Origin of the sequence: Streptomyces sp. NPDC017056, from assembly GCF_044332485.1 — a bacterium.
Taxonomy (GTDB): Bacteria; Actinomycetota; Actinomycetes; order Streptomycetales; family Streptomycetaceae; genus Streptomyces.
The window spans coordinates 230,687-288,357 of record NZ_JBIRPD010000006.1 but is presented as its reverse complement, the minus strand read 5'-3'; the positions used below and the strand labels follow the sequence as shown (position 1 = coordinate 288,357).

Sequence of the window (57,671 nt, the reverse complement as noted above, 5' to 3'; positions counted from 1 at the left end):
CGATATGGCAACTTGGCGCGAAGCATTCGATCACGAAGCGTTCCACTCGTCGGGCCTGCTGGGAAGTACGCCTCTCGCCTCTGCCCGTAAGCCGTAGGGCACAACCATGCCCGGCGGTCCTTTCCTCGCAGCTCAGGCCCAGGTTGCCGGTCGCTTTTGCCAAGAGATGCACCCGAACCCGAAGTTGGCCGAAAACGACCCTGGGCAGGCTTGCGAGCGCGTCATTCCTCCGGCGTACGCCCCTCGGAACGGCGCCCGCCGCGGTGGGCACCGGTGCCGGTGCGGCTGTGCCGGCCGCGGTGCGGGGCGATCTCGTCGCCGGACGGCCGGGCCGCGGTGCGTTCGGACTGCCGCAGCAGCGCCCGGCACGCGCAGGTGACCGTCGCCAGCCCGACGGCGGTGCCGGCGGCCCCGGCGGCGGACGAGCCGCACAGGACGAGGACGAGCGGGACCACGGCACAGCTGAACGCCGCCCAGCGAACGAGATCGCTCACCGGATCGGCTGATGTGTTCGACGGACCGGGCACGGCGTACTCCCTCCAGGCAGGCAGGTACTACAACGGCCGCGGTGGCCATGAGTCACCCCGATGGGTACGTACGGGGGCAGGCCGGGGCATTGCCATCCGGCCCACGCTCCGGCATGCTCCGGGGAATGTTCGAGGGGCACCGCGCGCTGTGCCGCGACGGGGCCCGGTCCCCGTCTCCCGGTCCCGGCATCCGCGTCGGGCCCTGTGCAGCAAGGGAGTGGCGCCGTACTCTTGGGGTAAGGCATTGGGAAGATGATTCCCGGTCGTGTTGTTCCCCTTTGAACTATGCGGCCGACCTCTCGATCAAGCCAGCTCAGTCAACTGCCGGATCAAGTCAATCGCCGCCCCCGTCCGCCCTCCGCAAGGACACCCTTCGCCGAGACACCATGGCCGGTCACGAAATCCCCGAACCCGCGGACCGCAAGCAGGTCGCCGATCCGATGGCGGACCTCGAAGCGGCGGAACAGACACGTCACTCCTGCGACCCCGCCTTCCAGCACGGTGTCGTGGTCGGCTTCGACGGCTCCACGTCGAGCGAGCGCGCGTTGGCGTATGCAATCGGTATGGCGCGGCGTTCGGGCTCGGGCCTGATCATCGTCCATGTGGCCAACCGGCTGCCCACGACGGTCTGGGCAGGCTGTGAGCCGCCGGTCTTCGTGGACGTGCCCGACCACCGCACCGAGGTACTGGGCCTGGAGCTGGCCTGCGCCGACCACCTGGCGGAGATCCCGTGGATCCTCGTGGAGCGCGGCGGCGACATCTGCCACGAGCTCGAAGAGGTCGGCCAGGAGTACGAGGCCGACGCGATCGTGGTCGGCTCGACGCACGGCATCGTGGGCCGGATCTTCGGCTCGGTCGCGGGCCGGCTGGCCCGGCGGGCACAGCGGCCCGTCATCGTGATTCCCTGAGCGTCCTGACTCCGTGTCACCTCGTGGGGCGCGAGGTGAGGGAGCGTCACCAGCCGCGCGGATATGGGCAACCGGCATATCTACTGGCCCGTAGAGGTGGAATGGGCGGCAGTCGCGGGTAGAAATCCGATCAAGTGGGACGCGAACGCAGCGTGAACGACAACACAGCGTGAACGACAGGACGGCGTGAACGACAGGACGGCGAAGCGCCGGCGGCTCCGGGCCGCGGCGCCGGCGGATTCCGGCGGACGAGTGGTCCGCCGTCCCGGCCGTCCTCCCGTCAGAAGCGTGCTGCCGCCCGGGAGGTGACGGTTCCCGGGAAGGCGGCCACCGCCGGCGTAAGGGCGACGCCGGCAACAGGGGAGGCGGGTCCCCGCGCGTATGGTGGCACGCGCGGGGCCCCGCCTCCCGCCCTTTTCAGGGGGCGCGTCGTCCGTCCGGGCGGTCCCCCGTGGGCCGCCCGTCCCCCGGACGGACGCGCGTGACCGCGGGGGTGGACAGGACCCCCGCGGTCCGCCGGGCGACTGCTCGCCCGAGCGAGCTCCCGCCCAGGGCGACCACCGCCATGAGCGCCTGCTCGCCGTCGATCGGCTACTCGACCGTGACCGACTTCGCCAGGTTGCGCGGCTTGTCGATGTCCCGGCCCATGGCCAGCGCCACGTGGTAGGCCAGCAGCTGGAGCGGGATGCCCATCAGGATCGGGTCCAGCTCGTTCTCGTTCTTCGGCACGATGATCGTGTGGTCGGCCTTCTCCTGCTTCTGGTGCGCGACGGCCAGGATGCGGCCGCTGCGGGCCTTGATCTCCTCCATCGCGGCGCGGTTCTTCTCCAGCAGGTCGTCGTCCGGGACGATCGCCACGGTCGGCATGGCCGGCTCGATGAGCGCCAGCGGGCCGTGCTTGAGCTCGGACGCCGGGTACGCCTCGGCGTGGATGTAGGAGATCTCCTTGAGCTTGAGGGACGCCTCGCGGGCGACGGGGTAGCCGCGGACCCGGCCGATGAACATCATCGACTTGGCGTCGGCGTACTCGGCCGCCAGCTTCTTGACCTCGTCCTCCAGCTCCAGGATCTCCTGGATCTGGCCGGGCAGCTTGCGCAGGCCCTCGATGATCCGCTTGCCGTCCGCGACGGACAGGTCGCGGATGCGGCCCAGGTGCAGCGCCAGCAGCCCGAAGGCGACCACGGTGTTGGTGAAGCACTTGGTGGAGACCACGCAGACCTCGGGGCCCGCGTGCACGTACACGCCGCCGTGGGTCTCGCGGGCGATCGCCGAGCCGACCACGTTGACCACGCCGAGGACGCGGGCGCCCTTGCGCTTGAGCTCCTGCACGGCGGCGAGCACGTCGTAGGTCTCACCGGACTGGGAGACCGCGATGTAGAGGGTGTCGGGGTCCACGACCGGGTTGCGGTAGCGGAACTCGGAGGCCGGCTCGGCGTCCGAGGGGATACGGGCCAGCTCCTCGATCATCTGCGCGCCGATCTGGCCCGCGTGGTACGAGGTGCCGCAGCCCAGGATCTTGACCCGGCGGATGGCGCGCGCCTCGCGCGGGTCCAGGTTCAGGCCGCCCAGGTGCACGGTGGAGAAGCGGTCGTCGATCCGCCCGCGCAGCACGCGGTCCACCGCGTCGGCCTGCTCGCAGATCTCCTTGTGCATGTACGTGTCGTGGCCGCCCATGTCGTACGACTCGGCCTCCCACTCCACGGTGGTCGGCTGCGCGGAGGTGTGCGAGCCCTCGGTGGTGTAGGTGCGGTAGTCGTCGGCCTTGATGGTGGCCATCTCGCCGTCGTCGAGGGTGACGACCTGGCGGGTGTGCGAGACCAGCGCGGCGACGTCGGAGGAGACGAACATCTCCTTCTCGCCGATGCCCAGCACGACCGGTGAGCCGTTGCGGGCGACGACGATGCGCTCGGGGAAGTCGGCGTGCAGCACGGCGATGCCGTACGTGCCCTCGATGACCCGCAGGGCCTCGCGGACCTGCTCCTCCAGGGTCGGCGCCTGGGAGCGGCCGATCAGGTGGGCCAGCACCTCGGTGTCGGTCTCGGAGACGAACTCCACGCCGTCGGCGGTGAGCTTGGCGCGCAACTCGTCGGCGTTGTCGATGATGCCGTTGTGGACGACGGCGACCTTGCCCTCGGTGTCGACGTGCGGGTGCGCGTTCTCGTCGGTGGGGGCGCCGTGGGTGGCCCAGCGGGTGTGCGCGATGCCGGCGGTGCCCGCGAAGCGCTTGGGCAGCCGGGACTCCAGCTCGCGGACGCGGCCCTTGGCCTTGGCGGTCTTCAGGCCGCCTGCGGCCTTGCCGGTGCCCTTGGCGTGGATGGCGATACCGGCGGAGTCGTACCCGCGGTACTCCAGACGCTGCAGTCCTTCGAGGAGCAGGGGAGCCACGTCCCGCTTACCGATGTAGCCGACGATCCCGCACATGAAGTGACCCTCCCGGTCAGGCGATTGGACAGGTGGCGCACGATGCGGCGCGCGCCGGGGTGCTCGGCCGGTTCAGCCGTAGACGAGGCGGCGCAGCTGGCGCGCCGAGAGGCTGGGCGGGGAGACCGCGCGGTGCGGGAGCTCCTGGCCGATCCGTTCGAAGATCGCCTCGTTGCGCAGTCCCTGGGACTGCAGCTCGCGGTGGCGTCTGCGGACGTAGTCCTCCGTCGTCTCGTCGAAGTACGCGAGCACGTCGAGTACCACCCGGGCAGCCTCGCCGCGCTGTAGCGGCGTGCTGCGCACCAGGTGGTCGACGAGGTCCTCATGGGGCGAACGGCGATCGAGCACCCGATGAATACTGATGGGTCACTCTGAGTTTCGCAAGAAACCTGCCCGATATCGGGCAAGCGACACGCCGGATGGCGCCAGACGTGGTCTGCACCTTGACCACCAGGAGGGAGAGCGGTACTCAATGTTGACGTTCGGTTGCTCCATGCCACGTACGACGCCCACGCACGGCCCTGCACGATGAGCCCACCGAAGGGAATCTCGTGAGACGAAGCAGACTGTTCTGCTCGCTGCTGCTGGTCGCGGCGGCCGGCCTGTCGACGGCCGGGACGCAGTCCGCCGCGGCCGACCGCGGCAGCCCGTCCGCCCGCCACGCCAAGCCGATAGCCCTCGACCAGGTCATCCCCGCCCCCGCCTCCGTCACGCCCGGCAAGGACCCCTACGCGATCGGCAAGCGGACGCAGATCCGGGTGCCGAAGGCGTCGGCCGAGGTCAGGCGGGTGGCCGGCTACCTGGCGGACATCCTGCGCCCCTCCACCGGCTACTCCCTCCCGGTCACCGGCAAGGACGGCAGGGACGGGATCGTGCTGCGGCTCGGCGGTGACACGAAGAAGCTGGGCGCCGAGGGCTACCGCCTCACCTCCACCCGGCACGCGGTGACGATCACCGCCGCCCGGCCGGCGGGGCTCTTCCACGGCGTGCAGACGCTGCGCCAGCTGCTGCCGCCGTCCATCGAGAAGCGCAGCAAGCAGCACGGCCCCTGGAAGGTCGCCGGCGGCACCATCTCCGACGTCCCGCGCTACGGATACCGCGGCGGGATGATCGATGTCGGCCGGCACTTCTTCACGGTCGAGCAGCTGAAGCGTTACATCGATCAGCTTGCGCTCTACAAGTACAACAAGCTGCACCTGCACCTCACCGACGACCAGGGCTGGCGGCTCCAGATCAACTCCTGGCCGCGGCTCGCCACCTACGGCGGCAGCACCCAGGTCGGCGGCGGCCCCGGCGGCTACTACACCAAGGCCCAGTACCGCGAGATCCTGCGGTACGCCGCCAGCCGCTACATGGAGGTCATCCCCGAGATCGACACCCCGGGGCACACCCAGGCCGCGCTCGCCTCGTACGCGAAGCTGAACTGCAACAACGTCGCACCTCCGATCTACACGGGCGTCGAGGTCGGCTTCAGCTCGCTGTGCGTGCCCAAGAAGATCACGTACGAGTTCCTGGACGACGTCTTCCGCGAGGTCGCGGCGCTGACCCCGGGGCCGTACCTGCACATCGGCGGTGACGAGGCATACTCCACCAGCCACGCCGACTACACGACCTTCATGAACAAGGTCCAGCCGCTGGTGACCAAGCACAAGAAGAAGGTCATAGGGTGGCACCAGCTGACCGCCGTCACGCCCGCCAAGGGCGCCGTGGTGCAGTACTGGGGCTATGACAAGACCAGTGCCGCCGAGCGGGCTCAGGTCGTGGCGGCCGCCAAGAAGGGCACCGGTCTCATCCTCTCCCCGGCCGACCGGTCCTACCTCGACATGAAGTACACCAAGGACACCAAGCTGGGTAAGGCATGGGCCGGGTACGTCGAGGTGCAGCGGTCCTACGACTGGGACCCCGCGACCTACCTCAAGGGCGCGCCCCAGAAGTCGATCCTCGGCGTCGAGGCTCCCATCTGGACGGAGACCCTCTCCACCAACCAGCACCTGGACTACATGACGTTCCCGCGGATGCCCGGCATCGCGGAGCTGGGCTGGTCCCCGGCGTCCACCCACGACTGGGACACCTACAAGCACCGGCTGGCGTCGCAGGCGCCCCGCTGGGAGGCCAAGGGATTCGACTACTACAAGTCGCCGCAGGTGCCCTGGCACAAGTGACCTGACGACGGCAGCGAACGGCCGGGCGAGCCCGGGAAACCCCGGGCCCGCCCGGTGCCGTACGGGAGGGCCGTACGCGCCCTTCCTACAGGCCCAGCTCGCGGGCGATCAGCAGCCGCTGTACCTCGCTCGTCCCCTCGCCGATCTCCAGGATCTTCGAGTCGCGCCACATGCGGGCGACCGGGTACTCGTTCATGAAGCCGTAGCCGCCGTGGATCTGGGTGGCCTCGCGGGCGTTGTCCACCGCGATCTCGGAGGAGTACAGCTTGGCGAGGGCGGCCTCCTTCTTGAAGGGCTCGCCGTGCACCAGGCGGGACGCGGCGTCGCGCCAGGCCAGCCGGGAGGTGTGGGCGCGCAGCTCCATGTCGGCCAGCTTGAACTGGATCGCCTGGTTGGCGCCGATCGGCTTGCCGAAGGCGTGCCGGTCCTTGGCGTACTTGAGCGACTCGTCCACACAGCCCTGGGCCAGGCCGGTGGCCAGTGCCGCTATGGCGATCCGGCCCTCGTCCAGGATGCGCAGGAACTGGGCGTAGCCGCGGCCTTCCGTGCCGAGGAGGTTGCCCACCGGCACCCGTACGTCGGAGAAGGACAGCTCACGGGTGTCGGAGGCGTTCCAGCCGACCTTCGAGTACGGGGCGCCGACCGTGAAGCCCGGCGTCCCGGCCGGGACGATGATCGAGGAGATCAGCGGTTTGCCGTCGTCCTTGCGGCCGGTGACGGCGGTGACCGTGACCAGCCCGGTGATGTCGGTGCCGGAGTTGGTGATGAAGCACTTGCTGCCGTTGATCACCCACTCGTCGCCGTCCCGTACGGCCGTGGTGCGGGTGGCGCCCGCGTCCGAGCCGCCGTCTGGCTCGGTCAGGCCGAAGGCGCCCAGCACCTCGCCCGTACACATCCGGGGCAGCCACTCGCGCTTCTGCTCCTCGGTACCGAAGTGGAAGACCGGCATGGCGCCGAGCGAGACGCCCGCCTCCAGGGTGATCGCCACGGAGGAGTCGACGCGGGCCAGCTCCTCCAGGGCGATGCCGAGGGCGAGGTAGTCGCCGCCCATGCCGCCGTACTCCTCGGGGAAGGGCAGGCCGAACAGGCCCATCCGGCCCATTTCCCGCACGATCTCGTACGGGAACTCGTGGTGCTCGTAGAACTCGCCGATCTTGGGCGCGACCACGTCGTGGGCGAACGCCTCGACCGTGCGCCGCAGCTCTTCGAGTTCGGGGGACAGGCGGTGGTCCAGGGACATCGTTCACTCCTTGTGGGAGAGGGCACGGACGGTGCGGGAGGGGCTCGGACGGCCCAGCTGTTCGGCCATCCACACGCTGGTGGCGGTGAGCCGGCCCAGGTCGACCCCGGTCTCGATGCCGAGGCCGTGCAGCATCCACACCAGGTCTTCGGTGGCGAGGTTGCCGGTGGCGCTCTTGGCGTACGGGCAGCCGCCGAGCCCGCCCGCCGACGCGTCGACGGTGGTGACGCCGTGCTGGAGCGCGGCGAGAGTGTTGGCCAGCGCCTGGCCGTACGTGTCGTGGAAGTGCACGCCGAGCCGGTCGGTGGGCACCCCCGCCTCGTTCAGCGCGGCGAGCAGCGCCTGTACGTGCCCCGGGGTGGCGACGCCGATGGTGTCGCCGAGGCTCAGCTCGTCGCAGCCCATGTCGAGCAGGGCGCGGCAGACCCGTACGACCTGCGCGATGGGTACCGGGCCCTCCCACGGGTCGCCGAAGCACATGGAGAGGTAGCCGCGGACGTGTGCCCGCTCCTCCTTCGCGCGGGCGACCACCGGGGTGAACATGGCCAGCGATTCCCCGACCGTGCGGTTGAGGTTGGCCTTGGCGAACGACTCCGTCGCGCTGCCGAACACCGCGATCCGGCGCGCCCCCAGGGCGAGCGCGCGGTCCAGGCCGCGGTCGTTGGGCACCAGGACCGGCAGGTGCACGCCGAGGCCGTCCAGCATGGGGTAGAGCCGCTCCGCGTCGGCGAGCTGCGGCACCCACTTGGGGTGCACGAAGCTGGTCGCCTCGACGGTGGTCAGCCCGGCCCCGGCGAGGCGGCGGACGAACTCGGCCTTGACCTCGGTGGGGACGACGGCGGACTCGTTCTGCAGGCCGTCGCGCGCGCCGACCTCGTGGATACGGACCCGGGCCGGCAGGCCGGGAGCCGGTACGGGCATCGGAAGTCCGGGAGCGGTCATTTCGCTGCCTCCTCGGCCGGCCCCGCCGCCTGCGCGTCCTGAGCCGTCTCGTGCGGGTCGACGACGGCGAGCACCTGGTCCATGGCGACCGTGCTGCCGGGGGAGACGCCCAGTTCGCTGACGGTGCCGGCGTGCGGCGCCGCGATGACGTGTTCCATCTTCATCGCCTCGACGACCAGCAGCCCCTGCCCCGCGGCCACCTCGTCGCCGACGGCCACCTTCACGACGGTGACCGTGCCGGGCATCGGCGCGGTCAGCGCGTCCATCCCGTGCGCTCCGGCGGCGCCGCGCAGGGTCTCCGCGACCGGGTCGTGGTCCGTCACGTGCCAGGTGTCGCCGTCCCTGCCGAGCCAGTCACCGGACCGGTGGAAGGTGTGCACCACACCGCCCACGGTGACGCGCACCCGGTCGGGTGTCACGTGCCCGCTGCCCGTCGCGTGCACCGGCTCGTGGCCGGGGACCTTCAACCAGTGCGCCACGGGAGCGGTCCGGCCGCCGAGCCGCCAGCCGTCCGGTACGGAGAACGGGTCGGTCCAGCCGCCGTCCGGCACCGGCTCCAGCGCCGCGTTCCGTACGGCGGCGGCGGCCGCGTACACCTCCTCGGGCACGTCCCGCGGCACCAGCGCGTCCATCTCGCGCTCGACCAGCCCGGTGTCCAGCTCGCCCGCCGCGACGGCCGGGTGAGCCAGCAGGCGGCGCAGGAAGCCGGTGTTGGTGGGCACGCCGAGCACCACCGTCCCGGCGAGCGCGGCGCGCAGCTTGCGCAGGGCGGTCGCGCGGTCCGGGCCGTACGCGATGACCTTGGAGAGCATCGGGTCGTACAGGCTGCCGACCTCGGTGCCCTCGGCCAGGCCGGAGTCCGTGCGCACACCGTCGCCGGCCGGCTCACGCAGCGCGAGGACCGTGCCGCCGGACGGCAGGAAGCCGCGCGCGCCCTCCTTGACCGACACCGTCTCGGCGCAGATCCGGGCCTCGACCGCATGTCCGGTCAGGCGGATGTCCTTCTGCCCGTACGGGAGTTCCTCGCCGGCCGCGATGCGCAGCTGCCACTCGACCAGGTCCAGGCCGGTGACGAACTCGGTGACCGGGTGCTCGACCTGGAGGCGGGTGTTCATCTCCATGAAGAAGTACGACGCGGGGTCGTCGCCCGGCACGATGAACTCGACCGTGCCCGCCCCCCGGTAGCCGCAGGAGCGGGCGGCCTGCACGGCGGCCTCGCCCATCGCGGCCCGCGTCGCCTCGTCCAGCAGGACGGACGGCGCCTCCTCGATCACCTTCTGGTGGCGGCGCTGGAGCGAGCACTCGCGCTCGCCGAGGTGGACGACGTTGCCGTGGCCGTCCGCCAGCACCTGGATCTCGATGTGCCGGGGGCGGTCCACCCAGCGCTCGACCAGCAGCGTGTCGTCGCCGAAGGAGCCGCGCGCCTCGCGCCGGGCCGCGGCGATCTCGTCGGCGAGCAGCGCCTCGTCCCGCACCAGCCGCATGCCCTTGCCGCCGCCGCCCGCGGACGGCTTGAGCAGCACCGGCATCCCGATCTCCCGCGAGGCGTCCGCCAGCTGGGCGTCGGTCAGGCCGCTGCCCGAGGAGCCGGGCACGACCGGCACGCCGGCCGCCCGTACCGTCTCCTTCGCGCGGATCTTGTCGCCCATCAGCTCGATCGCCTCGGCGGGCGGCCCGATGAAGACCAGCCCGGCGTCGGCGCAGGCCGCCGCGAACGCGGTGTTCTCGGCGAGGAAGCCGTACCCCGGGTGCACGGCCTGCGCCCCGGTGCGGTGCGCGGCCTCGATGAGGCGGCCGGCGTGCAGATAGCTCTCGGTGGCCGGCGGCGGGCCGATCCGTACCGCCGTGTCGGCCTCGCGCACGTGCCGGGCGTCGGCGTCCGCGTCGCTGAACACGGCGACCGAACGCACGCCGAGCGCGCGGAGCGTGCGGATGACGCGGACCGCGATCTCGCCGCGGTTGGCGACCAGGACGGTGTCGAACATGCTCATCTGTTCCTTCACTCCCCGCACTCCCTCACATCCGGAAGACGCCGTAGCCCGGCTCGCCCAGCGGCGCGTTGCCGCAGGCGGTCAGCGCCAGGCCCAGCACCCGGCGGGTCTCCAGCGGGTCGATGACCCCGTCGTCCCACAGCCGCGCGGTCGCGTAGTAGGCGCTGCCCTGCGTCTCGTACTGCTCGCGGACCGGCGCCTTGAACGCGGCCTCCTCCTCGGCGCTCCACTCCTCGCCCCGCGCCTCCAACTGGTCGCGCTTGACGGTCGCGAGAACGGAAGCGGCCTGCTCGCCGCCCATCACCGAGATCTTGGCGTTCGGCCACATCCACAGGAAGCGGGGCGAATAGGCCCGGCCGCACATCGAGTAGTTGCCCGCACCGTACGAGCCGCCGATGACGACGGTCAGCTTGGGCACCCGGGTGCACGCCACCGCCGTGACCATCTTCGCGCCGTGCTTGGCGATGCCGCCCGCCTCGTAGTCGCGGCCGACCATGAAGCCGGAGATGTTCTGGAGGAAGACCAGCGGGATGCCGCGCTGGTCGCACAGCTCGACGAAGTGCGCGCCCTTCTGGGCGGACTCGGAGAACAGGATGCCGTTGTTGGCGACGATGCCGACCGGGTGGCCGTGGATCCGGGCGAAGCCGGTGACCAGCGTCGTGCCGTACTCGGCCTTGAACTCGGCGAAGCGCGAACCGTCCACGACGCGCGCGATGACCTCGCGTACGTCATAGGGCGTACGGGAGTCGGCGGGCACCGCGCCGTACAGCCCGGCCGGATCGACCTTGGGCTCTTCTATGGGGCGCACCGTCCACGGCAGCGGGCCGCGGTCGCCGAGCGTCGCGACGATGGTGCGCACGATGCGCAGCGCGTGCGCGTCGTCCTCGGCGAGGTGGTCGGTGACGCCGGACGTACGGGAGTGCACCTCGCCGCCGCCCAGCTCCTCGGCCGTGACGACCTCGCCGGTCGCGGCCTTCACCAGCGGCGGCCCGCCCAGGAAGATCGTGCCCTGGTTCCGTACGATCACGGCCTCGTCGCTCATCGCCGGGACGTACGCGCCGCCCGCCGTGCAGGAGCCGAGGACCGCCGCGATCTGCGGGATGCCCGCGCCCGACATCCGGGCCTGGTTGTAGAAGATCCGCCCGAAGTGCTCGCGGTCGGGGAAGACCTCGTCCTGCATCGGCAGGAAGGCGCCGCCCGAGTCGACCAGGTACAGGCACGGCAGGCGGTTCTCCAGCGCCACCTCCTGGGCGCGCAGGTGCTTCTTGACCGTCATCGGGTAGTACGTGCCGCCCTTGACCGTCGCGTCGTTGGCGACGATCACCGTCTCGCGGCCGGAGACCCGGCCGACGCCCGCGATCACGCCCGCGGCCGGCGCGGCGCCGCCGTACATCCCCTCCGCCGCCAGCGGCGCCAGCTCCAGGAAGGGCGAACCGGGGTCCAGCAACGCGTCCACCCGGTCGCGGGGCAGCAGCTTGCCGCGCGCCGTGTGCCGGGCCCTGGCCTTCTCGCCGCCGCCCAGGCGGGCCGCGGCGAGGCGCTCGCGCAGCTCCTCGGCCAGTTCCTGGTGGGCGGCCTCGTTGGCGCGCCAGGCGTCCGAGGCGGGGTCCGCGGTGCTGTCCAGCACCGGCGCCTGCTCCGTCGGGTCCGTGCGCATCCGTCCCCCCGTCCGGGTCGGCTCCATCGCTACCGGCTCCATCGCTTGGGCTCCCTCACTCGGCTGCCGCGGACGTCGGGGGTGGCCCGGCGGTTCGACTGGCGCTGGTGGTTAATGGGCGTTAACTCCATTCCCCTCAGGTTAACGACCACTAACCCGCCTGTCTACAATTAGTTGTATGAGCAGCACACACGCCCCGACCGCCACCGGCCGACGCGAGCAGATCCTCAAGGAGGCGGCCCGCCTCTTCGCCGAGCGCGGCTTCCACGGCGTCGGCGTGGACGAGATCGGTGCCGCCGTCGGAATCTCCGGGCCCGGCCTCTACCGCCACTTCGCCGGCAAGGACGCGATGCTCGCCGAACTGCTCGTCGGCATCAGCGAACGGCTGCTGGAGGGCGGCCGCATCCGGGCCGCGTCCGGCGGGGACAGCCCGGGGGCGGTGCTGGACGCCCTGATCGACGGGCACATCGACTTCGCGCTCGACGACCGCCCGCTGATCACCGTCCACGACCGCGAGCTGGACCGGCTGCGCGAGGCCGACCGCAAGCGGGTGCGCCGCCTCCAGCGCGAGTACGTGGAGCTGTGGGTGCAGGTGGTGCGCGAGGTGTACCCGGCGTGCGCGGAGGCGGACGCGCGCGCCTCCGTCCACGCGGTGTTCGGCCTGCTCAACTCGACCCCGCACCTCAGCCGCCCGGGCGCGCTCCCGGGGCGTACGGAGATGTCGCAACTGCTGCACCGGCTGGCGCGCGGGGCGTTCGCCGCGGTGGGTGCGGGCGGGGTCGCGGACGGGGCTGCGCACGGGGCCGCGGGCGGATTCGCGGGCCCGCCCGCCCCCTTGGACACCTCTGGACAGTCCGACTGACCGGCGGGTAGCTTTCGGCTGAGCAAGCGCTTAGTCGACGGCCGGTCCTGGCCGGCCGGTGAACCGGAGGAGGGCGGCGGATGCGTCGTACGGTGTTCAACGAGGATCACGAAGCGTTCCGGGAGACCATCCGCGACTTCATCGCCGCCGAGGTCGTCCCGGTCTACGACGAGTGGATGCAGGCCGGCCAGGCCCCCCGCGACTTCTACAAGAAACTCGGCGAGCTGGGCGTCTTCGGCATCGAGGTGCCGGAGGAGTACGGCGGCGCCGGCGAGAGCAGCTTCAAGTTCAACGCCGTCATCACCGAGGAATGCGCGCGGGCGGGCGTCAGCTTCGGCGGCTCCGGCGTACACACCGCGCTCTGCCTCCCGTACTTCCTCAAGTACGCCACCGAGGAGCAGAAGCGGCGCTGGCTGCCCCCCTTCGTCTCCGGCGACATGATGACCGCCATCGCCATGACCGAGCCCGGCACCGGCTCCGACCTGGCCGGCATGAAGACCACCGCCAAGCTCTCCGAGGACGGCACGCACTACGTCCTCAACGGCGCCAAGACCTTCATCACCGGCGGCGTCCTCGCCGACCGCGTCATCGTCTGCGCCCGTACGGCCCCGCCCACCCGTCGCCCGGCCACCACCCCTGATGGGCTGCGCTCCGCGCAGGCAGCACCTCGGGAGGACCGCCGCGGCGGCATCACCCTCCTGGTCGTCGACACCACCTCCGAGGGCTACGCCGTCGGCCGCAAGCTGGACAAGCTCGGCCTCAAGACCTCCGACACCGCCGAACTCTCCTTCACCGACGTCAAGGTGCCCGTCGAAGACCGCCTCGGCGAAGAGGGCAAGGCGTTCTCCTACCTCGGCCAGAACCTCCCGCAGGAACGTCTCGGCATCGCCGTCGGCGCCTACGCCCAGGCCGCCGCCGCAGTCCGCTTCGCCAAGGAGTACGTCCAGGAACGCGAGGTCTTCGGCAAGTCCGTCGCCTCCTTCCAGAACACCAAGTTCGCCCTCGCCGACTGCAAGTCCGAGGTGGACGCCATGCAGGCCGTCGTCGACCGCGCCCTGGACGCCCACGACGCGGGCGAACTGACCGCCGCCGACGCCGCCTCCGCCAAGCTCTTCACCACCGAGCGCGCCGCCGTCGTCATCGACAAGTGCCTCCAGCTGCACGGCGGCTACGGCTACATGCAGGAGTACCCGATCTCCCGCCTGTACGCCGACACCCGCGTCACCCGCATCTACGGCGGCACGAGCGAGGTCATGCGCTCCATCATCGCCAAGTCCATGGGCCTGTGAGGGCCGGCAGCCCGCCGCCGCGCCCCGCACGAACGAAAGCCGTACGCGCGTGAACGACGCCCTCGCCGACCTGCTCGAACAGCTCGACCTGGAACGCATCGAGCAGGACATCTTCCGCGGCACCAGCCGCCCCTCCGTCGTGCCCCGGGTCTTCGGCGGCCAGGTCGCCGCCCAGGCCCTGGTCGCCGCCGGGCGCACCGTCCCCGAGGACCGCCCGCCGCACTCCCTGCACGCGTACTTCCTGCGGCCCGGCGACCCCGGCGCGCCCATCGTCTACACCGTCGACCGCATCCGCGACGGCCGGTCCTTCACCACCCGCCGCGTCGTCGCCGTCCAGCACGGCCAGCCGATCTTCCACCTCTCCGCCTCCTTCCAGGTGTACGAGGAAGGCATGGAACACCAGGAGCCGATGCCGTACGCACCGGACCCGCTGACCCTGCCGACCGCCGCCGAAATGCTCCCCCGCTACGCCGACCGCTTCCGCGAACCGGGCGTGGCGCAGCGCCTCCTGGAAGCACGGGCAGCCGTCGATCTCCGCTACGTGGACGAGCCGCCGTTCGGCACCGCCGGCCAACCGCGCGAACCGCGCTCCCAGGTCTGGTTCCGCACGCACGGCAAGCTCGACGGCGACATCGACCAGCCCCTGCTGCACATCTGCCTGGTCACCTACGTCTCCGACATGACCCTGCTGGACTCGGTGCTGCTCGCACACGGGCGCGGCGGCTGGGCCGTCGGCGACGTCGTCGGCGCGAGCCTGGACCACGCGATGTGGTTCCACCGCCCGTTCCGCGCCGACGGCTGGCTGCTGTACGACCAGGAGTCACCGACCGCCCAGGGCGGCCGGGGCCTGGGCAAGGGCCGGATCTTCACGGCGGACGGCCAGCTGGCGGTGTCGGTGATCCAGGAGGGGGTCATCCGGGTGCCGCGGGGGTGAGGGAGCCGTTTGCCGCGGGGGTGAGGCGTCGTTCCGGTGTCCGCGTCCGCCCGGTGCGCATACTGGACCGCCATGGACGCCTCCAGCAGCTCCGTACCCCCGTCCGATCCGTCCGACCCGCATGATTCGTCCGACCCGCCCGGCCCGCGTGACGCGTCCTCGGAGGAGAGCACCGGCACCGTCCTCGTGGCCGCCGCCGCGAACCTCGGCATCGCCGCGGCCAAGGCCGTCGGCGGTGCCGTCAGCGGTTCCGGCGCGATGCTCTCCGAGGCCGCGCACTCCACCGCCGACACGGTCACCGAACTCCTCCTGCTGACCGCCCTCAAACGCGGCGGGAAACCCGCCGACGAGGACCACCCGCTCGGCCACGGCGGCGAGCGCTACGTATGGGCGCTGCTCGCCTCCGTGGCCACCTTCGTCGGCGGCGCGGTCTTCGCGGTCCACGACGGCATCCACACCCTCACCCACGGCGAGGACCCGGGCGACCCCCTGCTCTCCTACCTCGTCCTCGCTCTGGCCTTCCTCCTGGAGGGCGCCTCGCTCCTCAAGGGCGTACGCCAGGCCCGGGGCGAGGCCGCGCGCTTCGGCGTCTCCCTGCACCTGTACATGGCCCACACCCCGGACACGGCCGTGAAGGCCGTCGTCATGGAGGACTCCGCGGCGCTGGCCGGGCTGGTGCTGGCAGCGGGCGGACTGCTGGGAGGCCAGCTCACCGGCTCCGGCGCATGGGACGGCGCCGCGTCGATCTGCATCGGGCTGCTGCTGGTGTACGTGGCCTGGGTACTCGGCCGCAGCAACGCCCGGCTCCTGATCGGCCGCCCGCTCCCCGGGCCGATGCGCGACGCCGTACGCGCGGAACTCCGCTCGGTCGCGCACATCGTGGACGTACTAGAGCTGGTCACGCTCGTCCAGGGGCCGCGCGAGGTCCTGGTGGCCGCCAAGATCGACTTCCGGGACGTGTCCACCGCCGAGGAGATCGAATGGGCCTGCGAGGACGCGGAACAGCGGCTGCGCGCACGCTTCCCGGCGATCCGGCGGGTGTTCCTCGACCCGACTCCGGGGGCGTACCAGAGACGGCCGGGGACGGGCGGGGCGGAGACGGACGGGACATAGCCGTAGCCGTAGCCCTGTCCGGTCCGCCTCGGGGGCGGGGGCGGGGGCCGGTTCGGAGCCCCGCCCCCGCTCCTCCTCCTCAGCCCGCCAAGCCCGCCGCGTCCAGCAGGTACGCCGTCATCGGGTCGTAGTACCGCGGGCTCAGCACGTGGTCGTCCAGCGGGATCGTCACCTGGAGGGTGCCCTCCGCCTCGCCCACGAACAGCGCCGGGTCGTTGCAGTCCGCGAACCCGATGGCGTCCAGCCCGCGCTGCCCCGCGCACCCGGCCCAGCCGTGATCGGCCATGACCAGGTCCGGCAGCGCCTGGCCCGCCCGTTCCAGCCCGTCCAGTACGGCGGTCATCGGCGCGGGGGAGTGGGTGTGCCACAGCGTCGCGCCGCGCTCCAGCATCGCCACGTCGGCGAACTGGAACACCACACCCTCGTCCGCCTGCAACCCGTCCGGTACGACGACGATGTCGCAGCCCCGCGCACGCAGCGCCTCGGCGGTGGCCCGGTGCACGTCCAGCAGCCCGCCCGGATGGCCGGTCGCGAACAGCACCCGCTCCCGCCCGGCGGCGGCCTTGCGCAGCCGGGCGGCCGCGCGCTCCAGAGCGTCCACCGTCAGCTCGGGGTCGATGGTGTCCTGGCCCATCCGGTGGCGGGTGTCGTCGATGACGCCGCACCGTTCCGCCATCACCGCGAGCACGTCCTGCTCATCGGTCCAGCGGTCCCCGAGCTCCAGCCCGAGCCAGTAGTGACGGTCTCCGTCGGCCAGTTTGCGGTAGTGGTCGAGGTTGTTCTCGCGCGGCGTGGCGACCTCACCGGCGATCCGGGTCCGTACGAGATGGTCGACGAGTTCGGTGCGGCTGGGAGCAGGCGGCAGTATCGGCATGGGCTCATTGTCCCTTGAAGCATCCGGCGGTGGACGTGACGTCCATGCGCCGCCGCCGCAACGTCACAAATGTCCATGGGCCCCCCGGCCCCCGCTCCCTACTCTCAGCCCTATGACCACCGCATCCGCCGCTTCCGGCGCCTCCCAGGAACCCGTCGGTCCCGTCGACTCCTCCCGCGTCCCCCGCTACGCGGGCCCGGCGACCTTCGCCCGGCTGCCCCGCCTCGACGAGGTGGGCCGGGCCGACGTCGCGGTGGTCGGCGTCCCCTTCGACACCGGCGTCTCCTACCGCCCCGGTGCCCGCTTCGGCGGCAACGCCATCCGCGAGGCGTCCCGCCTGCTGCGCCCGTACAACCCGGCCCAGGACGCGTCCCCCTTCGCGCTCGCCCAGGTCGCGGACGCCGGCGACATCGCCGCCAACCCCTTCAACATCAACGAGGCCGTCGAGACCATCGAGGCCGCCGCCGACGACCTCCTGGACAGCGGCGCCCGCCTGATGACGCTGGGCGGCGACCACACCATCGCCCTGCCCCTGCTGCGCTCCATGGCGAAGAAGCACGGCCCGGTCGCCCTGCTCCACTTCGACGCCCACCTGGACACCTGGGACACCTACTTCGGCGCCGAGTACACCCACGGCACCCCGTTCCGCCGTGCCGTCGAGGAGGGCATCCTCGACACCTCAGCGCTCTCCCACGTCGGCACCCGCGGTCCCCTCTACGGCAAGAAGGACCTCGACGACGACGAGAAGATGGGCTTCGGCATCGTCACCTCCGCCGACGTCATGCGCCGCGGCGTCGACGAGGTCGCCGACCAGCTCCGCCAGCGCATCGGCGACCGCCCCCTGTACATCTCGATCGACATCGACGTCCTCGACCCGGCCCACGCCCCCGGCACCGGCACCCCCGAGGCCGGCGGCCTCACCTCCCGCGAACTCCTCGAAATCCTCCGCGGCCTCTCCAGCTGCAACCTCGTCTCCGCCGACCTGGTCGAGGTGGCCCCCGCCTACGACCACGCCGAGATCACCTCGGTAGCCGCCTCCCACACCGCGTACGAACTGACGACGATCATGTCCCGCCAGATCGCGGCTGCGCGCGTCTGAACCCGACGCCCTGCGCCCCGACGCCCCGTGCCCCGACGGGCGCGGGGCGTGCACACCGTCCGGCCGGCGCCGGACTTCACAGCACGTCGCGGTCGTCCCAGTGGCCCGAGAGGACAGCGGCCCAGTGAGGATGCGAAGAGCTGAGCGGGTCGATCCGCTGGGCCCATGCGCGAAGACTGCGCTTCGCGTCCACTTCCTCTGCCCACACAGTGAAATCGCTTTGCGCCCGTAGCGTGGACAGCGCCAGCAGCGTACAAAGCTGCCGCAGCCCCCCACTGAGAAGACGTTCTTCGGCGCCGTCTACGGCATACGTCGTATGGACGCGTCCGTACGTACCGTCCAGCAACAAACCTCCGCGTGCCCAGTTCCCCAGGTGAAAGAACGGCCCCGGGCCGGCAGCCGGGGGGAGCACGGCGGGGTCGGTGACTTCGGCGAGCGCTTGAGGCGAGACGAACGAGACGTACGGGAGCGCGCCCTCGAAGTCGGGCAGGCCCACCTCGGTCAGGAAACGCACGGTGTCGGGATGCGTGACCCCCGCGGGAAGGTCGTCACGGCTCGCGATCCGGCACGCTCCCTCCCCGAACGCGTTCTCGTACCACTCCTGTGCCGGCTGGTTGCCCGCGCGCACCGCAACCGGCATCGGCCACGCTTCCGCCCGGTTGTGAGCGCCGAGCAGCGGACGTGACCGCCAGCGAGGCGCTGACACCACCCGCGCCTGGTCGGGCGCGCCGAGGACGAAAACGCCACCCTGGCCGCCGTAAACCAGCGTCCCGTCGGCCGCCGCGGCCAGACAGGACGAGGAGGAGGGGGCACGGGGGACGGGCCTGCTGTCCAGTTCTTCCGGTACCTCGACCGGTTCGAAGACGCGGCCGACGGCACGCTCGACGTCACCGTCGTCGTCGTAGTACAACGCAACCTGGACGGCATCCCCGAGCGGCGTACCGTCGTCGAGCCTCCACAGGCGTTCTTCGAACCACTCCTCCGCGTCGGCGCCCGCCCCGCCGGCGAAGCCGTCCTCGTCGATCTCCAACTGGCCGGCGACCACGTCCGTACCGTTCACGACGCCCACGACCGCCTCGTCGGCCCGCGCGATGTCGTGTTCGGCGGAGGGCCCGAAGGAGGCGTAAGGGCGCCAGCGCGACCAGTGGGTGAGCCACGGCAGGTCACCGGCAGAATGCGCCAGCCGCGCGGCGAATCCGGTGGCCCCGCGGTTCATCAAGGCCCAATGCAGCCAGCAGACCCACTCTTCGTGAGTGCTCGGTTCGACGCCGGCTTCCTCAAGGTAATGAACATCGAGCGCGGGCACATCGTGCGGAATGCCGTCGGGATAAACGAGCGCCAATCCGGTGAGCAGCGAAAGCCGGTCGACGTTCGCGAGAAAACCGGGATCCTGCGCCAGCTCGGGCAAAGTACCGGCGGCCGCGCAGTGCAGGGGCAGCGCGTGGGCGGCATACCGTGTGACGCGGTCGTGCTCGCGCCAGGGAACGGTCACGCCGGAGCGCCGGAGCGACCGATCCAGCAGAGCGTCGGCGATGCGGGCATGCTCCGCCGACTCGAACGGGCGGTAAGTCCGCAAGAGATGACGTATGCCATCCGCCAGAAAAGCAACGCAACTAGCGTTGAATGCGTCATCAGCTCCTTCGCCTCCTCCCTCGGCATCGTCGGGCCGGGGGTCGGCTGACGACGCCATAAGAATTCCGGGCAAGGCACTCACTGCGGCGTTCAAGACCGCAGGATCGCCCGGTAGACCGAGGGCTGTGCACAGCGTCGACCAGGCCGGCAGCGGCACGTCCCGGATTTCGGCTGCGGCCAACGCCCACACCTGCGGAAAGCGGGCGAGGACACCGAGGAGGTCATGGCCAACAGACGTCCCGACGTCCGGTACTTCAAACGGCAGAAGCTGCTGCCCGGGCAGAACCGACGCCAGCGGGACGCGCTCCTGCTGCTGGTCGATCTCGACGAGCACGGCGACCGGACAGCCGGCATGACGCAGCAAGGGAACGACAACGTGCCGCAGAACCCGCTCGGGTTCCGTCGAGGTCGCCGTGCCACCAGCCCACTGGACGTTCCCGAACCCGACGACCGCCCTTTCCCCGCTGCTCGTCCACTTCCGGAAGGCATCGGCCAACGGCGTATCGCGGGTGCGCCAAAACCGTTCGTCGAAACCCCAGGCGGCAATCAGCTGCCTGGCCACGGCGTCCGCGGTAAGCCCCCGGCAGTCGACATAGTGGCAAACAGCCGGAAACTCACCCTGACCAGCGGCTTCCGTCACGTCTTTCACACACGAGGTCTTACCGGCACCAATCGAACCGCTGACGGGCACCACCAGACGCCGCACCCCCGGCGCCCGAAGCCACTCCATCAACCGGGCGGTAACAGCTCCACGGGACACAGCACTCGACTCCGCTCACCCACGAGAATTCCCAAGAATTTCCACAGAAAAGCTACTACGCCGTCGATCACTCTCTTCCCTCGACAGAGCGAGTCAGATTCGGGCTTCTGCGGTGGCCTTGTCAGTCGTTGTACAGGGAGTAGGACCACGCCTCGGACAACGATCCATGCCAGTCGATTTCCCGGAGAGAGGATTCGATGTGCTGTCGGAGCAGGTGAGCCTCGTCGTCATTCTCCGTGCTCTCCACGATGCGTCGGCCACTGATCCACGAGGCGGTCATGGCGAGGAAGCGATCCAGGCCCGTAGCGACCACGGGATTGTCCACGAGCCCTGGCTCCTCGGCCTCGGAGGGCATACGCAGCACAAATCCCGACGCTCCGGCGACGACGATCTCACCGCCCATCCACCTGCCGATCAGGAAGAACGGCCCCTCGCTGTCAGGAGCGGGGACGTCTGACGGCCAGGTGACCTCCGACAGGAACCGCTCGTACCGCGGTTCGAGGCGAATGCCTTTCTCGTCGACCTCGGGGAGACCGACCTCGCGAAGGATTCGCCGAGCCGTGTCGTCGGTGAATCCGTTAGGCAGGTCTGCTGCGGAAGAACGGACGCCAGAACCGGTTCCGCAGAGTTCGAGCAGATCGTCAGCAGAGGCAGCCGGTACGTCGACGGGGCGGGATGGACCGGCTGCCGTGTTGACACCGAGGCGAGGCGGAGACCCCGCAGTTCCCAGGCCGGGAAAGCCAGCTGGATCGCCGGGCGTGACTGCGAAGAGACCCCCGGTTCCCGCCACCACGACTGTGCTGCCGGTGTTGAGTGATACGTAGAGGAGGTCGTCGTGTGGCCCTTCCCCGCTCGCACGCTCACCTTCCAAGTCCTCCAGCGACATCGGGCCCGGGGTGTCTCGGCCTTCCGGCGTCGCCCAGGTGAGAGAGCCCAGCACCTCGGCGGGAAAGGGGGCGTCCGGAGCGAGGGGGCCTGCCAGGAGAGTGCCCGTGCGCACGTCCCATATGCAGGTACCGAAGTCGTCGCCCCCGGCCGAGGCGACGGCCGGGTTCTCCCGCCACCGCACCTCGAACAGGTCGTTGACGGCACCGGGCCGCACATATTGCTGGTGAAGGCCACCCGGCGGGCGCCAATGGCACCATGCGGTCGTCCATGGCAGCCGTACACCGGACTGCTCGATGCCAGCCGCTACGGAGGCATCCGAGCGGGCCGTGGCCATCAAATGCAGCCAAGCCGCCCATTCCGATTGGCTGTCGGGGGCGATGCCGTACATCCGTAGGTACACCGCATCGGCAGCCGCGTTGTTGCCGGGCACGGCACCTTCGTACGCACAATGAGCAGCGTCGATCAGAGCCCGGGCCGGAATATTGGCCAGCACGGTGCCGCCGGCGAGCACGTCGGGAAAGACGCCCGCCTGTACGGCGTGCATCGCGAGCCCTTGTGCGGCGTAACGGCCGAGGTCTCCAGAGGCAACCCACCCTTCGGCGTGACGGCACTGAGGTGCCACGTCATTCAGCAGCCAGGCCGACATGTGCCGGTTGACGGCCAACAACAGTTGTGGGTCCGAGTCGCGGCGGATGGCGAGGGACGCACTTTCCGTCTTGAACGTGACGTGACCGGCTTCGACGTCCAAATGGTCGGGGAAACACTCGGCCAAGAACGTCAGTTGTGCATCATCAGCGTCGGACGTGAAGCCGGGAACTTCCGTGTCGAGAAAGGACGCGGTAGCCGTGATGAGCTCACGCCAAGCCCGGAAAGGCACCCGGCGTGGTTCTGCCAGCGCGAGCGCCTGGAGGGGCACCGGCGGGTCGGTGGAGTGCCAGGCTTGCCGAGCGTCTTCGTCATCAATGAGTCGCAGTGAGATGCTGCCGCGCCGGTGACGAGGAGCGGTCTCCAGCACGACTCCGACACTGTCCACGATGCTCAGAGTCTCGGCAAGCGTGGTGTCCGTGAGCTCCGGGTGTGAGGAACGCCGGGTGAGTCCGGCGAACGGAGCATGTGAGAGAAGGATCAGCTTGTCTTGGCTGATGCGCCTGATCGCGTGCAGCCATTGATGCGGCAGATTCTTGCCGGCCGGGACGCCGGCGGTTTCCAGGATCTGTTGGAACACGTCTTCTGTTGTTCTGCCCATGGCGTCGACCAGCACACTGTGCGGAACCTGCCGGTGTACTTCACGCATCACGTGATCGACCAGATGGCTGCCCGGCGCGGCGACCAGGTCGATCCGCCCCGCGGCCGATCGGTCCGAATCCCACCAAGCCACGATGCGTGCGACCGCTTGGTCCGCGCTTACGTGCTCGGGAGCAGAAGGTGTCTCAGGCATCGTCATTCTCTCGTGGTGGAACGATGTGCAGCATTGTCTTCGCCCAGCTTTCGCCAACCACCGCCAAGCAGGCGCTTGCTGCACCTTGCACCTTGCGCCTTTTGGATTCCTCGCATGAACCACATATCTGGCGCTGAACGACCGTACACGCAGCGGCGCGTGCGTACCGCTGGGTACCACGGGTGTGCGTACGGTGTGAGCGTTGGGCGATGCTTGGAGTGACCGCCTCGGTCAGAACATGTCCCGCTGGTCCCAGTCTCCGTTGAAAATGGCTAGCCAGTGGGGGTGGCCGGCGGTTGCCGGGTCGACCCGGGCCGCCCAGGATGTCAGGCTGCGTCGGGCGTCCCGCTGCTCCGCCGATGTGGTCAGCGTGCTGCGGCGCAAGGACCAATACAGAGACAACAACGTCCAGAACTGGCCGAGGCTGCCGGCGATAAGCAGGTGCCCCGGGCTCTCCTCATCGTCCGAGTCGTGGAAGATTCGGCCCGTCGCTCCGTCCAGCAGCAGATCCTGCCGAACCCATCGGCCGAGGCGGTAGAAAGTACCCGTGCCTTCGGGCCGGGGGACGTCGGCAGGCCAGTCAGCTTCGGGCAGTCCGGTGTCGTCCGGGTCGTCGATATCCGCGAAAGGAAGAAGGTCGTCCAGCGCCGGCATGCCGGTTCCCGTCAGGAAAGCGCGCGCCGCCTCGTCCCACAAGCCGGCAGGAAGCCGCTGAGCAGTGAGCACACTGCGCAGTTCGTCACCGAACACGTCGTCCAACCAGGCGGGTGTGGGGGCGTCCGGGCGAACAGCCTCCTCTGGCACACGCCACAGCGCGGAGCGATTGTGCGTACCCAGCAGAGGGGTATTGCGCCATTCCGGCCCGGTGACAACCCGCCGGCTGTCAGCGACCTGTACGGCGAACACCCCCGCGGCACCACCGAACAGCCACATACCCGAACCGGCGGCGATGAGTGGGCCGACGGACGCCGGTGTTCGGGGCGCGGGAGTTTCGTCCAGGCCAAGAGGTGACGCGACCTCATCGATAGTCCGACCCTCGACACTCTCGACCTCACCCTGCAGGTCATAGCATTCCGCGACCACTACCGGGTCACCGAGCGAAGCGCCATCCCGGAGACGCCAAGGGCGTTCCGTATAGAGACCGTCAGCATCGGTATCGACGTCACACTCGTCCGGCAGTTCGTCCTCGTCGGTTTCGACCTGAGTCACGACGACGGGTTCTTCCCGCAGGGTCCCCACGAGCAATTCGTCGGCACGTGCGTCATCACTCGACGTGGGTCCGAATGCGCCGTACGGGCGCCAACGCGTCCATGTGGTGGCCCACGCCAGCGGCCCGCCGACCTCGGCGAGCAGATCGGCGAACTCGATGTCACCGCGGTTCATCTCGGCCCAGTGCAGCCAGGAAAGCCATTCGTCGTGGTCGGCAGGCTCGACGCCGGCCGACTCCAAGTAACGAACGACGGATGCGTGGGTGCTGTGCGGAACGCCTTCCGGGTAGGACACCGCCAGTCCGGTGAGCAACGTGTGCCGGTCGGCGTCGGCGACAAAGGACGCTTCGTCCATCAGGCTGGGGAGACGACCGGCGGACGCCGCGTGAAGAGGAAGGGCGAAGGCAGCGTAACTGCCGACCGGAGCGTGATCGCGCCAGCGTTCACGCGGGTATCTGTTGACTGTGAGGTCCAGCAGGGCATCGGTCATCTGCTGTTGTTCCTCAGGCGTCGACGGCTGCAATGACCGTACGAGATGGCGGACTCCGTCCTGATGAAAGCCCACACGTTCGTATTCTTCATGGCCTCCCTCTGTGAACAGGACATCCGAGAGGGATGCGGCTATCGTGCGCAAATCCTCCTTGCTCGTAGACAGTTCCAGCGCTGCGCACATCAAAGCCCATACGCGCAGCGGAACATCTCGGCGTCCCGCCATGGCGAGGAGGCGCAACTGCGGGTGTTCCGTGATGAGCGCTTCGGCGGATGGAAGCGCCGAGCGTTCCGCATTCGGTGTCGGTCCCTCCAGCGCAGTGAGGGACAGTCCTGTCGCACGGGCGAGTGGCAACCTGACGAGAGCCTGCTCGGCATCGCACTCGACGACGACCCGGATCGCCCGGCGGCCGTACATCATCAGTCTCGGCACCAGGACGGTGGCAATACGCTCAGCCTCTTGCGAAGTCGCCGAGACGCCCGCCCACTGCACGTTACTGAGCAGCACTGATAAGTGGGCGCCCTGCTGGACTTGCTTGCGGATCGCGTCGTCGAGCGGGTTGACGCGCCGGCGCAGAAAATCGGCGTCATGGCCCCAGGCAGCCAGCAACGCGGCCGCGACATCGCCGGCGCCCCGCCCACGGCAGTCCACGTGGACGGTTCCCGGACGCCGCAAGCGGACCTCCTCCAAGAGCCGCGACTTCCCCACTCCCACGGGACCGGTGACGGGCAGTACCCGGCTGTCTTCCTGCGGCTCGTCCAGCCATCGGACGAGCCACTCGGCTGCAGCATCGAAGTGCACGGCGGACGACTCCGTTCGATTGGGGCGACAGGGACAGCGAGAGGGCGCGGTACTAAGAATGCGTCGTCACGCTCTCCTGTCTCGTTGAGCCGGGCAGCGATGAGTTGGTCACGTAGCGGGCGCCGGTTTCCGTGCCGGAGGACGTCGTCCTGCATCCGTCCCGGATTGGGGCGTTGGGTGAGGAACATTGCTTGAGCACGGCATTGTTCAGCGCCCGAAGCCGGCGCGAGCGAGGCCATACGCTGGTGCGCTCTCCGGGTGGTCGAAGGCGTCGTGAATGTCGCCTTCGCCGCAGTCGGACGAGCCTGCCGAATCCGCCAGCCCGTTCGGGGCGGCCCCGGACGCCCGGCTACAGGCCGTACGTCCAGGCAGGCGAGCGCCCTCCGGTGTCATCAAGGGATTCCAGCCCGCCCTGTATACGCGCGCGCAGCAGAATGCCCTCCAAGCGGTTGCGGTTCAGGCTCAGCATGTGTGCTCCGATGGTGAAGAAATACACCATGGTCACGAAGCGTTCGAGATCTGCGGCCACGATGCAATCCCGGCTCCACCCGGCCGGTTCGTCATCGGCCGGGGAGCGCAGGACCTCACCGTTGGAACCGTCGATCACGACGGTTCCGCCCCACCACTGCCCGATGCGGAAAAACGGACCAGAACCGCCGGGAGCCGGGGCGTCGGCAGGCCAGGGAACGGAGGTGAGCGAGCCCTCTCCCAGCACATCCAGTTTCAGGCCCACCACGTTGACCGGCGGAATGCCGATGTCCGTCAGTACACGCCGTGCTTGGACCGACCGGAGTTCTTCCGGGAGTTGTGCGGCGTGCAAATCCCGGGTGAAATCGGGACCGTAGAGTTCGTCCAACGTGGCACGATCCAGAGGCCCGGCAGGTACGGGGGATGAAGGGCCGGCGGCGTCGTACTCCCAAACCTCGCGCTGGTCTCGGAGGGGGGATAGGGGAAGCGGAGCGGAAGATGAGGAAGGGGCGTCCGTCGGCTCGATCGCTATGACGCCGCCGGGCCCCCCGAGAACAATGAGGCCGCCGACCTTCGTGGAGCAGCTGAGCAGGTCCTCGTTCAGCCCGTTCAGCGCAGACGGCAGGGATGCCTTGCGCAGCGCTTGGGCGGTTAGCGGTGCCGTGCGGCCGTCCGGCCAGGAAAGGGTGTCAGCGACATCCTGAGGGAACTCCTCGGTGAATTGCGGATAAGCGCGTTCGCCGGTTTCCGCTCGCCAGCTGTGCAAGGTCCGGTCGTACTGTCCGAAGCCGACGAGGACCGGATCGTCACGTTGGCACACGACTCCGAGGCTCACGATCGACCCTGGTTCGGTGAACCGTGCCTGGAAACCGCCCGGCGGCCGCCAGTCCGTCCACCGGACCTTCCAGGGCATCCGTACCCCGGAATTCTCTATGGCCTCCGCGAGTGCCTCGTCACCGCGAGCCGTAGCCATCAAATGCAGCCATGCGGACCACTCGCCCTGACTGGACGGCATGACCCCATGGAGATGCGCGAAGAAAGCGTCAGAGACGACGCTGTCGCCCGGTGCGCCTTCCGCCAGGCAGCTGCCGGCATCGAGGAGCGCGTCCTGAGCGACATTGGCAACAAGCCGGCCGTCCGCGACGAACCGGTCGAACTCTCCCGCGTGTACGGCATGCGCGGGCAGCGCCTGCGCGGCATACGCTCCGATGTCGCCGGCGGCCTGCCAGCCCTGGGGATACGAAGAGCCCGCGAATTCGTCCAGCAGCCATTGCATGATCGCGCGGTGCACCGCGCCCGGTTGTTGCCCGGTCGCAGACCCCTCCGCGCCGCGCAGTTCTTCCGCGTCCGCCTCGCGGTGAAAGCGGACAACACCGGATGGCAGGACTTCCAACGCGTCATGACTCTGTGCGAAGGCGATCAGGTCATCAGCGGTGCGGTCGCCTGCGCCGCACGCGCGCGACAACTCGCGCCAAACGGCGATCGGAACCTCGCGCATTTCCGCGAGAGCCAGTGCGCGCAGCTCGGGTGAATGCGTGGCACCGGGTTCTGGCCCGGTCTCGGAAGAAGCGGACGGGCGCGCGGGGGCGGGAAGAAGGTGCCGGGTGCGCGGAAGGTACGGTGCCCGCTGTGCTGAATCGTCGGCGTCCGCTTCGATGACGATGCCCAGTGCGCCGGTCTCGGCGAGGTCGTCCAGGTTGCTGTCGAGGATCCGCCCGGGGTGCGAGGAAAGACGCGTTCGCCCCGCACGCTGACCGTTCAGGATCAAGATCAGCTTTCGCTCCTCGTCGCGGTCGTCGTTGGCCGACCAGTCCCCCTCCTTCGCCGCGACCCAGTCGATCTCCCCTGCTTCCCGGACCGCGGCGTGCAACTCCTCGGCCGTCAAACCTTCGGCATCCAGGACCACGGCTTCGGGCAGTTCGTCGGCCACCCGCAACAGAGCCGCTGTACGGCCCGACCTACGGGGGCCGGTGACCTCGACCACCGCCGGTTCCCACGTCAGATCGTCCTGCCACCAGGACGCCACCTCGGCGACAACCGTCTCGATGGTGACCTTGTGCGGCATACGGCCTCCGTGCGTCGTTTCCGTCGTGTGTCCGCGATCGCCCGAACCGGTACCCGGGATGGTCGGCATCGCCGCCGACGGTCACCCGTACCGGTCTCTTGCGCCGACTCAGGTTACTCTCACAGCAGTTGCGGGATGACCTTGACCCAGGTGTCGCCGATTCCCTTCATGTAGCTCTTGAACTCGTTGGCGACGTCCCTCTCCAGTGCGGTGCGTTTTTTGTCGGTCAGCTTGTCGCGATCCTTGCGTATTTGCTCGATCTTCTTCTCTCGCTGCTTTTCTGTGAGTGAAGAGTCGTCTCGGACATCCTGGATTTTTGGCTCGAACAGATCCCGGATTTTTTGGCGCTCCGCCACACCTACAGGGTCCGAGCGGTAGGTGGTGCTGTAATGCACGGGAACGCCTTCCATCGCCTTGTGCGTACGCAGTCGGTTCGAGCAGTTCGCGTGCCCCTCACCCTTTCCGCACGGCTCCCTCTCGGTGTAAAGGCCCTTCACGGTGACGCGGTCGTTCGGGTCCGCAGAAGCGTTTCGACGGTCGACCTCTTCCAGCAACACCTTTTCGGAGTGACCCGGCGCGAAACCGTGACTTCCCGCCGGGACGGAGGAGTCGACGATGTATTCCACGCTACCGTCCGGCCGTTGCACCTCAAGAACGGCGTAGTTCTTTCCGGTGAAGTCGGGGCGGTGATCTCCTGACGCGTCCAGAAGCGCGTTGAGCCCCGGTCGTTTGTAATGGGACTCGATTCCCTTTTCGGCGTTGTCCTCATTCACGCGCTCCAGGTCGAGATCCCGGCCGGCCACCCGAATGTCGGGCAACAAACCCTGACGGTGTTCGGGCGGCCACTGCGACCGCTCCCGGATGGCGGGGCCGGGCTGGTGCGGGTCACCGGCAGGATTGCCGTCGTCATCCCGCGGTTCGACCGTGGCCGCGTGCTGCTCATGGAACGAGATGCTCATTCGGGCCAGCGCGGCGACCACGGCGCTCCGCTGCCCCTGGTCGAGGTCACTGAAGTCCGGGTCCCGCAGGACGTGGTTCAGCTCTTCCTGGGTGAACGTCATACGGTCATCGGGACCGTGCTTCCTGGCCGTCCGTTCCAGTACCTGGGCGAGCGGGCTTCGCCCGTGCTCGTCCGTTCCCGGGTGGTCGGGATCGGCCCACCGGGACAAGTTGTTGTGCGTGATTTCGGTGTCGGTACGGAAGACCGGGTTTCTGTCGTCCGAGCGCAGATCCCGCTGCGAGTCATCGGGGGCGAGCCCTTGGGGGCTCTCCAGGTTCGGTCCTTCGGAGCCGTCCGGCTTGGTGTTTTCCTGGACGTGCTGTTCCCGAGCGGCTTGCTTTTCCGCCTCGGTCAGACCTGCTGTGCCCTTCTTCGGCTTCTTGGCCGCCCCTGAGTTGTCATCTTCTGCCGGGTGTTTGGCACCGGCGGGCTCATACGGTGGCCGACGCCCGACGCCTGCGGCAGTTGGACCGGTAGTCGTGGCCCGGCCGGGTTGGTCATGCGTAGGAGCGCTCACAGGACGGCGGTTGCTGTCCAGGGGGATGGCGTGGACGCCGTGGTCGCCGTTGTGGAGGGGGCGGTTGCTGCGTTGGCCGGTCTGGGCGTCTACGTAGGTGATCTTGCCCTGGTGGTTGACGACGTTCCAGGCGTGGGCGCGGCCGTGGCGGTCCTGGGTGATGATGACCGCCTGCGAGCCGTGGCCGGCCTGGCGGAGGGTGTTCTCCAGGCGGTTGAAGGCGTCGCGGCCGTTGCCGTAGTCGTTGAAGCGGGCGCCGAGGGTGTTCTCGATGCGGTCGCGGCCGTTGCGTTCGCCGCGGTCGGAAGGGGTGCCGTCGGCATTGAGGTCCGGGGTGCGGTGGGCCGCGGCGGTGGGGTTGCCGGAGTACGTGTCGGCTGCGGCGAGTGCGGCGTCCACGCAGTTGTTGTTACGGCCGGGGGCGTCGGAGCCGGGCTCGTTGATGCGGTTGACCCAGTCGCTGTGTTCGGGATCCGGGTGATGTTCCGGATGGCCGTTCTCGTCCCGGGGGATTGCGTCCGCGACACGCTGCTGGTGCTCGTCGGAAGGACCGTCGAGGCCGCCGGGGCGCTCGCGGTTGCGGGTCTGGGAGGACGGGGTCGGGGCGTCGGGGGCCGGGTGGTTGGGCTGGTCTTGGTGGTGTGGGTGGTGTTGGTCGCCTGTGGGGGGCTGGGCGCTGTCGGGAGAAGGAGTGTGTGGCTGTTGGTGAGAGGCAGGAGTCTGCTGCTGGTGCGGGATGGGGCGGTCGGGCGTTTCGGGGTGGGTGGGGCCTTCGAGACGAGAGTTGTGGGGCGGGTGCTCCGGGCGGGGCTGCTGGGTGTGGTCGTGGATGACCTGCGAGCCGTCGGGGCGACGGTTGTCACGTGGCGGGGTGGTGGGGGTGTCGCGGCGCGGGCCGTCGAGGCGGCGGTTGTAGGCGGGGCGCTCGGGCTGGCGCTGCTGGGTGACGTCGCGGATTGCTTGGGAGCCGTCGGGGCGACGGTTGGTGGGAGAGGAGGACGTGGGGGTGGTGGGGTTAGCGCTGGGAGGGGTGTTGCTGCGGGAGGTGGTGGTGGCGGCTTGTGGGGGTGTGGTGGGGGCGCCCGTGATCGGGCCTGCGGGGGGAGGGGTGTTCTGTTGTGGCTGTTGCGGTGTGGTGGGGGTGGTGGTGCTGGGGTCCGCGTGGTGTTGGGTGGGCGGGGGCGCGGTCATGGTGTCGGCCGACTGGGTGGCGACGCCGATGTCGCTCTCGTCCACCCTCGGCATGGGGTCGCCGGGGGCCGGGTCGCGGTGCTGGATCGGCTGGCCCGAGGACGGTGAGTGCTGAACGGGCGCGCCCTGCGGGGGCGCGCTCATGTGCGGGGTGGAGATACGGCTGCCGCTGCCGGAGTTGTTGTCCGAGGGGGTGCCGGCGTCGGTGGTGGGGTTGGTGGGTGGGTTGCCGGCGATCGGGTCGGGGCCCGGCGGGGTGGGGGAGTTGGAGAGGTCCGGGGACGGCGTGGTGTTGGGGGAGGGGCCGGGCGTAGGGGACGGGCCGGGCGCCGGGGACGGGCTCGGGCCCGGGGTCGGTTGAGTGGCGCCGTTGTCCGGGGTGGGGCGCGCGTGGTCCGAGGTGTTGTCGGGGGAGGAGTGAGTGGTGACGTTGTTGGGGTTGTTGTCCGGGTTGGGGCGAGCTGCGTCCGGGGTGTGGTCAGGGGTCGGTTGTGTGCTGGCGGTGTCCGGGGACGTGTGGCGGTCCGCAGGGGTGTTGTGGTCAGCGGCGGGGGTGTTGTTGCCGTCGGGTGTGCTGGGGTGGGCGCCGCTGTACGGGCTGTGGCTGTCGCCGCCCTGGTAGCCGTCGTCGAAGGGGGAGCGCTGGTCCGGGGGCGGCAGGGGCTGGGTACGGGGAACGTCGCGGTTGCCGTCCGGGCCCGGGGTGGAGCGGTCGGAGGCGGCGGGCGATGGTGAGGGGGTGTTGTTGGAGTTTGAGTCCGTACCGGGGCTGGTGTCGCCGGGGCGGGGGGTGTGGGAGGTGCCTGCGCTTGTGCTTCCGTGGTCGGTGGAGGGGGAGGTCGAACTGCCGCCGGGTCCTGTGTGTGCGCCAGAGCTGCCGCCCGATCCGGAGCTGCCACCGCTGCCGCTGGGCGTGCCTGAGCCGCTACCGCTGCTGCCGGAGCCGCCCGCGTTGGGCCCGTGTCCGGAGCTCGATCCGCCGTCGCCGCCCGTACCCGTACCGGAGCCGGAGCTGGAGCCGCTTCCGGAGCCGGAGCCTGCACCGTGGACGGACCCGGACCCGGACCCGGACCCGGACCCGGACCCGGAGCCGCTGCCCGAGCCCGTGCCGTTGCCAGAGCCGGAGTGAGAGCCGGAGCCGGACCCGCCGCCGTCTCCTGACCCGCCACCAGAACCGTTGCCTCCGCCTCCGCCTCCGCCTGTGCCTGTGCCTCCGTCACCCCCGTCGCCGTGTCCGGCGGCGTTGTCGAGGCCGTGGCGGGCGCGGCGGCCGGCGCGGCTGCCGGCGCCGTCGCGCAGGGATTCGCCGAGGCTTTCGCCGGTGTTCTTCAGGGCGTCCTTGCTGGCCTCGATGCCCTTGTTGGCGGTGCGGCCGAGGTCGTAGCCGTTTTGCGCGCCGAAGTTCTGGTTGACGGTCTGGGCGATGAGGTCGGAGACCATGGCCTCCAGGGCGGAGATGACCGGTTCCTTGGCCGCCTCCATGATGGCGTCCAGGAGTTGCTTGGCGACCTCCTTGAGGATGCGGCGCACCACCTCGCGGGTGGCCAGGGTGCCGGCGGCGGCGCCGATCTCGGACAGGCCCAGGGTGAAGGGGGCGGCGGCCTGGGCGGCGATGATCTCGGCGGCCAGGATCACCAGCTGGGTGATCACGGCGATCTTCATGCCGATGACCAGGGCGGCGGCGGCCTCCAGGGTGCAGGCGATGATCTCGGCGGCCTGGCGGGCGTCGTCGAAGTAGCCGGAGCCGTCGGCGAACTTGTCCCAGGTCTTGCTGAAACCCTCGATGGAGTCGCCCGCGTTCTGCGACAGCACGTTGCTCGCGGCACTGTTGCCACGCGCCTGGTGCCCGGAGACCTCGGCGGCGAACTGACGCCACACCTGCGCGCACTCGATCAGCTTGTCCTCGTCGGCATGCGGCCAGTTGAAGCCCAGCATGTCCAAGACCCACTCCAGCGGATCCGGCAGCATGAGAGACAAGGTGAAGCTCCCCCGTGAAAGTGCGTGTACGGCCCGCCGACGACCGGCGGAGATGGTGACGACGGTGTGGCGGCGTCGGCGGTGGCGTTAGTGGCGAGAAGGGCGGGACGGTGGTGGCGGTGGCGGTGGTGGCGGGCGTGCTCGGGGGCGCGGGGCCGTAGGCCGTAGGCCGTACGCCGGCGCCGGCCGACTGCGCCCCGCGGCCTCAGCGCGGCCGGGGCCCTTCCAGCCGCGAGAAGACCTGCTCCGACCCGCCCGCCTGCGGGTTGGGCACGTGCTGCTTGATCAGCGACTCGCTGAAGTCCTCGCCCTCCGCGTAGTTCTTCGACATCGAGCGCAGCGCCTTGCCGATCTCCTGGAGCTTCGAGGACAGGTGCCCCATCGACTCGTACATGCCGTCGCGTACGCCCTCGTAGACGACGCCGAACTTCTCGCCGATCTCGTCGTCGCCCCACGGCGGCGCGTCCGCCTTGCTGGCGAACGTCGTCAGCCCGCTCATGAACTGCTCACCGAACGACTTCTCCGGCTCCTTCTGGCCGCCACCCGGCGCCGGCGTGCCCGGCGGGCCGGCGCCCAGCGCGCTCAGCCCGTCCATCAGCCGCTTGACCGAGTCCTGGAAGTCCTCACCCAGCTTCACGAAGCTGGTGCCCTCGGCCTTCAGCGACTCCACATCCGTCTGGAAACCGCCTGCTCCCACAACGCCCCCGAGTTGTCCGTGCCGTCATCAGATGCACAAAGAGATGTTCATGCCAAAGTCTTGTCGAAGTCTAGATGTCGCCAAGGTCCGGCCCGAGGTCGGACGCCGGTGCGACGCGATGGCGCGGAGTGCCAGGGGGCGGCGACAGCAGAAGGTGTGGAGGAGGTGGAGGGGACGTGGGTGGTTGGCCGGATATGTGGCCCGGAATGCCGGAATCTGGCATGAATGCCCCTCCTTTGGTGTTGGTCCCGCCGTGGATTGCGCCAGCGATGGTCAACTTAACTCACGTCACTGACACCCGTTCGGTTCTTCTCGACGGCGACGTTCCGGCCAAGTGGAGCGGGTGCGGATGCGGATGCGGGTGCGGATGCGGGTGCCGGAGTAGAAGGAGCAGAAAGGGGGCGCGCGGACGGGCAGCGCGCGCGGGGCGGCTCGTACGTCCGTACGGATGAGGAAGTTGGGCGGCGTCAAGGGGACGTAAGACGACGCCGGTTGGGCAACAGGGGGGCGTCAGGGGCGCGCGGCGCGGCGCGTAGGGGCGGTTGAGTGAACCCACCGACCCTCACCAGGACCCATTCCCAATCAGGTCGCCTGCCAGCAGGCCGGCCCTTCCCCCTCTTCCGTCGCCCCGAAAGTTTCCTTCGCCCCGAAAGCTCCTTTGATGCAGCCCCTGGCTCCGGATCAGCAGCACGACGGTACGACCGCCACCGGCCCCGCCCCGGCGGACGGCGCCGTCAGTACGCGCCTCGCCGAGCCCATCCGGCTCACCGACCTCACCCGCCGCCCCACACATCGGCATCGGCTCCCGGCCCGCGGCGTACTCGACCCCAAGCAGCTCCTCGCCTCCCTCCCCCAGGCGCTCCGCAAGCTGCACCCGAAGGCGCTCGTCCGCAACCCGGTGCTGTTCGTCGTGGCGGCCGGCGCGCTGCTCACCACCCTTTCCGCCCTCCTCGCCCCGAGCGTCTTCGCCTGGACGATCAGTGTCTGGCTCTGGCTGACCGTAGTCTTCGCAAACCTGGCCGAAGCGGTCGCCGAGGGCCGCGGCAAGGCGCAGGCCGAGACGCTGCGGCGGACGCGCAGCGACACCGTCGCGCGTCGGCTGCGCAGTTGGCGGGTGGGGATACCGGAGCGGGAGTACGAGGAGGAGACCGTACCGGCGGCCGATCTCCAGCCGTACGACTTCGTGGTCGTGGACGCGGGGGAGGTGGTGCCCGGCGACGGCGAGGTGGTCGAGGGGGCCGCGTCCGTCGACGAGTCGGCGATCACCGGCGAGTCGGCGCCGGTGATCCGTGAGGCGGGTGGTGACCGCTCCGGTGTCACCGGCGGTACGACGGTGCTGTCCGACCGCATCGTCGTCCGTATCACCTCCCGCCCCGGCAAGACCTTCCTCGACCGCATGATCGCGCTGGTGGAGGGCACCACCCGGCAGAAGACCCCGAACGAGCTGGCGCTGAACATCCTGCTCGCCGCGCTCACCGTCATCTTCCTGCTGGCCGTGGTCTCGCTACAGCCGATGGCCGGTTACGCGGGTGCCGCGCAGCCGCTGACCGTGCTGGTCGCGCTGCTGGTGACGTTGATTCCGACGACCATCGGCGCGCTGCTGTCGGCCATCGGCATCGCCGGGATGGACCGGCTCGTCCAGCGCAACGTACTGGCGCTGTCCGGACGGGCCGTCGAGGCGGCCGGCGACGTGAACACGTTGCTGCTCGACAAGACCGGGACGATCACGCACGGCAACCGCCGCGCCGACTCGTTCGTGCCGCTGGACGGCGTACCGATCGTCCAACTCGCCGACGCCGCCCAGCTCTCCTCGCTCGCCGACGAGACGCCGGAAGGCCGGTCCGTCGTGGAGCTGGCCCAGGAGAAGTACGGGATCCGGGTCCGTACGGAAGGGGAGATGGGGGCCGCGCGCTGGGTGGCGTTCAGCGCGCAGACCCGTATGAGCGGGGTCGACCTGGCCTGGTCGGGCGGGTGTTTGGTGCGCAAGGGAGCGGCCGGGGCGGTACGGGACTGGGTGACGCGGCTGGGCGGGCAGGTGCCGCCGGAGGCGGGCTGGATCGCCGACTCGATCGCCGCGAGCGGTGGTACGCCGCTGCTGGTGGCCGTTGCCGACCGGCACGGCGCGCGGGTGCTCGGGGCCGTCCACCTGAAGGACGTGGTCAAGGACGGCATCGCGCGCCGGTTCGCGGAGCTGCGGGCCATGGGCATCAAGACGGTGATGGTCACCGGCGACAACCCGCTGACCGCCAGGTCCATCGCGGCGGAGGCGGGCGTCGACGACTACCTGGCGGAGGCCACGCCCGAGGACAAGCTGGCGCGGATCCGGCAGGAGCAGGCGGGCGGCAACCTCGTCGCGATGACGGGCGACGGGACGAACGACGCGCCCGCGCTCGCCCAGGCGGACGTGGGCGTGGCCATGAACACCGGCACCTCCGCGGCGAAAGAGGCCGGGAACATGGTGGACCTGGACTCCAACCCCACCAAACTCATCGAGATCGTCGCCGTCGGCAAGCAGCTGCTGATCACCCGCGGCGCGCTGACGACCTTCTCGATCTGCAACGACGTGGCGAAGTACTTCGCGATCGTGCCCGCCATGTTCACCGCCGCCTATCCGGGGCTCGGAGCGCTCAACATCATGGGCCTGCACAGTCCGACCTCGGCCATCGCCTCGGCCATCATCTTCAACGCACTGATCATCGTGGTGCTGATCCCGCTGGCCCTGCGCGGCGTCCGCTACCAGCCGGCCTCGGCGCACGCGATGCTCCGGCGCAACCTCGGGGTGTACGGGCTGGGCGGTCTCGTCGCGCCGTTCCTGGGCATCAAGCTCATCGACTTGGTACTCCAGTTGGTGCCCGGCATCTGAGGAAACGGGGCGGCGGTGCCGGGACCGCCGCCCTACCGGGGCGCGTCCAGGGCCTTGAGCGCGAACCAGAGTTCCATGCGTACGTCGGCGTCGTCGAGGTCCGTTTCGAGCAGCCGCGTGATGCGGGTGATGCGCTGGCGGACGGTGTTGCGGTGCACGGCCAGGGCGGTGGCGGTGCGGTCCCAGCTGCCGTGCTGCGAGATCCAGGCGCGCAGGGTGGCGAGCAGGTCGGGGGAGTCCAGGAGCGGCCCCAGGTGTTCGCGGGCGTGGGCTTCGGCGTCGGGCGGCGCGACGAGGGCCGAGACGCTGTGCGGGCCGGTGACGCGGTGGCGGGCCAGTGGAGCGCGGCGGGCGAGGGCGCGGCGGAGGGCAGTCGCGGCGTGCCGGTCGGCGACGGGCAGGTCGGCGACGGGTACGGGTTCGCCGGCGCCGAGCGTCCAGCCGGGTGTGGCGGCGAGGCGGGCGGCGTCTCCGGGGACCAGGGCTCGCACGACGGGACAGGGCGAGGTCGGGTCCGGTGGCGGGCCGGGGTCGATCAACGACGTACCCAGGGCCGTGCCCAACGCTTCGACGGAGGCGTCGCTGTCGCGGCGGCGCTGGGCGTGTACGACCGTCCAGCGGGCGGAGGTGAGCAGCGGAGCAGCGTCGGACGGGCTCGCGCCAAGCAACATACGGGTCAGCGCGGCGCGTTGTCCGGCGAGCGTTCCCGCCGCCGTCGCCGTGCCACCAGGCCCGCCGCCCTGCCCCGTGATCAAGGAGAGCAGGACCGCCGCGACTCCTGTGACGGTGTGGGCGGTTGCGTCGTACGGGCGTGAAGCGATGGCGAGAACGGGGGCGGGCGCGGCCCGCGGGACGGGTGAGTCGCCGGAGGCCGGGCCCGTGAGGGCGTAAACGGCGAGGTGGGTGCCGTCGGCGAGGGTGTCGGTGGCCGAGGACGGGGTGAGGTGCCAGGTCGGGAGGGTGGATCGCTCGTCGTGCTCGTCCGGGGTGACGATGCGGACCAGGCGTACGGCGGCGGCGCGGCAGGCGGGGTCGGGCGCCGGTCCCGCCGTGGCGAGTTCACCGCCGCCCGGGGCCAGCAGGGCAGTCCACCCACCGGTGTGACGGGACAGGGCACGCAGGACGGCGGGAGCGGGATCGGGCCGGGCGGCCGCGGCCGACAGGGCGCGCTGGGCCTCGCTGAGGCGGGTCAGCTCCCGGTGCCGCGCCTCGGTCACGGCCTGCCACACCGCGCTCTCGACCGCGGTGAACGGCGTGTCCGGCGGCACCTCCAGCAGCGGCAGGCCGTGCCGGTCGCAGGCGTCCAGGAGGGCGGCCGGCACGGCGTCGTGGACCGGCAGGACACCGAAGCCGAGCGCGGCGGCCCCGGCCGCGAGGCTCCGCCGCACGTAACCGTCGAGGTACGTACCGGGTCCCGCGTCCGCGGCCACCGTCGGGTCGAAGTGGACGCCCGCCGTGAGCAGCAGTTCGCCGCCCAGCAGGTACGGGACCGGGTCGGCCATCTCGGACGTGTGCACCCAGTGGACCACGGCGTCCGGCGCTCCGCGCGGCCCCGCTACCTGCCGCAGGCCCAGGTCCGTGCGGTCGAGCAGCGTGGAGAGGGGGACGGCCGGGGTAGGGGGAGCCGCCGCCCGGTGCGGTGCCGGAGCGGGCCGGCGCGAAGACGAGTGCAGCATGTGCGAACCATCCACTCAGGGGAGGCAGGGTGGAGGAAAAGTACACTTCAACGCCGCCCGAACGCCTCCTAGGGTCAACCCGCGAGACTCCTCCCACCCCGGCCCACCGCCGGGGCCCCTCGGTGCGGCGTGAAGGGATGGCCCATGGCCGTGGACTATGCGGTGATTGCCGCTTATCTGGCCGGAATGCTCGCGATGGGCTGGTGGGGCATGCGCCGCGCCAGGTCGAAGAGCGAATTCCTGGTCGCGGGGCGGCGCCTGGGGCCCGCGATGTACTCGGGGACCATGGCCGCGATCGTCCTCGGCGGCGCGTCCACGATCGGCGGAGTCGGGCTGGGCTACCAGCACGGCCTGTCGGGCGCGTGGATGGTCTTCACCATCGGGCTCGGCCTGCTGGCGCTGAGCGTGTTCTTCTCCGCCCGCATCGCCCGGCTGAAGGTCTACACGGTCTCCGAGATGCTCGACCTGCGGTACGGCGGCTCCGCGGGCGTGATCTCGGGCATCGTGATGTGGGCGTACACGCTGATGCTGGCGGTGACCTCCACCATCGCGTACGCCACCATCTTCGACGTGCTGTTCGACCTGGACCGCACGGTCTCGATCGTGCTGGGCGGCGTGATCGTCGTCGCGTACTCGACGCTCGGCGGCATGTGGTCGATCACCTTGACGGACATGGTGCAGTTCGTCGTCAAGACGATCGGGGTGCTGCTGCTCCTGCTGCCGGTCGCGGTCGTCAAGGCGGGCGGCTTCGCCGAAATGAAGGCCCGGTTGCCGCACGAGTACTTCGCCCCGCTGGGCATCGGCGGCCAGACCGTCTTCACGTACGTGCTGATCTACACCTTCGGCATGCTGATCGGCCAGGACATCTGGCAGCGGGTGTTCACCGCGCGCAGCGACCGGGTCGCCCGGCTGGGCGGCACGGCGGCCGGCACGTACTGCCTGCTCTACGCGCTCGCCGGCGCCGTCATAGGCACCGCGGCCAAGGTGCTGTACCCCGAACTGGGCAGCCCCGACGACGCGTTCGCCACGATCGTGACGGACGCGCTGCCGGTCGGTGTGCGCGGCCTGGTCCTGGCGGCGGCGCTGTCGGCCGTGATGTCCACGTCGTCCGGAGCGCTGATCGCCTGCGCGACGGTGGCCAACAACGACATCTGGGCCCGGCTCCGCAGGGCTCTGCCGGACCGCGGCCCCGGCCATGACGAGGTGCGCGGCAACCGCGCGTTCATCCTGATCATGGGCGTGGCCGTGATCGGTGCCGCGATCGTGCTCAACGACGTCGTACAGGCCCTGACCGTCGCGTACAACCTGCTGGTCGGCGGGCTGCTGGTGCCCATCCTGGGCGGCCTGGTGTGGCGACGCGGAACGGGTACGGGGGCGCTCGCCGCCATCGTGACAGGCGGCGGGACGGTCGTCGGGCTGATGGCCGCGTTCGGAGCCTTGGCCAACGAACCGATCGCTTACGGGTTGCCGGCATCTCTGGGCGTGTACGTGGCGGTAAGCCTGGCGACGAAACCGACGGACGCCGCGATCTTGGCGAAGTGGCGGGAGAGGGTGGGACATCCCGCCGGCGGCCCGCCCTCGGGCGGTGCCCCTCAGCAATCCATGGAAAACGCGGCGGAAGGCGGACCCCGGTCATGAGCAGCGTCACCAAGCCGTCGGCAGCGCCGCGGCGCACCGGAGGCGACCTGGTCGTCGAGTCGCTGGCGGCGCTCGGCGCGGACACCGTCTTCGGGCTGCCCGGACAGCACGCGCTCGGCGCCTTCGACGCCCTGCGCCGCTCCGATCTGCGCTACGTCGGGCTCCGGACCGAGAACAACGCGGGTTTCGCCGCCGACGCCTACGCCCGTACGACACGCGGCGTCGCGCCCCTGCTGGTCTCCACCGGGCCCGGCGCGCTGATGACGCTCCCCGCGCTCCAGGAGGCCGCGGCCGCTTCGGCCGCCGTACTGGCCATCGGCAGCCAGGTCCCGGTTGCGGGGCTCGGTGGCGGACGCCACGGGTACCTGCACGAACTGCCCGACCAGAGCGCGTCTTTCCGCGGCGTGGTGAAGTCGGTGCACACGGTGCGTACGGCGTCGCAGATTCCGTCGGCGGTGGCCGAGGCGTGGGCGTCGGCGGCGAGTGTCCCGCACGGGCCGGTGTGGCTGGAGATCCCGCAGGACGTGCTGCTGGCACCGGTGGACGTGCCGGCGGTCGCGGAACTCACGGCCACCGTAGGGAAACCTGAGCCGCGCGGCGAGCTGATCGCGGAAGCCGCGCGCCGGCTCTCCGAGGCGGACCGCCCGGTGATCTTGGCGGGCGGGGGTGTCGTACGAGCGGGCGCCGAGGCCGCCTTGCTGGCTCTCGCGGAGAAGCTGGGCGCGCCGGTGGCCACGACGTTCGGCGGCAAGGGGGCGTTCCCCTGGGAGCACCCGCTCTCCCTCCAGTCCTGGCTGGAGGACCGGCACACGACCGACTTCCTGGAGGACGCGGACGTCCTCCTCGTCGTCGGCTCCGGGCTCGGCGAACTCTCCTCGAACTACCACACCTTCCGCCCCCGCGGCCGCGTCGTCCAGGTCGAGGCCGACCTCGGCAAACTGGAGGCCAACCACGCCGCGCTGGGCATCCACGCCGACGCGCGGCTCGCCCTGGATCAGCTGGCGGCCGCCGTGCGCGACCGGGCCCGGGAAGCGGAAGCGGGCAGTCCGGCCCGTACGGAGCCGGCGGCCGAAGCGGTCGCCGGTGTGCTCCGCCGCGTACGGAAACGGATCGACGGGCAGGGGCTGGAACCGGAGCAGGCCGTGCTGGCCGCCGTGCGCGACGCGCTGCCCGACACGGCGCCCAGCTTCTGGGACATGACGATCCTCGGCTACTGGGCCTGGTCCGCCTTCGACCCGCGGACGGCGAACGCCATGCACTCCGCCCAGGGCGCCGGCGGCCTCGGCTACGGCTTCCCGGCAGCGCTCGGCGCCGCCGTCGCCGACCCGGGCCGCCCCACGCTGGCCGTCTCCGGTGACGGCGGCGCCATGTACTCGATCGCCGAACTGGCCACCGCCCGCCAGTACGGCCTGCCGGTCACCTGGCTCATCGTGGACGACGGCGGCTACGGCATCCTGCGCGAGTACATGACCGACGCCTTCGGGCAGGCGACCGCCACCGAACTCGTCCGCCCCGACTTCGTGGCCCTCGCGCGGTCCTTCGGCGTACCGGCGGTCCGTACGAGTCCGGAAGACCTGCGGGCCGACCTGGCCGCGGCCCTCGCCGACCCGGGCCCTTCCGTGGTCGTCCTCCCCGCCCGGTTGCGGATGTTCGCGCCGACGCATCTGGGTACGGGGGCGGACTGACACGAGGCGGAAGGAGCGGGCCCCGGACCGTACCGGCGGGGCCCGCTCCACGCGGTCAGGACCGGGGTGCGCCGGGCCCGGCCGGAACCGGCGGCCACGGAACGCCGGCCAGCGCCGGGAGCAGCTGCTCCTCTTCATAGGCGAGGTGAGCCAGCAGCTCCTGCGTCATCCGCTCCAGCTCGGCGCGGAAACGCGCTGGATCGGCACTGCCGATGTCGGCGAGCAGAGCGAGCAGTTCGCCCTGGAGGCGGGCGAGGGTCCGGTGCTCCTCCTGGAGCCGGTCGAGGGCGGGCCGGAGCTCCGGGTGATAGCGGGCGACGGCGGGGAACACGTGCCCGTCCTCGCCGGTGTGGTGGAATTCCAGGCTCTGGCAGAACGCCAGGCAGTGCTGCCGTATCTGCATACCGAGCCCCGGCGCCGGCGGTGCGCCGGGCCCCTGGTGAGCCGCCGACGCCGCGAGATGCGCCTCGGCTTCCTCCCGTACGTGCCGCAACTGCGCGCGCAGCCACGTGTGGACCTGCACGAGTTTGCCGGCAAGAGAGGTGACCTCGCGGGGAAGCTCCCCGTCCGCTTCCTGGTACTCGGGCTCGGCGGGTTCCAGTACGACGACCGGAAGGGTACGGGCGGTCCCGGCCTGGTAGTCGCCGTACCCGGGAACCTCGCGCACCACCTGCTCGAACAGCCGGTCACGGCTTTCGCCCTCGGCGGGCACCGCGATCGCCTCGTACGTCTCGGTGCCCACCTCCACCTGCACTTGGGGGCGGGCGAGCAGGTTGTGGTACCAGTCGGGGTGGCGGGGCGCGCCGAGGTTGGAACCGACGACGAGCAGCAGGCCGTTGTGGCGGACGTAGCCGAGGGGCACGGTGCACGGCTTGCCCGTCCTCGCGCCGGTGGTGGTCAGCAGGAGGAGGTCACCGCCTTCGAAGGGGCCGCCGACTTTCCCCCCGTTGGCTCGGAACTCCTCGATGACCGATTGATTGAAGGAATTGGGCGTGAAGGGGCCGGATTTGTGGGAACTGGACATGCTGGTGTCGCTCTCCATGAAGCGTGGTCCGCGGGCGCGCCCTGATCGAGGGCCGACGTCTCCGCGGGAAAAGCGGATGTGGAAGGGAAAGGCGCACACAGCGCGAAGCCACCGCACGCGGACCTGGTCCGGGCAGAACGCCGACCACCGGTCACGACGACCGGTCACGGAATACGGGTACGGGGAGCGCTTGGCGCGGTGAGGTCAGGCTCGGCCTGTGGAGTGTGAACTCATGGCGTCGTCCCTGGAAGAAAGGTGTGTCGCCCGACTGCCGGCCGGCCCACTGCTCTTTGACCGACGTCACGCGCACACGCATTCCCATTAGATCCGTTTACGGACATGGGCGTCAACACGATGACCGCGGCGTCTCCCCGTACACCGGCTGCCACATCGCGTCCTGGACCGCCTGTACGACATCACCGGGGGCGACGCGTGCGACCCCGTCGGCGACGGCCGCCCGTACCACCGCCACCGCGACGGCCGCCGAACAGGCGCGCAGATTCTCCACCTGCGGCAGCAGCGGCGCTCCCGGCCCGCCACCCGCGACCTGTCCGGCGACCGCGTCCGCCGCGGCGAGGAGCATGCCGGGCGTCAGCCGCTCGGCGCGCGACACCACGACGCCCAGTCCGACACCGGGATAGACGAGAGCGTTGTTGGCCTGGCCGATGACGTGCCGTACGCCGTCGATCTCCACGGGATCCACCGGGACGCCGGCCGTCGTCAGCGCCTTTCCGCCGGTCCAGCGCAGCAGGTCGGCGGGTGTGGCTTCCATCTTCTCGGTGGGGTTGGAGAGCGGGAAGACGACCGGCCGCTCGACGTGGTCCGCCATCTCCTCCACGATCTCCCGGGTGAAGGCGCCGCGCACGGTCGAGGTGCCGATGAGGACGGTCGGGCGCACGTTCCGTACGGTCGTCAGCAGATCGACGCCCTCCCGGGACGCCTCGCCGCCCGCCGGGCCTTCGGCCGTCCCACCGCCCGCCGGACCGTCAGTTGCCCCGCCGCCCGACCAGTCCGCGATTTCGTCCACCGGCCGCGCGTACGCGCGCTGGTAGTCGCGCAGCCCGTCCATGTCGTCGAGCAACAGCCCCGGCCGGTCGACCAGCCAGACGCGGCGGGTGGCCTCGCCCGCGTCCAAGCCGTCGCGGATCATCGCCTCGCGCAACTGGTCGGCGATGCCCACCCCGGCGGTCCCCGCGCCGAAGACCACGACGCGCTGGTCGCGGAAGTGCGACCCGGTGACGTCCAGGGCGGTCCGGACGGCCGCGAGAGTGATGGCGCCGGTTCCCTGCATGTCGTCGTTGAACATGCGGTAACGCTCGCCGTACTGCTCCAGAAAGCGCCGGGCATTGCCCGCGCCGAAATCCTCGAAGTGCAGCAGCGCGTTCGGGTAAAGGGAAGAGACCGTGTCCAAGTACGCGGCGACGAACGCGTCGTAGCGCGCGCCGCGCGTCCGGCTGTGCCGTACGCCGAGGTACAGCGGATCGTTGAGCAGCGTCTCGTTGTCGGTGCCGACATCGAGGACCACCGGAAGACAGCGCGCGGGGTCGATGCCCGCGGCCGCCGTGTAGACCGCCAGCTTGCCCACCGAGATCTGGATGCCGTGCACGCCCCAGTCGCCGATGCCGAGAATCTGCTCGGCGTCGGTGACGACCAGCAGGTCCACCGCGTCGGGGCCGAGATCCAGCTCCTCGAACGAGCGGCGCAGGTCCTGAGGGCGGTCGATGGAGAGAAAAACGCCGCGCGGGCGCCGGTACTCGTGGCTGTAGGTCTTGATCGCCTCGCCCACGGTCGGGTCGTAGACGATGGGCAGCAGTTCCTTCAGGTGATCGGTGAGCAGCCGGTAGTACAGGACCTCGTTGCGGTCGTGCAGCTGCTCAAGGTTGATGTACGCCGCCAGGTCGCCGGGCTGGCGGCGCAGCTGCTCGTACGCGCGCCGCGCCTGCTCGTCCAGGGTGAGCACCGCGTCGGGCAGCCTGCCGACGAGGCCCAGGCGGTCGCGTTCGGCCGCGGTGAAGGCGGTGCCACGGTTGGCCAGCGGATCGCTCATCACCCACGGCAGCCTGCCCATCCGCCACACCCGCTTCCGTATCGACGCCGCTCACCGACCCTGCGCGCCGGGCGCTGCCCGGCTGCCCGGCCGGTACGTCGCCCGCCGGGCCAGTCTCGCGCGAGAGCCCTGCCCCCGCATCCGACGGATCCGGGGGCAGGGCTCTGACCTGCGGTTACGAGGGTGTGGCGCTAGGCCGGCCGCGGGGGGCTGACCCGGCCCTGGAGCAACCGGGACAGCGAGGCGTGCACGTCCTCCACCGAGCGGTGCGGCTGGAAGGACAGCCAGTCCAGCGCCGCCACCAGCACCATGCCGAGCAGGGCGGAGGCGGTGAGCGGAATGTCGAGCTCGTCGCTCAGCTCGCCCGCGGCGACCGCGTCGCGCAGCACGGACTCGACGACGGCGACCGCCCGGCCGCGTACGGACTGCAGGGTCGGCTGCCAGACCCGGTTCGTCCGCCACAGCTCGGCCACGTACAGCTGGGTGAGGGAGGGGGAGCCGGCGATGAAGTCCAGGCCCGCGCGGATCATCGCGTCCAGCGCGTCGACCCGGGTGCCGCCGTCCGCCCGCACCGCCCGGTCGGCGGCCTCCTGGAGGGAGGCGGCGAGCAGGTCGATGCCGTCCCGCAGCAGTTCCTCGTACAGGACGTTCTTGCTGGCGAAGTTGTAGTAGACGGTGCCCTTCGCGACGCCGGCGCGCTCGGCGATCTCGTCCACCGTGGTGGCGGAGAAACCCTGTTCGGCGATGAGCGTGACCGCCGCGTCGAACAGCTTGCGCCGGGTGGCGCCGCGCCGCGGCCCCGGGCCGGGGGCGGCGCCGCGAACGACGCCGCCCCCCTGCCCCGCGAGGTGCTCGGTACGCACGCTCACAGGCTCAGTTCCGGGTGCAGGTCCTTCATCCGTACGACCTGCCGGCTGCGCGCGGTCAGCGACGTGAGCGCCAGCGCGCCGACCGTGAACGCCGCCAGGACGATGGAACCCTGCCACACGATGCCCAGGTCACCGCCGGTGATGAGCCGGCGCAGGCCGTCCACCACGTAACTCATCGGCAGGAACGGGTGGATCCAGCCGAAGAATCCGGGGCTGGTCTGCACCGGGTACGTACCGCCCGCCGACGTCAGCTGGAGCATCAGCACGACGAGCGTCAGTACGCGGCCCGCCGGGCCGAACTGCGCGCCGAAGAACTGGATGATCGCGGTGAACGCCGCCGTCGCCAGCAACAGGAAGCCGATGGTGGCCCCCGAGCGCGCCATCTCCAGGCCGAGCCCCCAGTGCAGTACGGCCATCAGGGCCAGTACCTGCACGATGCCGATGGCGAAGGCCGGCAGCCAGGAACCGAGCGCGATGCGCCAGCCCGGCGCCCCCGCGGCGAGCGCCCGCTTGCCGAGCGGCGCGAGCAGCATGTACGCGACCATCGCGCCGACCCACAGGGACAGCGGAATGAAGTACGGGGCCAGACCGGTGCCGTAGTTGGGCGCCTTGTGCATCGACTTCGCGGCCAGCTCGACCGGGTTCGACATGACCTCGGTCCGCGCGTCGCGGTCCTTCTTGTCGTAGTCCGGAATCTGCGCGACACCACTGTCCAGCTTGCCGGCAAGCTGGTTGGAGCCGTCCTTGAGCTTGTAGATGCCGCCCTTGAGGTCGAGCGCGCCGTCTTCCAGCTTCCCGAGGCCGTCACCGATCTGCCCGGAGCCGTCCTTGGCGTCACCGATGCCGTTGTGGACCTTGCCGGCGCCGTCGGCGACCTTGCCCGCGCCGTCGGCGAGCGTACCGATACCCGCGGCGAACCGGCCGGCGCCGTCGGCGACCTTACGCGTCCCGCTGTTCAGTTCGTTGATGGCGTGCAGGGAGGCATCCGCGTTGTTCACGATGCCCGGCACCTTGTTGGCGACCGTCTCGGCCCCTTGGTGCAGGTTCTGGAGCTTGGTGCGCAACTGCTTGAAGTCGGTCTTGGCGATGATGCCGTCGACCTTCTCCGCCAGATCGGCGGCCACGGCGGTCCCGGCGGCGATTCCCTTCAGCTTGGGGCAGTCGGCGCCGTCGGCGGAGGCCCCGCAGTGCTTCTGGTACAGCTCCTTGGCGTCCGCGGCGTTCTGCCGCGCCTGCTGGACGGCCTTCGCCGAGTTCCCGGGCAGCTTGCTGAGGTCGTCGTCGAGTTCCTGCGTGAGGTCGGCGACGGTCCTGGCCTTCTGCGCTATGTCCTTGCCGTGCTCCTTGAGGAAGGGCAGGTCCTTCTTGGCGAGCCCGTTGACCTGGTCGGTGAACTGCTGCATACCGGCAGCCACCTTGGCTGCGCCCTGGCTGATCTGCTGAGCCTTGTCCCGGGCCTGCGCGGTGCCCTTGCTCACCTTGCCCGCGCCTGTGCTCACATCGCCGGACCCCTTGTCCAGCTTCCCCAGGCCGTCGGTCAGCTCGCCGTTCTTGTCCTTGGCCGTACCCAGGCCGTCCGCGAGCTTGTCGGTGCCGTCCTTGGCCTTGCCGAGGCCTTCGTCGATCTTGCCAGCGCCATCCGCAGCCTGCTGCGTCTTGTCGTGCAGGTCCGAGAAGGAGACGAAGATCTTGTCGAAGAACTCGCGCGACGACTTCGCCGAGGTCTTGGCGCGGATCTCCGAGAAGATCGTCTTGGAGATCGAGCCGACGATGTAGTTGTTCGCGTCGTTCGTGCGGACCTGGAGCGCACCGGTCTCCGGGTGGTCGCCGGAGCTGGAGGCGATCCGCTCGCTGAAGTCCTCGGGGACGGTCAGGGAGAGGTAGTACGTACCGTTCTCGACGCCCTTCTCGGCGTCGGCGGAGCTGACCTCCTCCCAGTTGAAGGTCTTGCTGTCCTTGACGTTCTTGACGAGTTCGTCGCCGGCCTGGATCTTCTTGCCGGCGGCGGTGGCGCCCTTGTCGTCGTTGACGAGCGCGACCGGGATCTTGTCGAGATTGCTGTACGGGTCCCAGAACGAGCACAGGTACAGCGCGCCGTACAGCAGCGGGATCAGCATCAGGGCGACGAGGCCCAGCCGGGGGAGCTTGCCCCTGCCGAAGCGCTTGAGCTCAAGCGCGGCGAGCTTCGGCGAGCGCATGGGCTGCTTCCTCCTCGTGGATGTCGGTCGGACCGGCCGTGCCGGTGGTCGAAGTGGGTGCGGGGGTGGCCGGTTGGGCGGTCGTCGGCGCGGTCCGGACGACGATCGCGTCATTCGGGGCGTTGCCGGTCGCGGCCACCACCGTCGTGCCGTTCAGCGCCAGGTCCCGCAGCATCTGCCAGACCTGGGAGCGTTCGTCGGCGGACAGTTTGAGGTCGACGTCGTCGATGGCCACCAACCGCGGGCCGTGCATGACGGCCAGTGCGACCGACAGCCGCAGCGCCTCGATGCGCTCCAGGTCCCGGACCGCCGTACGCAGTCCCTTGGGCAGCGTGGCCGGGTCCAGGCCGACCGCCGTGAGCGCGGCCTCGACGCGGGCCCGCGTCTCCTCCTTGTAGCGCCGTCCCCAGGGCATCCGGGCGCCGATCGAACCGGCCACCCGGCGGCCCAGCAGGGCCTGTTCCTCCAGGTGTTCCGCGGCGGTCAGGGCCGGTTCCAGGTCGGCGACCCCGGGGACGTGCGCGATGGCGGTCAGGCTGCGCACCGTTCCCATGCGCTTGGGGAGGGGGAAGCCGGCGACCGTGGCGTGGCCTTCGGCGATCTGCATGCGGCCGGTGAGCGCCAGCAGGAGGCAGGTGCGGCCGGAGCCCGACGGGCCCTCGACGGCGATCAGCGAACCCGGATCGGCGGTGACGCTGACGTCTCTGAACGCCCACCCCCGCGGGCCCTTGACTCCGATTCCCCTGGCGTTGACCGCCGCCCCCTGGCGGGTGGTGTCCACGGCCCCTCCTTTGTTCTGACTGGTCAGTCTAAAAGTGTGCCGTACGGACCGGCCTATTGACCAATCGACGCGCGATCCTGTGAACTCCGTCATGTGGCGGGTGGGGCGCTCCAATGCTTTTGGGGCGTTTGTTGGTGATGTTCTCGGTGTGATCTGTGATGCAGTACGTCACGGAGGGCACCGGCGGACACGTACGACGGAGACCGATGACTCACTCGGCCAAACTGATCGCCCCGCTGCTCGCGGGAACTCTCGTCGCGACGCTGCCATCGGCGTCGGCATCCACACCGCCCTCGCACCCGGCCACCGCCTCCGCGGAAACGCGGCCCGCGCAGTCCGCCGCATCGCCCGGCGCCTCCTGCGCGCCCCGGGACCTGGCACGTGCCCGCACGGAAAACGGCGACGGCTGGACCCCCACCGCCACCCGCATCGACCCCGGGGACGGCCACCACGCCTTCGTCGGCAATGGCTACCTCGGCCAGCGAATAGCTCCCAACGGGACCGGATACACCGCCCCGGGCGAAACCACTGGCTGGCCGCTGAAGACGCCGCGCTACGACGGCTCCTTCGTCTCCGGCCTGTACGCGCGCGGTCCGGAGAACCTCAAGGGCCGCCAGGCCATCGCCGCGCTGCCCACCTGGACGGGCCTCGACGTCACCGCCGTCGGCGACCGCCCGCAGACCTTCGACTCGCAAACCCCGGCGGGCCGCATCTCGAACTACCGCCAGACCCAGTTCATCCGCTGCGGCCTGGTCCGTACGTCACTGACGTGGACGGCCGCCGACGGCCGCGCCACCGACCTCGTGTACGAGGTGCTCGCCGACCGCACCAACGCGCACACCGGCGCCGTCCGGCTGCGCATGACGCCGCACTGGGGCGGCCGGGCCACCGTCACCGACCGCCTCGACGGGCGCGGCGCGCGCCGGATGTCGCAGACCGGCGGCGGTGCGCGGCCGGGCGGCCGGACGATGGACGTCACCTTCCGTACGGACGGCACGAACACGGACGGCGCGGTCGCCTCGACCCTGCGCCCCGGACCCCAGGTCTCCGCGCAGCGCGCCACGACCCAGCCGGCAGGCGCCGCGAAGGACCTCGGCAACCGGCAGAGCGTCACGTTCCCGGTGCAGTCGGGGCGCAGCTACGAGCTGACCAAGTACGTCGGCGTCGACACCGCCCTCACCTCCCGTACTCCGCGCGCCGCCGCGACCCGGGCCGCGCAGCGTTCCGCGCAGCGGGGCTGGGACGCGCTGTACCGCGAACACGCCGCGGCCTGGCAGAAGCTGTGGCGCAGCGACGTCGAGGTGCACGGACGCGGGCAGCGGGACATGCAGGCGTGGGTGCGCGCGGCCCAGTACGGACTGCTCTCCAGCACCCGGGCCGGAAGCCGCGACAGCATCAGCCCGGCCGGACTGACCAGCGACAACTACGCGGGGGAGATCTTCTGGGACGCCGAGACCTGGATGTACCCGGGACTGCTGGCGGCCCATCCCGACCTTGCCAAGTCCATCGTCGAATACCGCTACCGGACCCGTGCCGGCGCCGCCGCCAACGCGAAGAAGCTGGGTTACAAGGGGCTGTTCTACCCCTGGACCAGCGGCAGCAAGGGTGACCTGTGGAACGAGTGCCACAGCTGGGACCCGCCGCACTGCAAGACCCAGAACCACCTGATGGGCGACGTGTCGCTGGCCGCCTGGCAGTACTACCTCGCCACCAAGGACACCGCGTGGCTGCGTGACCGCGGCTGGCCGGTGATGAAGGGCATCGCGGATTTCTGGGCGTCCCGCGTCACCCGCAACGCCGACGGAAGCTACTCGGTCAAGAACGTGGCCGGGCCCGACGAGTACAGCAACGGCGTCGACGACGGCGTCTTCACGAACGCCGGCGCGGTGACCGCGCTGCGCAACGCCGGCCGCGCCGCCCAGCTCCTCGGGCAGAAGGCCCCCGCGGCATGGCAGGACATCGCCGACCGCATCCGTATCCCGTACGACGCGAAGAACGAGGTCTTCAAGCAGTACGACGGGTACCGGAACACGATGATCAAGCAGGCCGACACGGTGCTGCTCATGTACCCGCTGGACTGGCCGATGTCGCAGCGCGCCAAGGTCAACACGATGGACCACTACGCCGGGCTCACCGACCCGGACGGCCCGGCCATGACCGACTCGGTGCACGCCATCGCCGCCGCCGGGGCCGGTGAGGCCGGCTGTTCCACGTACACGTACATGACGCGTTCGATCAAGCCGTTCGTCCGCGGGGCCTTCGGGCAGTTCTCCGAGGCGCGTGGCGACAAGGCGGGCGCGGGCGACCCGCACGCCGGATCGCCGGCGCAGGACTTCCTGACCGGCAAGGGCGGCTTCCTGCAGACCTTCACCAACGGGCTGACCGGGCTGCGGATGCGCGAGAACACGGTGCGCCTGGACCCGATGCTGCCGCCGCAGCTGTCCGACGGCGTCACGCTGCGCGGGCTGCGCTGGCAGGGGCGTACGTACGACGTGGAGATCGGCGCGCACCGCACGACGGTGCGGCTGACGGCCGGTGCGCCGATGCGCGTCGAGTCGCCGGAGGGCGAGCGGGTGGTGAGCCGGGACGCGCCCCTGACGCTCAAGACCCGCCGCCCCGACCTCGCGCCGACGGACAACGCGGCCCGGTGCCGGGCGGCGCGGGCCACCTCGGAGGAGCCCGGCATGTACGCGGGCGCCGCGGTGGACGGCAACGCCGCCACCTCCTGGGTGCCGGACGGCCCCGTCGGCAGCGTGACCGTCGACCTCGGCAAGCCCTCCCGCATCGGGCAGATCACCCCGCACTGGAAGGGCGGGGCGCCCGCCTCGTACGTCGCGCAGGTCTCGACGGACGGCAAGCACTGGGCCGGGACCGGGTACGCCGGACGGACGACGGCCCGCTACGTACGGCTGACGGTGCATGGTGCCGAAGCGGCGAAGGACGGCCGGCGGCCCGGCCTCGCCGAGCTGACGGTGCAACAGGCGCCGAAGGAGTGAGCGTCGGCCGGGAGGGCTGACGCGTTGCTGGTCAGGGTCCGGGAATGCCCCGGGCCCTGACGGAATCCCGGGCGGGGTTGTCGCTGGCCTGGACCAGAAGTGACCATTCCGTCCCCTGAATGAGATATCCGTGACCACTTCCGTCACATAGTGTCCGGACACGCACGGTGTGTCTGACCTGGGGAGGGAACTGTGCGTACGGGCGTGAAGTATGTCGTCGGCGGAGTGACTGCCGCGGTGCTCGGAGTGGTCGGTGTAGGCGCGTACAACGTCTACGAGGCGTTCAGCGGGGACTCGGCGTCCGACGGCGCGCCGGCCGGTGCCGCGTCCAGACCGACCGGGCCACCGTCCGGAGAAGAGGTGCGCGACACCGCGCGCGACTTCCTCGCAGCCTGGAGCAAGGGCGACGTGGACAGCGCCGCGGTCCTCACGGACAACGCCGAGGGCGCGCGCCAGGCCCTGAAGGGCTTCCGGACCGACGCGCGCGTGTCGAAGGTGACCTTCAAGGCGGGGGAGAGCGCCGGCGACAAGGTCCCCTTCCACGTCACCGCCGAACTGGCCGCGGGCAAGGGGGAGGGCGACGGGGAGGAGGAGCACACGACCTGGGCGTACGACTCGGCGCTGCGGGTCGTACGCGGCAAGACCACCGGCAAGGCCCTCGTCGACTGGCAGCCCACCGTGGTCCACCCCGGCCTGCGGCGCGGCGAGAGCCTGCGGACCGGCTCGGACGGCGCGCCGCCCGTCAAGGCGGTGGACCGCAACGGCACCGAACTGGACGCCGAAGAGATGCCGTCACTGGGCCCGATACTCCCCGCTCTTCGGGAGAGCTACGGCAAGAAGGCCGGCGGCGTCCAGGGCGTCGAGGTACGGGTGATCGGCGAGAGCGGCGAGCCGGGCAGGACGCTGCTCACGATCGTCAAGGGACGCCCGGGGACGCTCCGTACGACGCTGGACGCGAGGGTGCAGCGGGCGGCCGAGACGGCGGTCAAGGACTACCGCGAGGCGTCGGTCGTCGTGGTCAAGCCCGGCAGCGGTGACATCCTCGCGGTCGCCAACCACCGCTCCGACCAGTTCAACGCGGCCTTCCAGGGCCGGCTGGCGCCCGGCTCCACGATGAAGGTCGTCACGGCGGCGATGCTGATGGAGAAGGGCCTGGTCTCCGCGGGCAAGAGCGTCGAGTGCCCGAAATACGCGTCGGCGGGCGGCCGTTCCTTCCACAACCAGGGCATGTTCCAGATCGACGGCGGCACGTTCTCCGACAGCTTCGCGCGCTCCTGCAACACCGCCTTCGTCGGCCTGGCGGACCGGGTGTCGGGCACGGACCTCAACAGCGAGGCCCAGGACGTCTTCGGGCTCGGCAAGGACTGGAAGGTCGGCATACCGACGTTCGACGGCAGCGTGCCGCAGAGCGACGGCGCGGACACGCCGGCATCGCTGATCGGCCAGGGCCGCGTCCAGGCCAATCCCCTGAACATGGCGTCCGTCGCCGCCACGGCCAAGGCCGGGTACTTCTCCCAGCCGGTGCTGGTTTCCCAGGAATTGGACGACCGGCCGATCGCCCGCGCGAGCCGGTCGCTGCCGCCGTCGGTCGCCGCCCAGCTGCGGGCCATGATGCGGCGTACCGCCGTCAGCGGCACCGGAGCGCGGGCGATGGCCGGGCTCGGCGGCGACATCGGCGCCAAGACCGGTTCGGCGGAGGCCGACGGGCAAGGCGACGCCAACAGTTGGTTCCTCGGCTACCGCAACGACGCCGCGGCGGCCGCGGTCGTCCAGCAGGGTGGCCACGGCGGCGACGCGGCGGGCCCGATTGTCCGAAGGGTGCTCGCGGCGGGCCGCTGAGGGGAAGGGTCGACACTGGGGCGCGCCCGCGTCGGGGCCTGCCCGCAGCCCGGGGCGCGCCCGCCCCGGGCCGTCGACGAACGGGAGGACCCCTCGTGCACGTACGTTCCGCGGTTGTCCGTGTCACCGCAGCGGTGCTGGCTGCCGGGTGCCTCACGGCATGCGCCGAAGGGAGCCCGCCGGCGGCCGCCGGACCGACCGGCCCGGAGGCAGCCCGTTCCGCCGCCGGGCCGGTGACGTCGGCGGCCTCCGCGCGTGCGCACGGGGGCGGCCGCTGCTCCCCGTCCGTCTCGATCGACAGCTACTCCGACGCCCTGGACAAGACCACGTTCCACGGCACGTTCGTCGGCAACCTCTCCGCCCTCGCCCGCGACACCGACGGCTCCGTCGCCGCCGTCTCCGACCGCTCCGCGCTGATCGGCCTGGACGCGAAGAGCCACCGTCCCGTACGCACCGCACCGCTCGCCGACGAGAAGGGCGCCGCCCTCGACGCTGAAGGGCTGGCCGTCGAGCCCGGCGGCGGCTACCTCGTCTCCTCCGAGACCGAGCCGTCCGTACGGCGCTACGACCGCTCCGGCACGCTCCTCGGGCGGCTGCCGCTCCCCGGCGCGCTGCGCGTCGCGCCGGCCGGCCGCGCCCAGGCCAACCAGACCTTCGAGGGGCTCGCCCTCCGCCCCGGCGGCGGCACCCTGACCGCCTCCATGGAGGGACAGCTCACCGGCGACGGCAAGGATTCGGCGGGCCGCCCGCTGCTGCGCTTCCAGACCTGGCAGCGGCACGGCGGCCGGCCCGGCTCCGCCACGTACCGGCTGAGCACGCAGTACGCCTATCCGGTGGACGCGGGACTGGGCGTCTCCGAGATCGCCGCCCTCCCCGACGGCCGGCTGCTCGTCCTGGAGCGCGGCTTCACGGCAGGCGTCGGCAACACCGTGCGCCTCTACCTCGCCGACCCGAGCTGGGCGAGCGACATCGGCGGCGTGGCCGTGCTGCCGGGCGGCAAGGCCGTACGCCCCGCCCGCAAGAAGCTCCTCGCCGACCTCGGAGCCTGCCCCTCCCTGGGCGCACCCGCCCACCAGCCGCAGGCCAACCCGCTGCTGGACAACATCGAGGGCATGGCGGTCACCGGCCGCGCGCCCGGCGGCCGCCTGCGCCTGCTCCTGGTCAGCGACGACAACGAGAGTCCGAAGCAGATCACCCGCCTGTACGGCCTGACCGTGCGGACCGGCAGCCGCTGAGCCGCGCCGTCACCCGACCGGACGGCCCGAGCCCGCACCCTCCGCAACGGCGTCCGGATTGTTGCAACGGGATGAAATCCGCTGCCCACGGCGTTGGTGCCTCCTGGTGAACGACGAAACGCGGGAGGCAGGGCGTGACGGGGACGGGGTCCGAATCAGCGAGACAGGGCTGGGCGCGGCGGCTGACGCGCCTGTGCTGGCAGTACAAGAAGGACGTGCTGCTCGCGCTCGGCTCGTCGCTCGCGGGGATGGGCGTGATGGCCCTCGTCCCGCTCGTACCGAAGCTGATCATCGACGATGTGATCGTCAGCCATGAACGGCCGCTCGCGCCGTGGGCGACGCTGCTGGTCGTCGCCGCGCTCGCGGTCTACGCGCTGACGTACGTACGCCGCTACTACGGCGGACGGCTGGCGCTCGACGTGCAGCACGACCTGCGGACCCGGATGTTCCGGTCGATCGCGCGGCTGGACGGGCACCGGCAGGACGAGCTGAGCACCGGGCAGGTCGTCGGCCGCGCCACCAGCGACCTCCAGCTCATCCAGAACCTGCTGTTCATGCTGCCGATGATGATCGGGAACGTGCTGCTCTTCGCGATCTCGCTGGTCGTGATGGTGGTGCTCTCGCCGCTGCTCACCGTCGTCGCGCTCGCCGTCGGCCCCGCCCTGTGGTTCATCGCCCAGCGCAGCCGCAAACGCCTCTACCCCGCCACGTGGTACGCGCAAGGGCAGGCCGCCGCCGTCGCGGGCGTCGTCGACGGCGCGGTCTCCGGCGTACGCGTCGTCAAGGGCTTCGGCCAGGAGGAGCAGGAGACCGGCAAGCTGCGCACGGTCAGCCGCCGCCTCTTCGCCGGCCGGCTCCGCACCGTACGCCTCAACGCCCGCTACACCCCCGCCCTCCAGGCCGTGCCCTCCCTCGGCCAGGTCGCCATGCTGGCGCTCGGCGGCTGGCTGGCCACCAACGGGCAGATCACCCTCGGCACCTTCGTCGCCTTCTCCACCTACCTCGCGCAGCTCGTCGCCCCGGTGCGGATGCTCGCGATGATGCTGACCGTCGGGCAGCAGGCCCGCGCCGGCGTGGAGCGGGTCTTCGAACTGGTCGACACCGAGCCGGTCATCGAGGAGCACCCGGAAGCGCACGAACTGCCCGCCGACGCGCCCGCCACCGTCGAGTTCGAGAACGTCTCCTTCGGCTACGGCAACGGCCGCCCCGTCCTGGAGGACTTCTCGCTGCGCATCGAGCCCGGCGAGACCGTCGCCGTCGTCGGCACGTCCGGCAGCGGCAAGTCCACCGTCTCGCTCCTGCTGCCGCGCTTCTACGACGTCACCGCGGGCCGGGTCCTGGTCGGCGGCCACGACGTCCGTGAGCTGTCCCTGGAATCGCTGCGCGCGGCCATCGGCCTCGTACCGGAGAACAGCTTCCTCTTCTCCGATTCCCTCCGCGACAACATCGCGTACGGGACGCCGGACGCCAGCGACGAGCAGATACGTATCGCCGCGCGTGCCGCACAGGCCGACGGCTTCATATCGGCCCTTCCGGAGGGGTACGACACCGAGGTCGGCGAGCAGGGCCTGACCCTGTCCGGCGGCCAGCGCCAGCGCGTGGCACTGGCCCGCGCGATCCTCACCGACCCCCGGCTGCTGGTCCTGGACGACGCGACCTCCGCCGTCGACGCCCGGGTCGAGCACGAGATCCACACGGCGCTGCGCGGCGTGATGGCGGGCCGTACGACGCTGCTGATCGCCCACCGGGCCTCCACGCTCGCCCTCGCCGACCGCGTCGCCGTCCTGGACGGCGGCCGGCTGGTCGACATCGGCACGCGCGAGGAGCTGGAGGACCGCTGCGAGCTGTACCGCCGGCTGCTGACCGACCCGGAGGAGCTGGGCGCGGCCGAAGACGACCCGGCCGACGAGGCAGCGGCCCCGGCCGGGTCCGGCGGTGCGCCGGACCACGCCGGGCACCCGGGCTTCGGCGGCGAAGCCGCGGCGAACGGCCTGCTGGAGCGCCCGGCCACGGCGTACCCTGACGTCGCGGCAACCTCTGACCGCCGAGTCGACGGCATCACCCCCCACCTGTGGGTACGCGCCGACAAGGAACCCGGCCAGGCCGCCGCGACCCCCGGCGCCGCCCCCGGCATGCCCGCCGACCCCGAACTGCTCGCCCAGGTCGCCGCCCTGCCGCCCGCGACCGACACTCCCGACATCGACGAGGAGCGGGCCGCGCGCCCCGAGAAGTCCTACGGTTTGCGGCGGCTCCTGCGCGGCTTCGGCGGCCCGCTGGCCTTCGCCCTCGCCCTGGTCGCCGTGGACGCGGTGGCCGGACTGCTGCTCCCGGTCCTCATCCGGCACGGCATCGACGACGGAGTACGGCGCGCGCAGCTGGCGGGCGTGTGGACGGCCGCCGGGCTGGCCCTGTTCGTCGTGCTCGCCCAGTGGGCCGCCCAGATCGGCTCCAACCGGATGACGGGCCGCACCGGCGAACGCGTCCTCTACTCGCTGCGCGTCAAGATCTTCGCGCAGCTCCAGCGCCTCGGGCTCGACTACTACGAGCGCGAGCTGACCGGCAAGATCATGACGCGGATGACGACGGACGTGGACGCCCTGTCCACGTTCCTGCAGACCGGCCTGGTCACCGCCGTCGTCTCCGTCCTGACCTTCTTCGGCATCCTCGTCGCCCTCCTGGTCATCGACGTCCAGCTGGCCCTGGTCGTCTTCGCCACCCTCCCGCCGCTGATCATCGGTACGTACTTCTTCCGCAAGCAGAGCGTGAAGGCGTACGAACTGGCCCGCGAACGCATCAGCGCCGTCAACGGCGACCTCCAGGAGAGCGTCGCCGGGCTGCGCATCGTGCAGGCCTTCCGCCGCGAGCGCAGTGGCGCCGACCGGTTCGCGGAGCGCAGCCACGCGTACCGCGCGGCCCGGGTCCGCGGCCAGTTCCTGATCTCCGTCTACTTCCCGTTCGTCCAGCTGCTGTCCTCCGTCGCCGCCGCGCTCGTCCTGATCGTCGGCGCGGGCCGGGTGGGCGAGGGCACGCTCACGGCGGGCGCGCTGGTCGCGTACCTGCTCTACATCGACCTGTTCTTCGCCCCCGTACAGCAGCTCTCGCAGGTCTTCGACGGCTACCAGCAGGCCGCCGTCTCGCTCGGCCGCATCCAGGAGCTGCTGCGCGAACCGACCGCAACGCCCCAGGCCGAGGCGCCCCGCCCGGTCGGCGAACTGGCCGGCGAGATCACCTTCGACGACGTGCACTTCCGGTACGGAGGCGCCGACGGCTCCGACGTCACGGCGCTCTCCGGCGTCGATCTGACCATCGGCGCCGGGCAGACCGTCGCCTTCGTCGGCGAGACCGGCGCGGGCAAGTCGACGCTGGTCAAGCTGGTCGCGCGGTTCTACGACCCGACCGCCGGCACCGTCCGCGTCGACGGCACGGACCTGCGCGAACTGGACCTGACCGGCTACCGGCACCGCCTCGGCGTCGTACCGCAGGAGTCCTACCTGTTCGCCGGCACCGTACGCGACGCCATCGCGTACGGGCGGCCGGACGCCACCGACGCCGAAGTGGAGGCCGCGGCCCGCGCCGTCGGCGCGCACGACATGATCGCCGGGCTCGCGGGCGGCTACCTCCACGAGGTCGCCGAACGCGGCCGCAATCTCTCCGCGGGCCAGCGTCAGC

The 57,671-nt window shown here is 70.7% G+C and carries 34 protein-coding genes (1 of these 34 cut by a window edge); 14 read left to right on the top strand and 20 right to left on the bottom strand.

Going from position 1 to position 57,671, the window contains the following annotated elements; genetic code table 11:
• Positions 1-221 precede the first annotated feature (221 nt).
• Positions 222-494 (bottom strand): hypothetical protein, encoded by a 273-nt coding sequence (locus ACH4OW_RS13670; protein ID WP_360122936.1) that lies wholly within the window; start codon positions 492-494, stop codon positions 222-224.
• Between the two features lie 419 nt (positions 495-913).
• Here ACH4OW_RS13670 and ACH4OW_RS13665 point away from each other — a divergent pair, with 419 nt between their 5' ends.
• On the top strand, positions 914-1,435 hold the full coding sequence (locus ACH4OW_RS13665) for a universal stress protein (protein WP_360122933.1): 522 nt from the start codon (positions 914-916) through the stop codon (positions 1,433-1,435).
• 591 nt (positions 1,436-2,026) lie between these two features.
• On the opposite strand, the gene glmS is transcribed toward ACH4OW_RS13665, so the two are convergent.
• A complete protein-coding gene (gene glmS, locus ACH4OW_RS13660; protein WP_360122930.1) occupies positions 2,027-3,856 on the bottom strand; it encodes a glutamine--fructose-6-phosphate transaminase (isomerizing) in 1,830 nt (609 codons plus the stop codon).
• 72 nt (positions 3,857-3,928) lie between these two features.
• Positions 3,929-4,204: a hypothetical protein gene (locus tag ACH4OW_RS13655; protein ID WP_360122927.1), complete on the bottom strand. Its 276-nt coding sequence runs from the start codon at positions 4,202-4,204 to the stop codon at positions 3,929-3,931.
• 203 nt (positions 4,205-4,407) lie between these two features.
• On the opposite strand from ACH4OW_RS13655, the gene ACH4OW_RS13650 reads away from it, so the two are divergent.
• Positions 4,408-6,018, top strand: a complete 1,611-nt coding sequence (locus ACH4OW_RS13650) for a beta-N-acetylhexosaminidase (protein WP_398027495.1) — start codon at positions 4,408-4,410, stop codon at positions 6,016-6,018.
• Between the two features lie 85 nt (positions 6,019-6,103).
• Here the strand turns inward: ACH4OW_RS13650 and ACH4OW_RS13645 are convergent, their stop codons facing one another.
• From ACH4OW_RS13645 to ACH4OW_RS13630, 4 genes are read right to left on the bottom strand one after another with little or no spacing between them, the layout of a single operon-like run.
• Positions 6,104-7,258, bottom strand: a complete 1,155-nt coding sequence (locus ACH4OW_RS13645) for an acyl-CoA dehydrogenase family protein (RefSeq protein ID WP_398027493.1) — start codon at positions 7,256-7,258, stop codon at positions 6,104-6,106.
• A gap of 3 nt (positions 7,259-7,261) precedes the next feature.
• A complete protein-coding gene (locus tag ACH4OW_RS13640) occupies positions 7,262-8,200 on the bottom strand; it encodes a hydroxymethylglutaryl-CoA lyase (RefSeq protein WP_360122918.1) in 939 nt (312 codons plus the stop codon).
• The gene (locus ACH4OW_RS13635; RefSeq protein WP_398027671.1) at positions 8,197-10,185 is read right to left on the bottom strand and encodes an acetyl/propionyl/methylcrotonyl-CoA carboxylase subunit alpha; all 1,989 of its coding nucleotides are present in this window, start codon (positions 10,183-10,185) and stop codon (positions 8,197-8,199) included. Before ACH4OW_RS13635 ends, ACH4OW_RS13640 begins: the two co-directional genes overlap by 4 nt.
• Before the next feature lie 31 nt (positions 10,186-10,216).
• Complete coding sequence (locus tag ACH4OW_RS13630; RefSeq protein ID WP_398027669.1) at positions 10,217-11,875, bottom strand: carboxyl transferase domain-containing protein; 1,659 nt, start codon at positions 11,873-11,875, stop codon at positions 10,217-10,219.
• A 151-nt stretch (positions 11,876-12,026) separates the two neighbouring features.
• Here ACH4OW_RS13630 and ACH4OW_RS13625 point away from each other — a divergent pair, with 151 nt between their 5' ends.
• The 4 genes from ACH4OW_RS13625 to ACH4OW_RS13610 all read left to right on the top strand — a co-directional run bounded on the left by ACH4OW_RS13625 (position 12,027) and on the right by ACH4OW_RS13610 (position 16,046).
• Positions 12,027-12,710 carry a TetR/AcrR family transcriptional regulator gene (locus tag ACH4OW_RS13625; protein ID WP_398027491.1) on the top strand — a complete coding sequence of 228 codons (684 nt, stop codon included), beginning with the start codon at positions 12,027-12,029 and terminating at the stop codon, positions 12,708-12,710.
• An 80-nt stretch (positions 12,711-12,790) separates the two neighbouring features.
• A complete protein-coding gene (locus ACH4OW_RS13620; protein WP_360122912.1) occupies positions 12,791-13,999 on the top strand; it encodes an acyl-CoA dehydrogenase family protein in 1,209 nt (402 codons plus the stop codon).
• Positions 14,000-14,048: 49 nt separating this feature from the next.
• Entirely contained in the window at positions 14,049-14,933 is an 885-nt protein-coding gene (locus ACH4OW_RS13615; protein WP_360122909.1) for an acyl-CoA thioesterase II, read from the top strand.
• 72 nt (positions 14,934-15,005) lie between these two features.
• Positions 15,006-16,046, top strand: a complete 1,041-nt coding sequence (locus ACH4OW_RS13610) for a cation diffusion facilitator family transporter (protein ID WP_398027488.1) — start codon at positions 15,006-15,008, stop codon at positions 16,044-16,046.
• A gap of 79 nt (positions 16,047-16,125) precedes the next feature.
• Here the strand turns inward: ACH4OW_RS13610 and ACH4OW_RS13605 are convergent, their stop codons facing one another.
• Positions 16,126-16,920, bottom strand: coding sequence for a phosphatase (locus ACH4OW_RS13605; RefSeq protein WP_398027486.1), 795 nt, complete (start codon positions 16,918-16,920; stop codon positions 16,126-16,128).
• A 112-nt stretch (positions 16,921-17,032) separates the two neighbouring features.
• On the opposite strand from ACH4OW_RS13605, the gene speB reads away from it, so the two are divergent.
• On the top strand, positions 17,033-18,019 hold the full coding sequence (speB, locus tag ACH4OW_RS13600; protein ID WP_398027484.1) for an agmatinase: 987 nt from the start codon (positions 17,033-17,035) through the stop codon (positions 18,017-18,019).
• Positions 18,020-18,095: 76 nt separating this feature from the next.
• Here speB and ACH4OW_RS13595 read toward each other — a convergent pair whose 3' ends face one another.
• From ACH4OW_RS13595 to ACH4OW_RS13570, 6 genes are all read right to left on the bottom strand, one after another.
• Positions 18,096-20,300 carry an SUKH-4 family immunity protein gene (locus tag ACH4OW_RS13595; protein WP_398027482.1) on the bottom strand — a complete coding sequence of 735 codons (2,205 nt, stop codon included), beginning with the start codon at positions 20,298-20,300 and terminating at the stop codon, positions 18,096-18,098.
• Positions 20,301-20,532: 232 nt separating this feature from the next.
• The gene (locus ACH4OW_RS13590) at positions 20,533-22,743 is read right to left on the bottom strand and encodes an SUKH-4 family immunity protein (RefSeq protein ID WP_398027480.1); all 2,211 of its coding nucleotides are present in this window, start codon (positions 22,741-22,743) and stop codon (positions 20,533-20,535) included.
• 225 nt (positions 22,744-22,968) lie between these two features.
• Complete coding sequence (locus ACH4OW_RS13585) at positions 22,969-25,236, bottom strand: ATP-binding protein (protein WP_398027478.1); 2,268 nt, start codon at positions 25,234-25,236, stop codon at positions 22,969-22,971.
• 349 nt (positions 25,237-25,585) lie between these two features.
• Positions 25,586-27,769, bottom strand: a complete 2,184-nt coding sequence (locus tag ACH4OW_RS13580; protein ID WP_398027476.1) for an SUKH-4 family immunity protein — start codon at positions 27,767-27,769, stop codon at positions 25,586-25,588.
• A 119-nt stretch (positions 27,770-27,888) separates the two neighbouring features.
• Positions 27,889-32,445 carry a toxin glutamine deamidase domain-containing protein gene (locus ACH4OW_RS13575; protein ID WP_398027474.1) on the bottom strand — a complete coding sequence of 1,519 codons (4,557 nt, stop codon included), beginning with the start codon at positions 32,443-32,445 and terminating at the stop codon, positions 27,889-27,891.
• Positions 32,446-32,659: 214 nt separating this feature from the next.
• Positions 32,660-33,124 carry a hypothetical protein gene (locus ACH4OW_RS13570; RefSeq protein ID WP_360122885.1) on the bottom strand — a complete coding sequence of 155 codons (465 nt, stop codon included), beginning with the start codon at positions 33,122-33,124 and terminating at the stop codon, positions 32,660-32,662.
• A gap of 688 nt (positions 33,125-33,812) precedes the next feature.
• Here ACH4OW_RS13570 and kdpB point away from each other — a divergent pair.
• A complete protein-coding gene (gene kdpB, locus ACH4OW_RS13565; RefSeq protein WP_398027472.1) occupies positions 33,813-36,014 on the top strand; it encodes a potassium-transporting ATPase subunit KdpB in 2,202 nt (733 codons plus the stop codon).
• 32 nt (positions 36,015-36,046) lie between these two features.
• On the opposite strand, the gene ACH4OW_RS13560 is transcribed toward kdpB, so the two are convergent.
• Complete coding sequence (locus tag ACH4OW_RS13560) at positions 36,047-37,690, bottom strand: PucR family transcriptional regulator (RefSeq protein ID WP_398027470.1); 1,644 nt, start codon at positions 37,688-37,690, stop codon at positions 36,047-36,049.
• Between the two features lie 144 nt (positions 37,691-37,834).
• On the opposite strand from ACH4OW_RS13560, the gene ACH4OW_RS13555 reads away from it, so the two are divergent.
• Together ACH4OW_RS13555 and ACH4OW_RS13550 are read left to right on the top strand one after the other, a co-directional pair.
• Positions 37,835-39,328 (top strand): sodium:solute symporter, encoded by a 1,494-nt coding sequence (locus ACH4OW_RS13555; RefSeq protein WP_398027468.1) that lies wholly within the window; start codon positions 37,835-37,837, stop codon positions 39,326-39,328.
• Entirely contained in the window at positions 39,325-41,013 is a 1,689-nt protein-coding gene (locus ACH4OW_RS13550) for a thiamine pyrophosphate-binding protein (protein ID WP_398027466.1), read from the top strand. The genes ACH4OW_RS13555 and ACH4OW_RS13550 overlap by 4 nt, the downstream gene beginning before the upstream one ends.
• Before the next feature lie 55 nt (positions 41,014-41,068).
• Here ACH4OW_RS13550 and ACH4OW_RS13545 read toward each other — a convergent pair whose 3' ends face one another.
• From ACH4OW_RS13545 to ACH4OW_RS13525, 5 genes are all read right to left on the bottom strand, one after another.
• Entirely contained in the window at positions 41,069-42,037 is a 969-nt protein-coding gene (locus ACH4OW_RS13545) for a nitroreductase/quinone reductase family protein (protein WP_398027464.1), read from the bottom strand.
• Between the two features lie 346 nt (positions 42,038-42,383).
• Positions 42,384-44,105 (bottom strand): NAD-dependent malic enzyme, encoded by a 1,722-nt coding sequence (locus ACH4OW_RS13540; protein WP_398027462.1) that lies wholly within the window; start codon positions 44,103-44,105, stop codon positions 42,384-42,386.
• 170 nt (positions 44,106-44,275) lie between these two features.
• Positions 44,276-44,953, bottom strand: a complete 678-nt coding sequence (locus ACH4OW_RS13535) for a TetR/AcrR family transcriptional regulator (protein WP_398027460.1) — start codon at positions 44,951-44,953, stop codon at positions 44,276-44,278.
• Complete coding sequence (locus tag ACH4OW_RS13530) at positions 44,950-47,151, bottom strand: YhgE/Pip domain-containing protein (protein WP_360122865.1); 2,202 nt, start codon at positions 47,149-47,151, stop codon at positions 44,950-44,952. Before ACH4OW_RS13530 ends, ACH4OW_RS13535 begins: the two co-directional genes overlap by 4 nt.
• The gene (locus ACH4OW_RS13525; RefSeq protein ID WP_398027458.1) at positions 47,123-47,932 is read right to left on the bottom strand and encodes an ATP-binding cassette domain-containing protein; all 810 of its coding nucleotides are present in this window, start codon (positions 47,930-47,932) and stop codon (positions 47,123-47,125) included. The genes ACH4OW_RS13530 and ACH4OW_RS13525 overlap by 29 nt, the downstream gene beginning before the upstream one ends.
• Positions 47,933-48,138: 206 nt before the next feature.
• Between ACH4OW_RS13525 and ACH4OW_RS13520 the strand changes: the two genes are divergently transcribed.
• From ACH4OW_RS13520 to ACH4OW_RS13505, 4 genes are all read left to right on the top strand, one after another.
• Complete coding sequence (locus ACH4OW_RS13520; RefSeq protein ID WP_398027456.1) at positions 48,139-50,928, top strand: discoidin domain-containing protein; 2,790 nt, start codon at positions 48,139-48,141, stop codon at positions 50,926-50,928.
• Between the two features lie 192 nt (positions 50,929-51,120).
• Entirely contained in the window at positions 51,121-52,767 is a 1,647-nt protein-coding gene (locus ACH4OW_RS13515) for a penicillin-binding transpeptidase domain-containing protein (protein WP_398027454.1), read from the top strand.
• Positions 52,768-52,862: 95 nt separating this feature from the next.
• Entirely contained in the window at positions 52,863-54,002 is a 1,140-nt protein-coding gene (locus tag ACH4OW_RS13510) for an esterase-like activity of phytase family protein (protein WP_398027452.1), read from the top strand.
• 134 nt (positions 54,003-54,136) lie between these two features.
• Positions 54,137-57,671, top strand: partial view of an ABC transporter ATP-binding protein gene (locus tag ACH4OW_RS13505; protein WP_398027450.1) — the 5' portion only. The gene runs 305 nt beyond the window's last position; the window shows 3,535 of its 3,840 coding nt (coding positions 1-3,535); it begins with the start codon at positions 54,137-54,139; the stop codon falls past the right edge of the window.

Excerpts from the sequence above, each read along its gene's own strand:
- ACH4OW_RS13665 (WP_360122933.1), top strand. The coding sequence starts at position 914 with ATGGCCGGTCACGAAATCCCCGAACCCGCGGACCGCAAGCAGGTCGCC.
- glmS (WP_360122930.1), bottom strand. The coding sequence starts at position 3,856 with ATGTGCGGGATCGTCGGCTACATCGGTAAGCGGGACGTGGCTCCCCTG.
- ACH4OW_RS13645 (WP_398027493.1), bottom strand. The coding sequence starts at position 7,258 with ATGTCCCTGGACCACCGCCTGTCCCCCGAACTCGAAGAGCTGCGGCGC.
- ACH4OW_RS13640 (WP_360122918.1), bottom strand. The coding sequence starts at position 8,200 with ATGACCGCTCCCGGACTTCCGATGCCCGTACCGGCTCCCGGCCTGCCG.
- ACH4OW_RS13635 (WP_398027671.1), bottom strand. The coding sequence starts at position 10,185 with ATGTTCGACACCGTCCTGGTCGCCAACCGCGGCGAGATCGCGGTCCGC.
- ACH4OW_RS13630 (WP_398027669.1), bottom strand. The coding sequence starts at position 11,875 with ATGGAGCCGACCCGGACGGGGGGACGGATGCGCACGGACCCGACGGAG.
- ACH4OW_RS13625 (WP_398027491.1), top strand. The coding sequence starts at position 12,027 with ATGAGCAGCACACACGCCCCGACCGCCACCGGCCGACGCGAGCAGATC.
- ACH4OW_RS13620 (WP_360122912.1), top strand. The coding sequence starts at position 12,791 with ATGCGTCGTACGGTGTTCAACGAGGATCACGAAGCGTTCCGGGAGACC.
- ACH4OW_RS13610 (WP_398027488.1), top strand. The coding sequence starts at position 15,006 with ATGGACGCCTCCAGCAGCTCCGTACCCCCGTCCGATCCGTCCGACCCG.
- ACH4OW_RS13605 (WP_398027486.1), bottom strand. The coding sequence starts at position 16,920 with ATGCCGATACTGCCGCCTGCTCCCAGCCGCACCGAACTCGTCGACCAT.
- speB (WP_398027484.1), top strand. The coding sequence starts at position 17,033 with ATGACCACCGCATCCGCCGCTTCCGGCGCCTCCCAGGAACCCGTCGGT.
- ACH4OW_RS13590 (WP_398027480.1), bottom strand. The coding sequence starts at position 22,743 with ATGACGATGCCTGAGACACCTTCTGCTCCCGAGCACGTAAGCGCGGAC.
- ACH4OW_RS13580 (WP_398027476.1), bottom strand. The coding sequence starts at position 27,769 with ATGCCGCACAAGGTCACCATCGAGACGGTTGTCGCCGAGGTGGCGTCC.
- ACH4OW_RS13575 (WP_398027474.1), bottom strand. The coding sequence starts at position 32,445 with ATGCTGCCGGATCCGCTGGAGTGGGTCTTGGACATGCTGGGCTTCAAC.
- kdpB (WP_398027472.1), top strand. The coding sequence starts at position 33,813 with ATGCAGCCCCTGGCTCCGGATCAGCAGCACGACGGTACGACCGCCACC.
- ACH4OW_RS13560 (WP_398027470.1), bottom strand. The coding sequence starts at position 37,690 with ATGCTGCACTCGTCTTCGCGCCGGCCCGCTCCGGCACCGCACCGGGCG.
- ACH4OW_RS13555 (WP_398027468.1), top strand. The coding sequence starts at position 37,835 with ATGGCCGTGGACTATGCGGTGATTGCCGCTTATCTGGCCGGAATGCTC.
- ACH4OW_RS13550 (WP_398027466.1), top strand. The coding sequence starts at position 39,325 with ATGAGCAGCGTCACCAAGCCGTCGGCAGCGCCGCGGCGCACCGGAGGC.
- ACH4OW_RS13545 (WP_398027464.1), bottom strand. The coding sequence starts at position 42,037 with ATGTCCAGTTCCCACAAATCCGGCCCCTTCACGCCCAATTCCTTCAAT.
- ACH4OW_RS13540 (WP_398027462.1), bottom strand. The coding sequence starts at position 44,105 with ATGGGCAGGCTGCCGTGGGTGATGAGCGATCCGCTGGCCAACCGTGGC.
- ACH4OW_RS13530 (WP_360122865.1), bottom strand. The coding sequence starts at position 47,151 with ATGCGCTCGCCGAAGCTCGCCGCGCTTGAGCTCAAGCGCTTCGGCAGG.
- ACH4OW_RS13520 (WP_398027456.1), top strand. The coding sequence starts at position 48,139 with ATGACTCACTCGGCCAAACTGATCGCCCCGCTGCTCGCGGGAACTCTC.